We start from the raw sequence: 57,671 nt of genomic DNA, 5'->3' as shown, positions 1-57,671 counted from the left end.
GTCGCCGCCGACCGCTCGCTCGACAGCGCGCGCGCGGCGATGCTGCCCAGCCTGGGGCTGACCGGGTCGGCGGGCGTCGCGCTGTCCAACGCGCTGAACAATCCGATCACCCTGTTCTCGATCGGCGGCAGCGTGCTGGCCCCGATCTTCGACGCCGGACGGTTGCGGGCGCAGGCCGATGCCAGCGCGGCGCGGCGCGACCAGGCCGCCTTCGCCTATCGCAAGACCGCGCTGACCGCGTTTCGCGAGGTGGACGACAGCCTCGCCTCCGTCCGGCGCTCGGGCGAGCAGGCGGTGGCGCTGGCCGGGCAGCGTGCGGCACAGGCCGATGCCCTGCGCATCGCCTCCAATCGCTACCGGGCGGGATATTCCTCCTATCTCGAACAGCTGGATGCGCAGCGCGGGCTGCTGACCGCCGAACTGGCGCTGGCCGAGGCGCAGGCCAACCAGCTGACCGCCTATATCACGCTGTATCAGGCGATGGGGGGCGGCTGGTCGCCGCAGGCGATCGAGGCGACGGCGCGATAGATCGCGAATTCGGGGAGGATCGCCGCAATCGCTTTCATTGTCCGTAACGGTCGATGGAACGGGAGGGCGGGGTTGCGCGCTGACGCCCCCGAACCGACACTGCCAACCGAATTTGCAACGGGAGATCCGATATGGGCGTGAATGTGATCTACAAGACCAAGGCGACGGCGACCGGCGGTCGCGACGGCGCGGCGCGGTCGGAAGACGGCTCGGTCGACGTCAAGCTGGTCGTGCCCAAGGAAATGGGCGGTCCGGGTGGCGAGGGCGCCAATCCGGAAAAGCTGTTCGCGGCGGGTTATTCGGCCTGTTTCCTGGGCGCGATGAAGGCGGTGTCGGGCAAGGAAGGCGTGAAGGTGCCGCAGGACGCCACCGTCACCGCCGAGGTCGGCTTCGGCCCGCGTGAGGAAGGCGGCTATGGCATCACCGTCGACCTGTTGGTCAACCTGCCCGGCGTCGACCGTGCCGAGGGCGAGAAGCTGATGCATGCCGCGCATGAGGTCTGCCCCTATTCCAACGCGACCCGCAACAACGTGGATGTCGGCCTGACGCTCGCCTGAGTCGTCCCGCTTCGCGCAATCCGAGGCCCTTCGTCCCCAGCGGCGGAGGGCCTTGCCGTTTTCCAAGGACCCCATGATGACCACCCGCCCCGCCGGAACCGAGAGCTTCACGCTCAACCAGACGATGCTGCGCATCCGCGACCCCAAGCCGTCGCTCGCCTTTTACCAGGACGTGCTGGGCATGACCCTGCTCCAGCAGCTGGATTTCGAGGAGATGCAATTCTCGCTCTACTTCCTCGCCTATCTGAAACCGGACGAGACGATTCCCGAGGACCCCGCCGAGCGGGCACGTTTCATCTTCAACCGGGAAACGACATTGGAGCTGACCCATAATTGGGGCACAGAGTCCGACCCGGCATTCAAGGGCTATCACGACGGCAACGGCGATCCGCGCGGGTTTGGTCATATCGGCATCAGTGTCGACGATGTCGCCGCCGCCTGTGAGCGTTTCGAGTCCCTGGGCGTGACTTTCAAGAAGCGGCCCCAGGACGGCAAGATGAAGGACATCGCCTTCATCACCGACCCGGATGGCTATTGGATCGAAATATTGTCCGCTGACGGCATGACGCAAAGTTTGGCCAGCACCACCTAAATCTCTTTTTCCTCCGGCGTTTGGACCAAATTGAAACGGGTTTTTTACCGTTTCTGCCCAATATGGTCACACACGCCGGAGGGCTTGGCGACTGCCGGCAGCCTCCGTCGAACCGTGCGAGTGCTCCCGCTCGCGGACGGTTTTTTGGAGGGTATGCTGCTATGTTGTCCTGGTTTGCCAAGACGGCACCGATTCGACTCAAATTCGACGTGCTGACCGTCCTTTTCGGGGCGATCACCGCAGTCGGCCTGATGACGACGATCGCCGCCCAGGGCAGTCTTTCCCTGTCCCTGCCGGCCCTGTTCGCCGCTGGCGCGTTGATCCTGTCGTTGGTCGCGATGCGGGCGGCGCGCAAGCTGATCTGCGATCCCTATGTCGGCAGCGTCGTCGCCATGGAGCATCTGGCCGCCGGCGACATCGATCGCGAGATACACTATGATGATTATCGCGACTGCATCGGCCGCATGGCCCGCGCGATGCACGTCTTCCGCCGCAACGCCGCCGAGGTGAAGAAGGCGGGCGAGGCGCAGCAGATCGTCGTCGCCTCGCTCGGCAAAGGGCTGGGCGAGCTGGCCGGGGGCAATCTGACCGAGACGATCCCCACGCCCTTCCCGGCCGAATATGAAAAGCTGCGCCACGACTTCAACCGCGCGATGGAGTCGATGGGTCGTGCGATGGGCGCCGTGACGACCGCCACCCACGGTATCAATGCGGGCGCCAGCGATATCCGCCAGGCCTCGGACGACCTGTCGCAGCGCACCGAGCAGCAGGCCGCCAGCCTGGAGGAAACCGCCGCCGCGATGGACGAGATCACCTCGACCGTCCGCCAGACCGCCGAGGGGGCCAATCGCGCCAATCGCGCCGTCGCCGATGCCCGGATCGAGGCGCAGCAATCGGGGGAGATCGTCCGCCGCGCGGTCGACGCCATGGCCGGGATCGAGCGCACATCGAGCGAGATTTCCGAGATCATCAGCGTCATCGACGGCATCGCCTTCCAGACCAACCTGCTCGCGCTGAACGCCGGTGTCGAGGCAGCACGTGCCGGTGACGCGGGCAAGGGCTTTGCGGTCGTCGCCTCCGAAGTCCGCGCGCTCGCCCAGCGGTCGGCCGACGCCGCCAAGGACGTGAAGTCGCGAATCCTGGCAAGCTCCGAACAGGTCGAATCAGGCGTCAGCCTGGTCAGCGAAACCGGCAAGGCACTGGAGCGGATCATCCACCAGATCGCCGAGATCAGCACGCTGGTCGAAAATATCGCCAGCTCGGCCGAGAAGCAGGCGGTCGGGCTACAGGAGGTCAACACCGCTGTCTCCGCGATGGACGGCGTGACGCAACAGAATGCCGCGATGGTCGAACAGGCCACCGCCGCCGCGCGCTCGCTGGCGGTCGAGGCCGATGGCCTGGCACGCGAAATCTCGCGCTTCCGAATCGATAACCAGCCCGGCCATTTCCCCGCCTCCGCCCAGCCGGTCCATCAGTTGCAGCAGCGCGTGGCCGCCGCCGGCCGTCGAATCGCGCAAGCCGCGCGTCCCGCCGCCGCCCCGGCCCCGACTCAGGCCCCGCCCGCGTCGATGGGCAATGCCGCACTGGCGGTCAGCGACGACGACTGGACCGAATTCTGATCGGCTCGCCCCCGGCCTGCGCAGGCGGCCCGGCCGGGGGCAAAGCGTAAAATTCGGTCAACCCACGCTTTCTTAACGACCTTCACGCCATGCTGCCCCCGAAACCCGCGACTGGAGTCTCGCCGTGACCGCTCTGTCCCTTGCCCCCGTGCTCGACACCGCCGCCGCCGTTCCGCTGCGCCAGGCGCTGCTCGACCTGATCGCGTCGGGCGACCCGATCACGCTCGACGGGTCGCAGGTGTCGCAGGCGGGCCAGGCCTGCCTCCAGGTGCTGGCCAGCGCCCAGGCGATGGCCGCGTCGATCCCGACCGATTTCGAACTGAACAGCCCATCCGAGCCGCTGGCTTCGATGATCGCGCTGGCGGGGCTCGACAGCCTCGTCGCCGCCGCCTGAAAGGCCTGACCCGATGAACCTCGACGAGATTCAGCAGATTTTCTTCCAGGAATGCGAGGAGGGTCTCGGCGCGCTCGAAACCGCCTTTGCCGACCTGAAGCGCGACCGGCATGATGACGAGACGATCAACACCGTCTTCCGCTCGGTCCACTCGATCAAGGGCGGCGCGGGCGCGTTCGGGCATGAGCGGCTCCAGCATTTCTCGCATCATTACGAGACCCTGCTGGACCTGATTCGCAACGGCACGCTGCCGCTGAGCGAACCGTTGATCGACCTGATCGTCGCGGCGTTCGACACGCTGGCCGACCATGTCGCCGCCGCACGCGGCGAGGGCGGGATGCCCGCCGACCAGGCGATGCTCGACCGGCTGGACGCGGCCGCCAAGGGCGAGATCGGTGGCGCGGCGGCCGTCGCCGAGCCGGAACCCGTCGCCGATATCACGTTCGCCGCCCCGACCTCCGATGTCGCCGCCGCCGCGCTCGATGATTTCGACGCGCTGTTCGCGATGCTCGAGGATCCGGCCCCCGCCGCCGAACCGGCTGGTCCGGCCGAATGGGTCGTCTCGGTCCATCCCGGCCCGCGTGCCTTCGACCATGGGGCCGAGCCGATGCTGGCGCTGCGCGAATTGTCGCGCATGGGCGGCCGGACGCTGGCGGCCGACCTGTCCGAGCTGCCGCAGCTCGACGGGCTGGACGCCGAGCGAGCCTATATCGGCGTGACCATGGCGCTGCCGGGCACGCTGGACGAGGACGATATCCGCGCGGTCTTCGACTTTGCCGACCCGCAATGCCGCCTGACCGTCACGCGCGCCGATGCCGCGATGGTCATCGCCGAGCCCGAGATCGTGGTCGAACCGGCCATCGCCGAACCGATGGCCGATGTGATCCCGCTGCCGGTCGCGGCCCCTGCTCCCGTGGCGTCGGTCGCCGTGCCCGCACCCACGCCCGTCGCCGCCGCGCCCGTTCCGGTGGCGGCCCCCGCCCCCGCTCCGGCGGCTCCCCCCGCACCGGTCGTCTCGGTGGTCGAGGCGGCGAGCAGCCCACGCGTCGCCGCCGCCGCCGCCCAGACGATCCGCGTCGACCTCGACAAGCTGGACCGGCTGGTCAACCTGGTCGGCGAGCTGGTCATCACCCAGGCGATGCTGGCGCAGCGCCTGTCGGAAAACGAGATGGGCTCGATCCCCGAGCTGTCCGACCTCGACCACCTGACGCGCGAACTTCAGGATTCGACGATGGCGATCCGCGCCCAGCCGATGAAGACCGTCTTCAGCCGCGTGCCGCGCATCATCCGCGAGCTGGAGGTCGAGACCGGCAAGCGGGTCCGCCTGGAGGTCGAGGGCGAGATGACCGAGGTCGACAAGACCGTGGTCGAGCGCATCGGCGAGCCGCTGACCCATCTGATCCGCAACGCCGTCGACCATGGCCTGGAAACCCCGGCCGATCGCAAGGCGGCGGGCAAGGATGGCGAGGGCGTCGTCACCCTGTCGGCGGCGCACCAGTCGGGCCGCATCGTCATCACCGTCGCCGATGACGGACGCGGCATCGACCGCGCGCGCGTCAAGGCCAAGGCGATCGAGCGCGGCATCATCGCCCCCGATGCGCAGCTGTCCGAGGAAGAGATCGACAATCTGATCTTCGCCCCCGGCTTCTCGACCGCCGCCGTCGTCTCCAACATCTCGGGTCGCGGCGTCGGCATGGACGTGGTGCGCAAGAACATCCAGGCGCTGGGCGGCCGTATCGGCATCCAGTCCGAACTGGGCAAGGGGTCGAGCTTCTCGCTCAGCCTGCCGCTGACGCTGGCCGTACTCGACGGCATGATCGTCACGGTCGGCGACCAGACCTTCGTCATCCCGCTGACCCATATCGTCGAAAGCCTGCGTCCGGGCATCGACGAGGTGCATGTCGTGGGCGGCCAGTCGCCGCTGCTCGACGTGCGCGGCACCTATGTCCCCGTCCACCGCGTCGGCGAACAGCTGGGCGTCACCGGCGCGATCGCCAAGCCGGAAAACGCCGTGCTGATCGTCGTCGAAAGCGACCAGGGCCAGGCGGTGCTGATGGTCGATTCGATCCAGGACCAGCGCCAGGTCGTCGTGAAGAGCCTGGAGGCCAATTACCGCGCCATCCACGGGCTGGCCGGTGCGACCATCCTGGGCGACGGCCGGGTCGCGCTGATCCTCGACGTCGATGCGCTGATCGGCCGCTGGCGCCGTGACGGGCGTGGGCCGAGCGCCTTCCTCGAGGACATGGCCGCGTGAACGCGATCGCCGCCCTGGCATCGCGCGAACCGCAGCGGGAGATGGAGTTCGCCTTTTCGGCGTCCGACCACCGCGCGATCGCCGACATCATCTACGCCGAATCGGGCATCCTGCTGCCCGAGAGCAAGGCGAAGCTGATCTATGGGCGGCTGGCCCGGCGCCTGCGCGCCTGCGGGTTGAGCAACTTTCCCGATTATCTGGCGCTGATCGCCAGCGATCCGGCCGAGCGTGCCCGCGCGGTCGACTCGCTGACCACCAACCACACCTCCTTCTTCCGTGAAAATCATCATTTCGAACATTTCCGCGACCAGCTCTGGCCCGGTTTTGCGCAGCGTCTGGCGAGCGGCGGGCGGGTGCGGGTCTGGTCGGCCGCCTGTTCCAGCGGCGAGGAACCCTATTCGCTGCTGATGACCATCGCGGGCCAGGACGTCCGCGCCGCCGAGAAGCTGGCGACCCAGGATTTCCGCGTGCTGGCGACCGACCTGTCGCCCAGCGTGATCGCGACCGCGCGTGCGGGCCGCTATCCGCTGGACACCACCCGCACCATGCCCGCCGCGATGCGATCGACCTGGTGTCGCCGCGTCGGTGACATGGACGAACTGCTCCCCGCGCTGCGCAACCCGATTGCGTTTCGTGAACTCAACCTGCTGCGTAACTGGCCGATGCGGCGGCCCTTCGACGTCATCTTCTGCCGCAACGTCATGATCTACTTCGACGACCCGACCAAGGCCCAATTGCTCGCCCGCTTCGCCGACCAGCTGGTCGACGGCGGCACCCTTTATATTGGTCATGCCGAACGCATCCCGCCGGAAGTATCGGCGCGCTTTCACTGCATCGGTCGCACCGCTTTCCAGAAAGTATCCTGATGGCCGTACGTACCCTGATTGTCGACGACTCCCCGACGATGCGCGCGCTGATCGCGGGCATGCTCAGTCGCGACCCCGATATCGAAGTGGTCGGCGCCGCCAATGGTCCGCACCAGGCGCGCGAGATGATCAAGGCGCTCGACCCCGATGTCATCACGCTGGACGTCGAGATGCCCGACATGAACGGCCTCGACTTCCTGGAACGCGTGATGCGGCTGCGTCCGATGCCGGTGGTCATGCTCTCCACGCTGACCCAGGCGGGCGCGGATACCACGATCCGCGCGCTGGAGCTGGGCGCGGTCGAATGCTGCGCCAAGCCCGCGACCAACTGCATCGACCCGCGCATCGCCGAAAGCGTGAAGGCCGCCGCCAGCAGCCGCCGGATCCGCGTGCGCGACATGGCGCCCGCCGCGCCCACGCCGATGGCCGATTTCAAGCCGATCCCCGGCTCGCTGATCGCGATCGGCGCGTCGACCGGCGGCGTCGAGGCGCTGATCCAGGTGCTGAGCGGCTTTCCGGCCAACTGCCCGCCGACCGTCATCTGCCAGCATATGCCAGCGACCTTCACGACCAGCTTCGCCGCCCGGCTCGACCGGCTGTCCAAGCCGACCGTGACCGAGGCGCGTCATGGCCAGCCGCTGGTGGCGGGCCATGTCTATCTGGCGCCCGGCGGCACGCATCACATGGAGGTCGGCGGCGTCGACGGCCAGTATCGCGCGCGCCTGATCCCCGATGATCCGGTCAGCGGCCATCGCCCCTCGGTCGACCGCCTGTTCCACAGCGTTGCCAAGACGGTCGGGGCCAAGGCGGTGGGCGCGATCCTGACCGGCATGGGCCGGGACGGGGCCGATGGCCTGCTCGCAATGCGCGGCAAGGGCTGCATGACCATCGGCCAGGATCGCGACAGCTGCGTCGTCTATGGCATGCCCGGCGTCGCACAGGATATCGGTGCGGTGACCAGGCAGCTGACACTGACCCGGATCGCGCCTGCGCTGATCGACCGGTGCCGGGCGTGACCCCGGCCATGGCCAGTTCCCTTCCCCCACCGCCGCCGCCGATGCCCTTCACCCGGCTGGCGCGGGGTGACGGGCTTCGCCGAATCAACGTCATCCAGGGCGAGACGCGGGTCAGCCAGGACAAGGACGTGGTGCTGACGACCGTGCTCGGCAGCTGCATTTCGGCGTGCCTGTACGATCCGATCGCGGGAATCGGCGGATTGAATCACTTTTTGCTCGCCGAACCGGGCGTCGCGGAAACCGATCCTAAATCCATGCAGCGCTATGGCGTGTATGCGATGGAAGTTCTGATCAACGCGATGATGGCGCTCGGCGCGCAGCGGCACAGCCTGAAGGCCAGGCTGTTCGGCGGCGCGATGATGCGTGACGGCTTTCGCGACATCGGCACCGCCAATGCGCAGTTCGCCCGCCGCTTCCTGGCGGACGAGCGGATCGCGCTGGTCGGTGAGGATGTCGGCGGCGTCAGCGCCCGTCGCGTCGAGTTCCGCCCGGCACTTGGCCTGGCCCGGTGCCGCCACGTGACCGACACGGCGATGCCGCCGCCGCGCGCCGCGCGCCCCGCTCCGCCACCTCCACCCGCCGCGACCGGCGATGTGGAATTCTTCTAATGTCTCTCGATCCTTCCAGGAAAGGCCAGTTCGTGTCCCAACTCATCATGACCGTGGACGATTCGCCCAGCATGAGAATGCTTCTGCGCGCCGCGCTCACCGATATGGGATATCGGGTGCTCGAGGCCGAGGATGGCATCCATGCACTCGATACGCTGGACGCGGTGATGGCCGATACCGCACCCGATCTGGTCATCACCGACATCAACATGCCCCGCATGGATGGTTTCGGCCTGATCGAGGCACTGCGCCGCCAGCCCGGCCACCGCAACCTGCCCATCCTGGTGCTGACCACCGAAAGCTCGGACGAGAAGAAGGCGCGCGCGCGTGAGGCGGGCGCGACCGGCTGGATCGTCAAGCCGTTCAACCCCGAAAAGCTCGCCGCGGCCATCCGCCGCGTGCTGCACTGATCCCCTTTTCCCGAGGAACCCGACCATGTCGCGTCAGCTCATCACGTTCCAGCTCGGCGACCAGATCCTGGGCGTCGACATCATGGCCATCCGCGAAATCCGCGCCTGGTCGCCCGCGACCCCGCTGCCCAATGTCCCCGCGCATGTGCGCGGCGTCGTGAACCTGCGCGGCGTGGTCCTGCCGGTGCTCGACCTGCGCCACCGGCTGGGCTGGGGCGTGACCGATCCCAGCGCGCGCCACGTCATCATCGTGGTGCGGATCGGCGAGCAGCTCCAGGGCCTGATCGTCGATGCGGTCAACGATATCGTGACCATTCCCCCCGAAGCGATGCAGCCGCTGCCCGACATGGGCGACGCGACGGCGGCACATTATCTGGAAGGGCTGGCCACCATCGAACAGCGGCTGATCCTGATCCTGGCGCTTGATCGCTTGACCGACAGCGTGACATTGACGGCCGAAGCCGCGTAATCCCGGTTTTTCAAGACGTAACGGCGTTTCCGTTGGAAGGTATAGAGTAATGGCGGACGTTAAGGTTCTGGTCGTGGACGACTCGCTGACGATGCGGGTCCTCATCTCGGGCGCGCTCGAACGCATCAAGGGCGTGCAGGTGGTGGGTGCCGCAGACGGCGCGGCCGAAGCCCGCAAGATGGTCGACCAGTATCGCCCCGAGGTCATGACGCTGGACGTCGAGATGCCCGGCATGAGCGGCCTGGAATATCTGGCCGAGATCATGGAGGAGCGGCCGATGCCGGTCATCATGTTCTCGACCCGGACCGCCGCGGGCGCCGCGGAATCGGTCGAGGCGCTGCGCCTCGGCGCGATCGACTGTTTCCCCAAGCCCAAGGTCGCGGTGCAGGCCGAACTGGACGCGATCATCGGCAAGCTGGGCAAGCGCATCAAGTCGGCGCGCAATGCCGATCTGAAGCGCGGCAAGGCCACCAGGAGCCGCAAGGGTCCGGTCGCCGACATCAACTGGAATGGCCGCCTGCTGGCGATCGGAGCGGACGCCGCCAACACCCAGGCGCTGTTCGACCTGTTCCAGAATTTCCCCGCCAACTGCCCGCCGACCCTGGTCGTGCAGCAGATGTCGCCGGGCCTGCTGTCCCCGATGATCGAGCAGCTGCGCGAGCAGATCGCGCCCAAGGTCGTCGAGGCGACCGACGGCATCAAGGTGGAACAGGGCACCATCTATTTCGCGCCGCAGGGCGATACGCACATGGTCGTCGACACCTGGCCGAACGGCAGCTTGCGCCTGCTGGCCCGCGAGCCGGTGGCGGGCGAGCGGCCCTCCATCTCGCTGCTCTTCGCCTCGGTCGCCAAGGCGGCGGGCGGCAACGGCCTGGGCGTGCTGCTGGCGCTGGACGACGAGGACGGCTCGGCGGGTCTGCGCGCGATGCTGGCGGGTGGGGCCTATGCCATCGGCCGCAACGGCACCGACTTCACGCTGAACAAGGGCGCGGTGTCGCAGCCGGTGGCGGGCGACGCGATCTTTGCCAATATCGTGAAACTGTGCAGCAAATGACGCAGGGGGCCATGGAACCGGCCCTTGCCCGGGCGCTGGCGGACGAGCTGGTCGAACTGACCCGCTCGCTCGCCGACCTGGCCTATGAGCTGGGCAGCGATCCCGACACGCTGCGCCGCCATATGGTCAGCATCCAGGCGGTCGACCGGATCACCCAGTCGCAACTGGCGATCGCCGATATCCTGCGGTCCGACGCGCCGGTCGCGGCGCGGATCGACGGGGTGACGCTGGAGACGCTGGCCGACCGGCTGCGCACGCGGATGGCCAAGGCGGCCTGATCCCGCCCCAGCCCTTGCCTTCACCCGTCAGGCGACGGGTCTGGTGGGCATCGCCGGGCGCATGGCGATCCGCTCGACCAGCGGGCGCAGCCCCTCCAGCCATTGCCGGACCGAGGCGCGCGTCCCCTCGCTCAGGCTCAGCAGCGCCAGCCGACGATCGGTCGGATGCGGCGTGCTGTGGAACATCCCCATCGATACCAGCATGTTGATCCAGCGGACGGCCGTGGTGCGCGGCACGCCCGAGGCACGGTAACAGGCGCTGGTTTCCACACTGCGTCCCGCTTCTTCCTCCAGGAAGATGAACAGCAGCATGTCGAAGGCCGGATCGGCGAACAGATCCGGGTTCAGGAACTCCCCGATCCCCTCACGCGCGGCGCGCAGGATCGAACCGATATCGGCCGGACTGATGCGCTTGTCATGATCCTGACGAACCATCGACTCCACGGCGGCGAGTTCGTCCCGAATTCGGCGGAGGCGATCGTCGATCGCATCCCCCAGATCGTCGACCTGCCCGTCATAACGGTCACGCGTGACCTCTCCGCCTCGATCCATGTACCCCCCGCTATCGACGCTGGCCGACATCACTTCATCGAATTTATTCCGTTTCCATCGCAGCGCCGCAATTCCCAAAGGGGCGGGATGCCAACGAAATTAGTCTAGGTTAACCAAAATCTTATAAAGGCGATCCCAAATTGGTCCCGGTTCGGATGTGTTTCGCCCGAAAAAGGGCGCGATCTTTCAAAAGAAGAGCTTGCGGATCGACAATCGGACAGTCCGGCCCAGCGGATCGAGATAGCCCGGCTGATAGCCGATCGGCACGGTCCCGTTGGCATCGGTCACGCGCTGCCGCTGGTTGAACAGATTGTCGAACGACAGGCTGACCCGCGTTCCGCGCAGCCAGGGATGCGCCTTCAACAGGTCCAGCCGCTGGCCCAGATCGGCGAACAGGCGCAGGTCGACCGTCGCCAGGCTGCCGAAATCGAGCGCCTGCGGATTGGCGGGGGTGCCGCCATTGACCCGCGTCGCGCTCTGCCAGTTGCCCGACAGGCGCACGCCGATGCCGTTGTTGGAATAGCCCGCCTGTGCCTGGAGCTGATGGCGCGAGGTCCCGCCGCTCGACCCGATCGCATCGCCGCGCAGCAGATCGAGCACCGGGCCGCCCTCGGCCACCGTCACGCGGTCGGCAAAGGTCCAGGTGTGATAGAGCGCGAACTGCACGCGTCCGCCGCCACCGCCGCGTCCGCCACCAAAGCCGCCGCCCCGGAAACCGCCGCCGCCCGGGCCGCCACCGGGACCACCTGCGCCGGGACCACCCTGCCCCTCGCGGCGCGGGCCTTCGCCGTCGCCGCGACGGCCGGGAAAGTTCAGCCCGGCAAAGGGATTGGGGCCGGTCCCGGCGCGGAACGCCTCCAACTCCTTCTGGATCTTCGACTTGATCGGCTTGGAGAAGTTGAAGCCCCAGCGCAGCTGCGACCGCTCGGTGTTCGCAAAGTTGATCGGGCGCGAATCGACACGCAGCAGGTTGCCCGCGGCATCACGCGCAAAGCGGTCGGGGAACGCCGCCTCGATCGCGGCGGTCGGCGTCGGGAAGGACGCGATCGGATCGTCGGTGTCGATCCGGTAGTAATTGGCGGTCAGGTTGATATCACGGTCGCGCCACGGCTTGAGCGTCAGGCCCAGCTTCATGACGTGGCGATTGTCCGCGACCAGATTCGGATTGCCGCCCGTCACCGCCGTGATCGTCGCGGTCGTGCCGCGCACATAATCGAACAGACGGACATTGGGCGTGGTGATCGACGGGTTGCCGAGTTGCTGCGCGGTGGGGGCGTCCTCCTGATCGGTCCAGGAGGCGATGACGCGCACCCCCTCCAGCGGCGACCAGTTGGCGCCGTAACCGACCGTGGTCAGCGTGCCGAAGTCCGACAGGTGATCCGCCCCGACATTCAGGTTCAGCGACAGGTCGCCGATCGCGCTCAGGACCTGGCGGTTACGATTTGCGATCGGCAGGTCCAGATTGGCCTGGCCGTTGACGATGTCGCGCGAGACGTCGCCGGTCTGGAAGATGCCGAACCGGGTCGAGCTGCTGGAGAAATCGCTGGTCTGCCCGCCGACCTTCACGCTGGCCTGCACATCGCCCGCGGGCAGCGCGAAAACCCGGCCGTTGAGCAGCGCATCGACCTGTCCCGACGAAGAGGTCGACCGCGCGAAATTGCGCGCCGCCAGACCCAGCCCGTCGAGCGGTCCGTAAGGATTGGCGGTCGGATCACCCGCATTCAGGCGCGCCTGCAACCCCGCCACGTCCAGCCCGGTATCGGTCGCCACCCGGCTCTCGGCCCGGTCATAGGCGCCCGTCACCGACCAGCGCCACCGGCCCAGATCGCCGTTGAACACCGTGCCCAGGTGGGCGGTCAGCCCGGTATTGTTCTGGACAAGCGGGCCATAGGCATCGGTCAACCGGCTGACCGTCGCGGCGGCCCCGAACGGCGAATAGGGGTTGCCCGCAGGCAGCACCAGATTGGCCGAGGGCAGGCCGTTCCAGCTGTTGCTCTGCGTCGTCTGCACCTCGGCATTGAACGAGGCGGAGACCTTGTCGAAGATGTTGCGCGAATAGACGATATTGGCGTCCCATTGCCGCTGCGCCGATTGCAGCGTGCGATAGGGGGTGACGTCGGTGCTCGTCGCCGGGCTGCCCGCGAGCTGCGCCAGCGACGGCGCGGCGGTCAGGCCGCCGGGGATACCCACCACGCTGGGGCTGGTGCCGGTCAGCGCGGCGAGGCTAGGGTCGGCGGTGACGATATTGCCGCCCAGCGAGGCGTTCGAGCCGGGTGCGATGATGCCGCGCTCGGCCTCGGTCAGCCGCGAGGTGTTGGAAAAATCGGTGTGGATGCTCAGCCGCTTGTCGCGGCGGATCTGCAACCAGTCGAGCCTGCCCTGCTCCATCGCCGAGCCGCCCTGCGTCGGCACCTTGCCGATCGCCTCGGCCGCCAGCGAACGGAAGCGCGGGCGCAGCACGAAGTTCACGACCTTCTGGTCGGCGCGATAGCCATATTTCAGCGCGACTTCCTCGGGAAAGATGTCGACGCGCTGGATCGCCTCGGTCGGCAGGTCGCGAATTTCCTGGAAGCCCGCGATACGGCGACCGTTGAGCAGGATCACCGGCGATCCGCCGCGCCCGCTGGTCGTCTGCGGCGCGAGTTCGGTGAGCAGGTCGGAGACGCTCGACACGCCATAGGAGCGGATATCGGCGGGGCTCAACTGCTGGTCGGGCGGGATGTCGCCGATGACCTTGCCCGGTTCGCGCCGCGCAGTGACGACGACGTCGGGTTCGGCCTCCTCGCCGTCCTCCTCCGCCTCTGGTTGTGCCTGGGTCCGGGTCGGGCTGGTCGTCTGCCCTTGCGGTATCGCGGTCGCGGAGACGGCAGGCGCGGCCGTCGTCGAGGGGGGCGGGGCCTGCGGCGCAGGCTCGGTCGAGACCTGCGCCTGCGCGATCGCCGGCATCGCACTCGCCAGCATCAAACCCGCCCAAAGCCGCATGTCCGTCCCTTTTCCCTTGTCCGAGGCTTTGGGCGTTAGGACGCAAATGTCGCACAAATGTGCCGCCCGTGGCGACAAATGTCGCGGGGGCGATGCAGGGAGGTTATCGGTATTCCTCCCCTGCAAGGGGAGGGGGACCATGCGCAGCATGGTGGAGGGGTGCCGCCCTCTGGATAACTGAACACCCCTCCGTCAGGGCTTCGCCCTGCCACCTCTCCTTCCAGGGGAGGAAAGGATCAGCCCGCGAACGCCTTTTCGATCACATACGCACCCGGTTGCGCGTTAGAGCCTTCGGGAAAGCCCATTTCCTCGAACTTGGCGCCCAGCGACTTGATCATCTCCATGCTGCCGCACATCATGATCCGGTCGGTTTCCGGGTTGAAGCCATGCGCGCTGGGCAGGCCGGCGAACAACCGGCCGTCCTCGATCAGCGCGTCGATGCGGCCCGTGGTGTGGAACGGCTCGCGCGTGACGGTGGGCACATAGTGGAACTTCTCCTGCGCCACATCGCCGACCAGCGGATCGTCGGCCAGCTTGCCCGCCAGCTCGTCATGGAACGCCAGGTCACTGACCCGGCGGACCGAGTGGACGATCACGACCTCGTCGAACATGTCATAGATGTCCGGGTCACGCGCCACCGACAGGAAGGGCGCAAGGCCGGTGCCGGTCGACAGCATGAACAGCCGCTTGCCGGGCAGCAGCGCGTCGGCGACCAGCGTGCCGGTCGGCTTGCGCCCCAGATAGATGTTGTCGCCGGGCTGCACCTTTTGCAGCTTGCTGGTCAGCGGGCCGTCCTCGACCTTGATCGACAGGAAGTCGAGCTTTTCGTCATAGGACGGGCTGGCGACCGAATAGGCGCGAAGCAGCGGCTTGCCGTTGTCGCCCTGGAGGCCGATCATCACGAACTCGCCCGAACGGAAACGGAAGCTGTCGGGGCGCGAGACCGAGAACGAAAACAGATGCTCGTTCCAGTGATGGACGCTCTGGACCGTCTCGACGCTCAGCGCCGTGGTCGGGGTCAGTTCGGGCAGGGCGGTATCGGTCGACAAACCTCAAAACTCCTTTGCGCCCCGGCCCCGCCGATCGGTCGGCGGGCGGGACGGACACGTCAAATGCGAATGAATCGGATGCGCCCTTACCAAGAATAGCGCAGGCTGCCTACAAAGGTCCGCGATGCCCCGTAATAGCAGCCATTGTTGAAGAAACAGCTGGTGATGTGGCGCTTGTCGAACAGATTGGCGACATTGGCAGTCAGGGTCAGCCCCTCCATCGCCGGGCTGACCCGGCCGAGATCGTAACCCAGCATCAGGTCGGCCAGCCAGTAATCGGGCGACTGGAAGCGGCGGACGACGGTGCGGCCCGACGCCACGGTGGTCGCGGTCCCGTCCGATTCGCCGACATAGCGTATCCCTGCGCCCAGGCTCAGGCCGCCAAGGGCATTGCCCACGCCCGCCTTGCCCAGATCATAGGACAGGAAGCTCGACGCGCTCCATTGCGGCACGCCCAGGGGCCGCGTGCCGGTGACGCCGCTCATCTGGTCGCGGGTGCCGACCACGGGTGTGCCCTGCCGGACATAGGGATCGTTATAGGTGGCGGCGACCACCACGTCGAAGCCGGGCGCGACCGTACCGCGACCGTCCAGTTCGATCCCGCGCACCGAGACTTCGCCGATCTGGACCTGCGAATTGCTGGGGATATTGCCTGTGCCCGCGCGCGGATCGGCGACCGGCACGTTGCGGCGGCGCAGGTCGAAGGCGGACAGGGTGAACAAGGCGGTCGTGCCGCGCGGCTGATACTTCAGCCCCGCCTCATATTGGCGGCCCGTGACGGGGATGAAGTTGCTGCCGTCCCAGGTGCTGCCCGCCTGCGGCTCGAAGCTCTCGGAATAGCTGACGAAGGGCGAAAGGCCGATCTTGGTCTCGTACAGCGCGCCCAGCCGCGTGGTGAACGCCGTCTGGTTCAGGCGGCTGACGGCGTTGGTGTTCAGATTCTGTGTCGTCTGGTTGTACGTGTCCCAGCGCCCGCTGGCGATCAGTTGCAGCCCGCCGATCGCGATCTGGTCCTGCAGATACACGCCGACCTGATCGCGCTTGGTGTAATTGTGCGTCTGGGTGATCGGGAAGGTCGGCAGCGGCACGCCGTAAACCGGCGCGAACAGGCTGAGGTTCGGGATGTTGAACACCGGGTTCGCATTCTGTCCGGTGTAGAAGGCCTGGTAATTCTCACCGCGATTATGCTGCCAGTCGACGCCGCCCAGGATGGTGTGGCGGACCGGGCCGGTGTCGAGCTTGCCGACCAGGTGATTGTCGATGGTGAAGGTCTGGAACGCTTCGTCCGACCCGCCGCCGCCCCGCTGGAGCGTCGAGAAATCGCTGTTGGCGTTCGCGCCCGTCCCGCGCGTGACATAGCCCGACCCGTAGATCTGCCGGTAATGCAGCCCGATCGCGAGATAGCGGGCGTTGGTGGTCCAGCTCAGCCGGTCGTTCAGATCGTGGCGGAACAGGATCGTCGCCGATTTCTGCGTCCGGTCGAACGCCTCATAGGACGGCTCCGACGTGTTGAAATCGACCGGCAGCACGCCGAACGGATTGGGCAGCGCCGAGCCATAGACCGGCACGCCGCTATACGACCCCGATTCGGGATCGCGTTGGTAGTTGAGGATCAACGTCACGCTGGTCGCCTTGTCGGGCGCGAAGGTCAGCATGGGGCGCGCATAATAGCGGCGATTGGCGGTCCGCTGGATGAAGCCGTCCGACTCCTCGGCGCCCGCGATCATCCGGAACAGCCAGCGGTCGTTCGCGTCGAGCGGCTGGTTTACGTCGATGCTGGAGCGCAGCAGCGCGTAATTGCCCGCCGCCAGCTCGATCCGCCCGCCCGGTCCCGCATAAGGCAGCTTGCTGGTCAGGTTGATGAGGCCGCCCGGCGTGCCCGAGCCATAGGTGACGCCCGCAGGCCCCTTCACCACATCGACCGATTCGACCAGATGGAAATCGACCTGCGGGCTGGCATAGACCCCGCCCAGCAGCCGCATCCCGTCCATGAACACCCCCGGCGCGAAGCCGCGCAGGAACAGCTGGTCGTAGCGGGTGGCGACATTGCCGCGCTGATTGGGTGCGACGCCCGCGACATAGCCGAGCGCCTGGTTGATCGACAGCGCATTGCGCCGGGTCAGCTCATCCTGGTCGATCACGGTGATGCTCTGCGCCGTCGCGATCAGCGGCACATCGGTCTTGGTGCCCGACGACGCGCTCGTCTTCTCGCGCTGTCCCTCGACCACGATATCCTCGTTGCGCAGCCGCTGCTGATCCTCGTCGGACAGGGTCCGCGCATGGGCGGGAAGCGCGCTGCCCAGCATTCCCCCGGTGGCGCACGCTGCCAGCAGCGCTCCGCGAAGTGCGCGCATAAATTTACTCCCTGCTATTGATAGTGACTCTCAAACTCCGCTAAAGGGATGACATCAACATGACAAGGGGCAACGTGGGTGCCATCGGGCCAAGCCATTGATGAAGAAGCCGGACGCCGCTGGCGAACCGGATTCGCCATGGCGTGGCGCTGGATCACCGCGATTGTCGGCGGCTATGGTTTTGCGGTCGCGGCGGCGATGCTGACCGCGCGCCTGCTCCCCGCTCCCGATGCGACGGCGCGGGTCGAGGCGACCGGCTGGCCGATGATCCTGTCCTTCCTGCTCTATGCCGGGGTCGGGCTCTGGTCGCTGCACGAGGCTCGGCTGGGCCGGGTCAGCGCGGTGATCTGGGGCGGAGCGCTGGCGATGGCGGTGGCGCTCAAATTGCTGGGCGTGCGCGCATGAGCGACAAGACCGTACAACCGGGTTGGCGGCAGAGCATGGCCTGGGCGCATGGCTGGCTGGGGCTGATCGCCGGGTGGATCCTGTTCACCATGTTCCTGACCGGCACCTCGGCCTATTTCCGGCCCGAGATCACCCGCTGGATGCAGCCCGAAATCCACGCCGAGGCCGCGTCACCGGCCCAGGCGGCGGATTCGGCCACGCGCTATCTGTCGCGGGTCGGCCCGGACGACCTGCAATGGTATATCTACCTGCCCGACGCGCGCACGGTCGCGACCCGCATCTTCCGCATCCCCGCCAAGCCCGATCCCAGGATACGCGGCAACGAACTGGACCTCGATCCGGTCAGCGGAGCCCCCCTGAACGCGCGCGACACCAGGGGCGGCGAGCATTTCTATCGCTTCCATTTCCAGCTTCAGCTGCCGCACCCCTGGGGTCGCTGGCTGGCGGGGCTGTGCGCGATGGCGATGCTGGGCGCGATCATCTCGGGCGTGATCACCCACAAGCGTATCTTCGCCGACTTCTTCACCCTGCGCTGGAACAAGGGGCAGCGCAGCTGGCTCGACGCGCATAACGTCTCGGCGGTGCTCGGCCTGCCCTATCATGCGATGATCACCTATACCGGACTGATCACGCTGGTGACGATGTACATGCCCTGGCCGGTGTTGACGAACTATGCCTCGCCCGCCCAGTTCATGCAGACCGCCTATGGCACCCCCGCCGACGTGCCCGCCAGCGGCGTGCGGCGTCCGCTGGTCGCGATCGCGCCTTTGGTGCGCGATGCGGAACGGCGGCTGGGCGGTCCCGCCACCCGCGTCATCGTCCAGAATCCCGGCGATGCGGCGGCCCGCGTCACCATCGCGCAAGGAAAGCGGGGTGCGATCAATTCGCGCACGCCCACCGCCACCTATGACGGTGCGACCGGCCGCCTGCTCAGCCGCAGCGGCGATGCCGCCGTCGCGATCGACACGGCGGGCGTCATGCTGGGCCTGCATTTGGCCGGTTTCGCCGGACCCGCCCTGCGCTGGGCCTATTTCGTCATGGGGCTGACCGGCGCGGCGATGGTCGGCACCGGCCTGCTGCTATGGACCGCCAAGCGGCGCAAGCCGGGTGCGGCCCCCTTTTTCGGCCTGAAGCTGGCCGAGCGACTGAACATCGCGGTGATCGCCGCTTTCCCGGCGGGCATGGCGGCCTATCTGCTTGCCAACCGGCTGATCCCGGCCACGCTGGAGGGGCGCGCCGATATGGAAGTATCGGCGATGTTCTGGACCTGGGGTCTGCTTGCGATCGCGCAGCTCGGCCTGCCCACGCGGCGCGCCTGGACGGTGTTGTTCGGTGTCGCCGCCGTCTTCTGGGGCGCGATTCCGCTGGTCAACGCGCTGACCACCTCACGCTGGCTGATCCCTTCGCTGCTCGACGGCGACCAGTTGTTCGTCGCCTTCGACCTGTCCTGTCTCGCCATCGGCATCGGCTTTGCCGTCGCCGCGCGGATCAGCGCCCGCCCCGCCGCCCGTACTCCCACACGGACCCGCCGTTCCCTGGAGCCTTTCCATGCTTGATACGATCGCCCTTTGCTTTGTCGGCTTCTGGCTGCTCGCCGCCGGGTCCTATCGCCATGCCAAAGAGGCGGGGACGCTGCATGACGCGCGGCTGCGAATGGGCCTGAAGCTGCTCGGCGGCGCGGTGCTGCTGCTGGCGCTGTCGGGTTGCGGCACGGGCGTCACGGGCGAGCGGATCGTGCGAATGTTCGGCGCCGCCTCGATCGCCGGGGTCGCGCTCAACCTGATCCTGTCGGTGCGCGCGCAGGCGGCCTTTGCGCCCTTGCGCGCCGTCAACCGGCTTGCGGGTCGAACACGGACCAGCCGGTCCGCTGCACCAGCCGTTCGAGCGCCAGCGTACCAAGCTGCGAATTCCCGCGCGCGTTGAGGCCGGGCGACCACACGGCGATCGAGGCGCGGCCGGGCACGATCGCCAATATACCGCCGCCCACCCCCGACTTGCCCGGCAGGCCGACCCGGAACGCAAATTCGCCCGACCCGTCATAATGGCCGCAGCTCATCATCAGCGCGTTGATCCGCCGCGCCCGCTGCGGTGACACGACCGAGCGCCCCGTCCCCGGGTTGATGCCCCGCGCCATCAGGTAGCGCCCGGCCAGCGCCAGCTGCCGACAGCTCATGGCCAGCGCGCAGAAATGGAAATAGACGCCGAGCACCCGGTCCACCGGATGATGGAGATTGCCGAAGGCGCGCATATAATGGGCCAGCGCCTGGTTGCGGTGGCCGGTTTCCATCTCGGCCTGCGCCACGGCGGCGTCGATGACGATATCGTCCTCCCCCGCCAGCGCACGGACGAAGCGCAGCATCTCACCAATCGCCTCACGCGGCTCGTACCCGCCCAGCAGCACATCGGCGACGACGATCGCGCCCGCATTGATGAACGGATTGCGCGGGATGCCGTGTTCGGTCTCCAGCTGCACGATCGAGTTGAACGCGGTGCCCGAAGGCTCGCGCCCGACCCGCCGCCACAACTGGTCGCCGACCGCGCCCAGCGCGAGGGTCAGCGCGAAGACCTTGGAGATGCTCTGGATCGAAAAGCTTTCCTCGGCGTCGCCCGCCAGATGGCACCCACCGTCCGCCTCGACGATGGCGATGCCGAAACGCTGGGGGTCGATGCCCGCCAGCGCGGGGATGTAATCGGCCGGTGTGCCCCGGTCGGGGGCCTCCGCCATCTCGGCGGCGATATCGGCGACGATCTCGGACAGGTCCATGCCCCCGTGGTGCCGTGCGCGGGCCGCTTTGTCGAGCGCCGCGAACCCGTCACAAACCCACGCTAGGGAGCCGTCGCTTCCTCCCCAAGCCCCCAAGACGGACCGACATCGACATCATGCGCGAAAGGGACACCGCCCCGCCCGCCCCCGGCTTCTGGACGCTGGCCAGCGTCGAGGGGTGGGAGCGGTGCGCGATCCAGGGGGCGAAGTCGCTGCTGACCCTGTTCCTGGTCGCCGACCTGCTGGTGCATGGCCGGGGGGTGATCGGGCTGTCCGCCTTGCGCCGCGGGATCGAGGGCGTGACCGGGGCGCATGGCGACATCGCCTTCGCTTCGCAGCTTTACGGCCTGTATGGCGCGCTCACCTATCTGGTCCTGCCGCTGGGCGGCTGGATCGCGGATCGCAGCGGGCGGCGAAGGCTCGCCATGTATGTCGGCGCGGTGCTGATGACACTGGGGCTGCTGGCGCTGGCCAGCCGTAGCGGGGCGCTGCCGGGGCTGGCGCTGCTGATCGGCGGGATCGGGCTGCTCAAGGGCAATCTCGCCGCCGAAGCGGGGGCCTTGCGTGGGACAGCGGCGGGCGAGCGGCTCTATGCGGCCTATCTGGCGTTCCTGAACGGCGGCGCGCTGCTGGGGCCGCTGATCGGCGGCTGGCTGGCGCTGCGCTTCGGCTTCGCCGCCGCCTTTGTCGTCATGGCCGCCACCATGGTCGCGGCGATGCTGACCCTGCGCACCGCGCCGCCGGTTCGCCTGATCGAGGCCCGCACGGCGGACCATCGCGGCACCGACTGGCCGCGCGTCATCCTCGCCATCATCGCCGTGACATTGTGCTTTTGCGCCTATGAGCAACTCGACAACATGGTGCTGCTCTGGGCCGAACAGCGCGTCGACCTGACGCTCGGCACCATGACGATCCCGCCGAGCTGGCTGGCGGCGGCGGACGGGCTGTTCACCATCGCGCTGGCGCTGCTCGCCTATCGCCTTGGGTCGCGCCTTTGGCGTGAGCCGGGTCCGGCGATGAAGCTGGCGGCCGGAGGGATGGCGATGGCGATGGCCTATATCCTGCTCGCCTGGCTGTCCGGGGGTGCTGCGCGGGTCGGGCTGATCGGGCCGGTCTGCGCGATCGCATTGCTGTCGATCGGAGTCGTCTTGTCCTGGCCCTCGGCGCTGGCGATCATCGCCGCCGCCGCGCCGCCGTCACGGCGCGGGCTGATGACCGGGCTGTTCTACCTCCATGGCTTCGTCGCGCATCTGGTGGTGGGGCAGCTGGGCACGCTGTATCCACGCATGGACCAACCGCATTTCTGGGTGCTCCATGCCGGTTTCGGGATCGCGGGAGCCGGTGTCGCGCTGCTGATCCCGCGTGGTCAGGCGACCACCACCTCCACCCCGGCCAGCGCCTCGGCATAAGCGGGCGACAGGGGCGCATCGGTCACGAGCATCGCCACCGCGTCCAGCGCCGCCACCTGGATGGTGCCGGGACGGTCGAACTTGCTCTGGTCGGCGGCGATCAGCGTCCGGCGCGAGCGGGCGATCATCATCCGGCACAACGCCGCCTCACCCGCATGATAGTCGGCGAAACCATGGTCGAGATTGACCGATTCCACCGACAAGATGGCCAGCGCGGGCGTGAACATGCTCAAATACTCGCGCGCGGTGGCGTCGAAACAGGCGCGATACTCATAATCCATCTCGCCGCCCGCCAGCATGACGCGGTTGCCGTTGCGCCCGCCCAGCTCGGCGGCAACGCCGACCGCATTGGTCACGACGGTCAGCCCCTGATGATCGCGAAGCGCGCGCGCGACATAATGGCCGGTGGTGCTGGCATCGATATAGACGGCCTGTCCGTCCGCGACCACTTCGGCCACGGCGGCAGCGATCCGCTGCTTGGCCTCGGCATGGCGTTGCAGGCGGGTCGCGAAGGATCCCTCGGTCTCGACCTTGGCGATGCGCACCGCGCCGTGCGCGCGCACGACCGCGCCCGAGGTTTCCAGCACACGCAACTCGCGCCGCACCGTCTCCTCGGACACCGACAGCGCCTCGGCCAGTTCGCCGATACCGTGGAACCCGCCATCGGCAAGATACGCCACGATTTCGTGCTGGCGGCGTTGGCGTTTCATCATGTCTGGCAGGTCCTCTTTATGGGATCATGCTAACGCGTGACCATGTGGTCAGGAACCCCACACAAAACCGCCGACGGCACAAGGATGCGCCGTCGGCGTAGGTGCGCTCCGGTGCCCATGGGGGCGGGCACCGGATCGGGGAGAGGGTCAGGTCAGAAGGCGTAGGTCAGGTTGAGCATGTAGATGCGGCCCGTCTCGACATAGCCGCCCTTGCGGTCGTTCGAGAGATACGCCTTGCGCTCGCTGGTCGTCGCCCAATAGCTGTGTTCGTTGAACAGGTTCTGCACCGACGCGCCGATCGTCAGGCCCGACGGCAGGACATAGTTGACGATCAGGTTCGAGATGGTCGTCGGCTGGATATAGGTATCCGGCCGGCTGGAGCGCAGATCGTACAGGCGGTCGCCGGTATAGTTATAGTTCCACTCCGCCGACAGCGGGCCATGGGCGTAGAACAGCGCGGCGTTGTACATGATCTTCGGCGCCTGGGTCATGCGCTGGTCGCGCATCTGGCCGTTGACGAAGACCCGCGCATTGGCCCGCTGCACCGTGACATTGGCCTGAAGGCCCAGCCCGTCGAGCAGCCCCGGCAGCCCCTTCAGCGAATAACGGCCGAACAGTTCGACGCCGTAGATCTTGCCGGTGGCGTTGGTGGTCAGGCTCGACACCTCGACCCCGCCCTGCTGTTCCGACTGGGGGTTGCCCCAGATGTTGTAGTCGCCGGTCGCGTTGGTGGTGCCGGTCGCGAACAGGACGTGGTTCAGCTTCTTGTAGAAGGGGCTGATCGAGAAGAAGTCGGTGCCCTGCCCCTTATATTCGATCGAGGCGTCGTAGTTCCACGAGGTCTGCGCGTTCAGGTTCGGGTTGGGGATGAACACCCCCGTCACCTCGCCCAGATCGTTGCGCGTCACCTGCGTCGGGCCGAGCAACAGGTCGAAGGCAGGCCGCGAATAGCTCTTCCGGATCGACGCGCGGACGACCATCGCGTCATTGGGGCGATAATTGGCGATGACGCTGGGCAGCCACATGTCATAGTGGCGGCTGGACGTGGCGAACTTGCCGGTGTCGTTGCCCTGGTCCTGCCAATAGGTGCCCTTGAAGCGGTTATACTCATAGCGGACGCCCGGCACGACCTGAAGGTCGCCGAATTGCATCGTCGCCATGACATAGCCCGACAAGCGGTTCTCGCGCCCGTCGAGACGGTTCTCCTTCAGCTTTACCGGGTCCAGCCCGGCGATCTTCGGGCTGGAGAGCTGGCGGACCTGATTCTCGATATAATCGGTGTCGATCAGATAGATCGGCACCTGTGCGGCGTTGTTCATGAACCCGCCGAGCAGACGACCGGGCAGCGAGGTCAGGACCGGGCCGGTCGCGGCATAGCGCGGCGAGGCGCTGCCGTCCGCATTGGGGAAGGTATATTGCAGCGCGCCGTCGTCACCCAGCGCATTGGCATAACGCTTGGCGTCCTCGACCTTGGCACCGGCCGCAATCGACACCAGACCCTGGTCGGCATGATGCCAGCTCGTATCGAACTGGCCCTCCAGGCGGCGTTCCCAGGTATTCTCGAACTGCTGGGTGACGTACCACTGACGCAGCTTGCTCAGGTCGGTCAGATAGGCGCGCGCCGCGTCGGTCAGCACGACCTGCGGGAAGGTGCGCTGGCCGATCGAGGTGACCATGCGATAATTGGCGACGCCCGTATTATCGGCGGTGCCGATATAGGGACGGCCCGCAAAGCCCGACTGGATCCGCAGCGGATAGTCCTGCGACCCGCGCGAATAGGCGCCGTGATAGTCGAAGGTGAAGTCGCCCGAGCGCGTCTCGCCGCCCAGCTTGGTCGTCACCAGCTCCTGCTTGCTATGCTCGGTGCGGAAATAATGCGTCGCGGTCAGGCCGTAATCGGCGCGGTATCCGGCGGCGTCATAGGAACCCTTATTGGGGTTCGGGTTGATCTGGTCGGGCGCGAGGCTGGTCTGGCGCAGCGCGGTCTGATCCATCCAGCTCTTCAGATTGTACCGGCCATAGGTGGAGTGGAGGTACAAGTCCGTCCCCTCGCCCTTCCAGTCGAGGTTCAGCGTGCCGCCCATCCGCTCGATGCGGTTGCGGAACGACTGCCACTGCACGCCGCGCGCGAACAGATTGTCCAGATTGTCGCGGATCATGCCGGGGATGTTGTTGTTATACTTCTCCCAGTCATGCTGCACGGCCGTCGACTCGCCCAGCACATGCTTCAGGCCGTAATAGGCCGAGGCATAGACGCCGAAATCGCCGAAGCGCTGCGCGGTCTCGACCTGCGCGGTGCCGCCCCAGGGATCCTGGCGACGCGCATCGGCGCGGCCCGCCAGCTGGCCCTGAAGACGGATCTGGGTACGGTGGTTGGGCAGGTCGAAGGCGGTGATCGGCACCATGTCGATGATGCCCGCGATCGCGTCGCCATCATATCTGGCGGTCGGCGCCTTGTCGACGCGCACCGTCTGCAGCGAGAAGGGCGACAGCAGGTTCATCGAGATGGCGCGGGTGCGCGCATCGGTCTGCGCCAGCCGCACGCCGTCGAGCGAATAGGCGTTGTACGAGGTGTCGAGACCACGGATCGAGACATATTGCGCCTCGCCCGTCGCCGCCGCGTTGCGCGACTGGTCCACCGACGAGCTGATGCCCGGCAGGCGGGTCAGCAGGTCGGCCAGATTCTGCTGCGGCTGGAGGCGCAGTTCCTCGCCCGAGACGACGGTGGCGAGCGACTGGCTGCGCAACTGTTCGTCCTGCGCATCGACCACCGCCTGGCGATGGCCCTTGACCACCACGTCCTCACCGACCTGCGGATCGGTATCGGCGACCACCGGCGCGCTGGTGACGACCGGCTCTACGGCCAGCACGGGTGCGGCCATCAGGAACGTGGCGGCGGTGCTGCACAACAGGCGCACGACATGCGCCCGCTTGGACGAAGCGGTCATGGAATTCCCCCTGGATCAATTCTGATGGCGACGCCCCCCGGGCGCCTTCGATGGCCCCGCTAGGGATGCCCTGTGACAGCCCGATGACTTATTGACCGAATTTTGATGACTTCTGAAAAAACTTCCCAGGATACCCAGTCCAGCATGATGAAGCGGGAGACAATGTCACAGTCCTGACCCGAAACCGGTCCAAAGCCGCGCGATGATCGCTCTCCCCCGCCGCCTGCGCGCGCCGCTCGCCCTGTTCGCCCTGCCCATGCTGGCGCTGCCCGTCGCGGCGCAGACTGCCCCGCCCCCCAAGGGGCTGACGCTAGACCGGGTGGTGGTGCTGATGCGGCACGGCGTCCGCGCGCCGCTGGACGGCGAGGTGCCGCACGGCACCCGCACCGCCAAGCCCTGGCCGACCTGGACCACGCCGGAAAGCGAGCTGACCCCGCACGGTGCCGAGGCACTCGCCGTCGAGGCGCGCGCCGACCGCACAGACTGGATCGCGCGGGGCCTGCTGACCCGGAATTGCCCCGCGCCCGGCAGCATCCGCATCTGGACGAACAGCTCGTCCCGCACCATCGCCAGCGGGGAGGCCTATGCCAAGGCGTTCGCCCCCGGTTGCACGGTGCCGGTGGCGCACAATCCGCCGGGCCAGGTCGATCCGCTGTTCGAGCCGCTGCGCGCCCGTGCCACCCGTTTCGATGCACAGGCGGCGGTGGCGGATATCGACCGCTTCACCGGCGGGATGGACGCGCTGGTCGCGCGGAACCGCCCGGCGCTGCGCCTGCTGGACCAGGTGCTGGGCTGTGGTGAGCCCAGGGGCTGCGATCCGGCGGGACCGGCACGGCTGACACCCTCGGCCGATGGCCATGGCATCGACCTGACCGGACCGATCCGCACCGCGTCGGGCACCGCGCAGGTGCTGCTGCTGCAATATGCCGAAGGGCTGTCGCCCTCGGTCGGCGGGCTGCCGGTCGACGGCGCGGTGCTGGCGCGGCTGGGCACGGTCCACGCCGCGCTGTTCGATGTCTATTCGCGCTCGCCCTATATGGCCGCGCACCAGTCGGCCGCGTTCGGGCGGCACATGATCGCGGCGCTGACCGGCAAGAACGGCGCGAAGGTCGACATGCTGGTCGGGCACGACACCAATGTCACCGCGCTGGCGGCTTTGCTCGGCTTCGATCTGGTCGCGCCGGGCTATGCGACCAACGATGCCGCGCCGGGCGGGGCGATCCTGATCGAGCGCTGGCATGACGCCAGGGGCCGCGCCTTCGTCACCGTCCGCTACCGCACCCAGTCGCCCGACCAGATACGCGCCCATGCCGCCGCCGTGTCGGTGAAGCCGGTGCGGGTTCGCGGTTGCCCGGCCGATGCCCCCTGCCCGCTCGACCAATTCGTCCGGCTGTTCCGCGACCGGCTCGCGCCTCTGGCGGGGTAGGGCTTGCCACCGCGCTTTTGCCCGGTAGGGCGGATGCGATCACGGTCTGGATGATATCGATGAGCCTGCACCTGCTTCTGGTCGAGGATGACGCCACCTATGCGCACGGCCTCGCCGCCGACCTGATCGCGCTGGGTCACCGGGTCGAACATGTCGGCGACGGACGGCTGGCACTCGCCGCGATGGACCGCGAGCAATATGACGCGGTGATCCTCGACCGGATGATGCCGCGCCTGGACGGGCTGTCGGTGGTCGAGACGCTGCGGTCGCGCGGGATCACGGTGCCGGTCGTCATGCTGACCGCGCTGTCCATGGCGACCGACAAGGTGGATGGGCTGGAAGCGGGCGCGGACGATTATGTCGTCAAGCCGGTCGAGCCGCCCGAACTGGTCGCGCGCATCCAGGCGGTGATCCGCGGCCGCCGCTGGACGGTCAGCGAAACCGACACCATCCGTGCGGGCGACATCGTGGTCAGCCCGACCAGCTTTCGCGCCTGGCGCGGCGGCCAGCCGATCACGCTGGCCAATCTGGAGCTGAAGCTGCTGGCCGAGCTGGCGCGCCATGCGGGCGAGGTGCTGACCCGCGCCATGCTGATCGAGCGGGTCTGGGGTTATGATTTCGAGCCGGAGACGAATATCGTCGACGTCTATATCCGGCGGCTGCGCGTCAAGCTGACCGAGGATGGCGGCGAGGATCCCATCGAAACGGTACGCGGGATCGGCTATTCGCTGAAACCATGATCGAGGGCGCGATCCGTCGTCTGTCGCTGCGCGGGCTGACCATCGCTGTCCTGGCCCTGTTCCTGATCGCCACGATCGCCACCGGCATCGCGATCCTGGCCGCCAACCGGGTGACGGTGGCGCGGGCGGTTGACCGCCGGATCGCGGTCGCCGCCGATCTGGTGCTGGAACGGGATGCGGGCGAGACGCGGCTCCCCACCCCGCTGCTGCTCGCCCGCATCGCCACCGTGTCGGGCCAGCGCGACACCGGCGATATCGGCCTGCTGCTGCTGGGGGCGGACGGGCGGCGGCTGGGCGGCAATATCGCCCCGCGCTTCGCCCTGCCGATGGGCCGGTCGGACCTGCGCCAGCGCGACGGGATCATCGGCCTGTCGCATGGCCGCGCGCTGGTCCGCGACGCGGGCGAAGGGCGGCGGCTGGCGGTGGTGGCGGAAACCGAGCCGTTCGACAGCCACCGTATGACGCGGACGCGCATCTACCTGATCGGCTTCGGCTCGATCATCCTGATCGTGGTCGGCGGCCTCATCGTCTTTTCGATGCTGGTCGGCCGCCGCATCGCCGACCAGCGCGCCACGGTCGAGGCGATCATCGCGGGGAATATCCGCCACCGCGTCCCCGTGACCGGATCGGGCGACGAGTTCGACCGCCAGGCCGCCGCCTTCAATCATATGCTCGACCGTATCGCCGCGCTGATGGAGGCGATGCGCAGCCAGGCCAACGACATCGCCCATGACCTGCGCACGCCGCTGTCGCGCCTGCGCGGGCAGTTGGCGCGCATGGTCGAGGACGCGCGCGATCCTGCCCAGGCCGAAACCGCCCACGCCGCGCTGGCTCAGTGCGACGCGCTGCTCGCCATGTTCGCCGCGCTGCTGCGCATCGCCGAGATCGAGGCGGGGCATCGCAAGGCGGGGTTCGCCCCCTTCGACCTGTCCACGCTGGTCCGCGACACCGCGACGATGATGATCCCCGTTGCCGGAGATGCCGGGCATCGTCTGGACGTGGCGGTCGATGCCGCCGCGCCGGATTTCGTCGGCGACCGGCAGTTGCTGACCCAGGCGCTGGTCAACCTGATCGGCAATGCGATCAAATATGGCGGCGACACGATCACCGTGACGCTCGATGCCGGCGAAGGGGGCCTGACCCTGAGCGTCGCGGACAACGGCCCCGGCATCGCAACCGAGGATCGCGCCCGTGCGCTACGCCGTTTCGGGCGGCTCGATACGGCGCGGGAAGCCGCGGGAGGGCACGGCCTGGGCCTGCCGCTAGTCGAGGCGATCGCGCGGCTGCATCGCGGGCGGCTGGTGCTGGGCGACGCCGCGCCGGGGTTGGTCGTGTCGCTGATCCTTCCGCGTCGCCAGGGCGAGGCGACATGAGACGAATTCACCCCTCCCCTTCAGGAGAGGGGCCGGGGGTGGGGCGCTGCCGCAAGCGTCACGTTCGTGGCGATGCCCTACCCCAACCCCTCCCCTGAAGGGGAGGGGCTCGCATCGAAACCACGGAGTGACATCAACAAAAAAGGGCCACCCCGAAGGGCGGCCCTGAAGTTGGGGTATCCGGTCAGGATCAGAAGCGGACCGTGCCTTCCAGGCCGATGGTGCGCGGCGGGTTGAAGTTGCCGTAATCGCCCAGCGTCGCGGCATTGGCGGCCGAGCGGCGATAGACGAAGCTGTTGTTGAGCAGGTTGCGGCTCCACAGCGACAGGGTCATCTTCGTGCCGTTCTCCGTCAGCGGCAGGTCGGCCAGCGCGATGCGGCCGTTCATCACGAAGGTCTTGTCGGTGCGCGTCGTCTCGTTCTGGAAGCTATAGGCCGGGTCGGCATAGTTGGCGTCCAGGTGGAAACGCACCTTGGCTTCCGAACCCGCCAGCGGCACCTCGTAATCGGCATAGGCCGAGGCGGCGTTGCGCGGCGTATAGACCACGAACACCTGGGTCAGCGCGTTGCCCAGGAATGGGTTCGGCGTCAGCGGCACGTTGGTATAGGTGTAGGCATAGGACGCACCGACTGTCATGCCCTCGATCGGGTTGGTCGTGATATCGGCCTCGACCCCGCGAATCTTGGACGTGCCCGGCGCGTTGCGGGTTTCCTCGGTATGCAGGTTGTAGGTCGGGCTGCTCGGGTTGGTGTCGACATTGTCGAAGTCGATCTGGGTGCCGGTGCGGTCCATGATATAGCCCGCCAGGTTCAGGCGGACGCGGTGCTCGAACAGGTCCATCTTCGACCCGATCTCATAGGACTTGACCGCTTCGGCGCCGAACGCGGCGAAGGTCTGCGACCGGTCATTGGCACCGCCCGCGCGGTAGCCGGTCGAGTATTTCGCATAGAGATGGATCGTGTCGGTCGCGTCGAACGCCGCCGTCACCATCGGGTCGAACCGGCTGTTGTCGAAGGTGAAGGGGAAGTTGGTCGACTTGCCCTGCACCAGATACAGCGTGCCGTTGCGCTTGTCCTTCGTATAGCGGCCGCCGACCGTCAGGTGGAAGGCATCGAAGCCCGCCGGGGTATAGGTTCCTTGCGCGAACGCCGCATAGCTATAGGCGCGCGCGAAACTGCCGCGCTGGAGGAAGAAGGAACCCGGTGCCCAGCCCTGATTGCCCGAGCCGATGGTGCCCAGCGCGGTCTGCGACAGGATGGTGTAGCCGGTGCCGTCCGCATTCCATTGGTTGGTCGACGGGGTCGCCGCCGTCTCGCGGGCGTTTTCGGTGAAGTAGAACAGGCCCGCCACGTAATCGAACTGCGGCAGGCTGCCCACCGCCTGGAATTCCTGGCTGAACTGGTGCTGCTGCATGAAGGACAGGCTGTAGCGGCTGAACTTGCCGTTCGGCAGGAATACCGTGCGGTGCGCGCCACCCGAATTGTCCCACTGGTCGGTCGACACGCCGCGCCATGCGGTGATCGAGCGCAGCTCCAGGTTCGGCGCCACGTCATAGTTCAGCTTGGCCGAGAAGCCGTGGGTGCGGTCGACGCTGTACTGCTGCGGCACGCCGATATCGGCGGTCTTCATGCGGTCGTCGCCCGACACGACGACCAAAGGCGACAGCGGCGCGATGGTGCCCGAGGGCAGCTTGCCGTTATTGCCGTTGATCTGCGCGATCGTCGCGACCGGCAGGCCGCGCGGGTTGTAGTTCAGCAGCTGGCTGTAGAAGGGCGTGTTCTCGTCCTTCGCCTGGTCGTAGGACAGCTCGGCCGAGAAGCCGTCGACCGGCTTCCAGAGCGCCGCGACATGGCCGCCGGCGCGGTTATACGCTCCCCAGCCGACGCTGCCCGGCAGCGGGTTCTTCACGAACGGGTTCTGGTGCTGGATCACGCCGTCCAGCTTGATCGAGATGTTGTTGAATTCCGGCAGGTTGACGTGCGCGGCGGTGTTGTACGCGCCGTAATTGCCGAAGCCCGCGGTCAGCGAGCCGCCGAACTTGCCGGTCGGCTTGGCGGTGACGATCGACAGCGCGCCGCCCTCGGTATTGCGGCCGAACAGCGTGCCCTGCGGACCGCGCAGCACTTCGACACGCTCGATGTCGAACAGCGCGGCGTTCAGGCCCTGCGAACGGCCCAGATACACGCCGTCGAAATAGACGCCGACGCCGGTGTCGCGCGCCGTCTGGTTCTGGTCGAACGGCACGATGCCGCGAATACCCACGGTCAGCGCCGACTGGCGCGCCTCGAAGGTGGCGACGCGAAGCGACGGCACGGTGCCGTCGGCCAGGTCGAGCAGGCTCTGGACGTGGCGGTCCTTCAGCACGGTCGGGTCGATGACCGAGATCGCGATCGGCGTCTTCTGAAGGCTGGTCTCGCGCTTGGTCGCGGTGACGACGATGTCCTTCAGCTCACCCGAATCGGTGGCGGGATCGGCAGCGGCGGCGGGTGCCGGATCGGCGGCAGGCTTGGTGTCGGCGGCAAAGGCCGGCGTGGCGGTGAGCGCCAGAAGCGCGGAACCGCCCAGCAGCGCGGCGCGAACGAAATTGGTGTTCATGGTGGTTGTTATCCCTATCCCCCGACCGACCTTCCGGTCGTCGCTGGCCGCGCGGATAGGGGGCGTCGAAGAAGCTGGTGTTACCTTTCCATGACCAACGGGGACTTGTTCATTTCATCCTGGTTTCATCTTCGCCCTGCGGGGCGGGTGCGGCCGGGGTCGCCGGCCCGCCATGGCGCACCAGCTCCATCTTCTGGGGCAGGGTGCCGATCTCGATTCCCTTGCCCCTGAGCGCCCCCAGCAGCGCGAACAGCACCGCGCTGCGCGTGCCATAGGCCGCACGCGGGCTTTCGACATGGGCGAAGCAATTGAAATGAATCCGCCCGTCGACGATCGAGTCGATGAACGCCTTGGGCGCGGGGTCCGCCAGCACCGCCTCCTCGGCGGTGAAACAGTCCAGCACGATGCCGCGCACCATGTCGGCATCCGTCTCGATCGGGACCGAAAACTGGATCTGGACACGCCCCAGCGGCCCGGCCAGCGTCTTGTTGAGCACCGGCTTGGTGATCAGCTCGGAATTGGGGACGATCAGCGTCGAATGGTCGGCCAGCTCGATCTCGGTCGACCGCACGCTGATCCGCTTGACGTCGCCCTCGTCGGTGCCGACGCGGATCAAGTCGCCGATCTTGATCGGCCGCTCGGCCAGCAGGATCAGGCCGGAGACGAAATTCTGGGTGATCGCCTGGAGGCCGAAGCCGATGCCGACCGACAGGGCGGACAGCAGGAGCGCGATCCGTTCCACCCCGATGCCCAGCGACGCCAGCGCCCAGATGACCGCCAGCGCGATGCCGATATAGCGTGCGACCAGGCTGACCGAGTTGCGACCCGACCCGTCCAGATCGGTGGCGGGCAGGTAACGCTGCTCCAGCCAGCGCATGAACAGGCGCACCAGCCCCAGCCCGACGAACAGCACCGCCAGCCCGCGCAGGATCGCACCGGGCGAGATCCAGACATTGCCGATCCTGACGCCGTCGGCGACGCTGGCGATCTGGTCGAACACCGCCCCCGGATCGCCGCTTGCCCCGAATGGCTGGAGCAGCACGCCCAGCGTCAGCAGGACCAGGACCAGCCGGATCATGCCCGACAGGACCAGTCCGAGCTGGTCGATCATGCTGCCGCGCACGCCCAGCGCGCGCGTCAGGGTAATGCCGACCTTGCTGTCGCGCACGAAGACCGAGGTGGCGATATCGTCGGCGGCGACCAGCATCAGGTAGAGCGCCGAGCCGAGCAGCACCGTCCACCCGATCATCAGCGCGACGAACCAGCTGAACCATATATAGCCGACCAGCAGCGCCAGCCCGGCCACCCCGACCGCGATCCAGGCGATGAGGGCCGCGACGCTCAATCCCGCACTGACGCCTGCATGAATGGGGGCATGGGTCGCGGCATCGGCCTGCGCGACGCGGCGGGCGCGCAACTGGCCCAGCACCACCAGGGTCGTGACGATCAGCAACAGATGGAGCAGCGCCTCGACCGCCTGGCTGGCGATCACCGCGCTGCGGCTGCTGCCGATCGCCCCCTCGAACGACATCACCATCGTGGTGATGAAGGTCAGCAGGGTCAGGCCCCAGGACAAAGGCCGCAGTCGCTGCGCCGTTTCATCGTCGAGCGGCGCGATCCGCCATGATGGCTGGCTGCGCATCAGGACCGCGCCCGTCACCGCCGCGGTGAATCCCGCCACGCCCGCGGCGAAGACGAAGCCGTCGAGGAAACTGGTCCAGCGTTGCGGCAACAACCCCGCCCAGCGCAGCCCCTGGACAAAGACGAAGGCGGCGGCGAGCGGGCAGAGCGTGCCCACCGCCACCCGCCAGAAGGTATAGGCCGATCGGCGCACCCGGCTGGGCGGCGCCTCGGCGATCAGGCGGCGCTGCGCCAATCGGTGCGCGCCCAACCGTACCGGGCCGATCAGGATGACCGCCAGCGCAAAGCCCAGCAGCGCCTGCCACGGGATGCCGCCGCGCCATTGCGCCGCGATCTGCTCGCCGCCCTGCTTCAGAAACAGCCCGACCCGCCGCCAGTCGCGCGGCGCCTGTTCCAGGACGATGCTCCAAAAGGCGGGGCTCAGTGGGGACGGTGTCTTGGAGGACAGTTTCTCGTTGAACTGCGCAGCCTTGCTCTGGTCGATCTCGTCGACCAGCTGTCCTGCCTCGACCCCGGCCAGCCGCCCGCGCTTGATCGCGGCGTCGATGGTCGAGCGCAGCGTCGACAGCGCCTTGCGCTGGGCGACCAGTTCCGGTGCTTCCACCTCGCCCGGCGTCGGCGTGCCCAGCCCGGTGATCCGCGCATTCACCAGCGCCAGTTGCTCGGTCAGGTCGGACACCGCCTGGCCGGTCGAGTCCTTGGCCCCCTGCGCCCGGTCGCGCAGTGCGCGCCGGTCGTCGTCATCGACCTTGGAGTCGAGCGCGCGGTCGACGGCACGCACCTCCGCCTCGGCCTCGGCGATCCGCGTGGCGGAGGCCGTCGCCGGATTGCCCTGCGCCGATACCGGCACACCCGTTCCGACCAGCCCGACCATGATACAGGCCAGGACGAGAATGCGGAGGACCGCGAAGGGCGCGAGAAAGGATCGGGACATGGGGCATGTTCATAACCCCCCGCAATGGGTCAGGCGAGAGGCTGACAGTTCCGCATGTCCATTCGGTCCATCCCGGACATTTGCCAGTTGATCCGAAATCGTGTGTATCGGGGAGCCCGCACCGGCCGGGATCGTTGACGCCGATCGGACCATTTCGCGCATGACTGAACTCGCTTCCCTCCAGGGGCAAACGCCCTTGTCCGCTCCCCCCCGGGGACCGCTGCCGCATGATTCGCACGTGCTGGCGGGCATCAACCGCATCCTGCAGGAAGCGCTGCGCGCCTCGACCGAAGAGGAGCTGGGCCAGCTGTGCCTGGCGGTGGCCGAGGACCTGACCGGCGCGGCATTCAGCTTTTTCGGCGAGCGGCGGGACTCGCACGACCGGCTGGACCATATCGCGATCAGCGAGCGCGGCTGGGCCGCCTATGCGGGCAACGATCCGGATTTCAACCAGCGCGAGCTGCCCAACGGTATGAAGATCCATGGCATTTTCGGCCAGGTGATCCTTCAGGACCGCAGCATGATCGTCAACGACCCCGCCAACCATCCCGACCGGGTGGGCACGCCGGAGGGTCACCCCATGTTGCGCAACTTCCTGGGCGTGCCGCTGCGTCGCGACGGCGAGACCTTCGCGATGTTCGCGCTCGGCAACCACCCGACCGGCTTTACCGAGCGCGAACGCGCCATCGCCGAGGAACTGGCCCCCGCCATCGTCCAGGCCCTGTTGCGCAAGCGCGCCGAGGTGGCGTCGCGCGCCAGCCAGCGGCGGCTGCTGAGCCTGATCGAGGGCATCCCCCAGCTGGTCTGGACCGCGACGCGCGACGGGCAATGGACCTGGGTCAGCCCGCAATGGGTCGCGATGACGGGGCTCAGCGTCGAGGAGAGCCTGGGCCTTGGCTGGCTGGCCGCCGTGCATCCCGACGATCGCGATGCGGCGCGTCGATTCTGGAACGGCGCGGGCGAGCATGGCGAGCTGGCGATGGAGGGGCGGCTGCGCCACGGCCAGACCGGCCGCTATCGCTGGTTCAAGACGCGCGCGACGCCGGTGCGCGACGATCACGGCACCATCGTCGAATGGTTCGGCACCTCGACCGATATCGACACGCTGCGCCGTCTTCGCGAGCGGCAGGAAACCCTGGTCGCCGAATTGCAGCACCGGGTCCGCAACATCCTGACCATCGTCCGTTCCATCTTCACCCGCACGGTCGAAAGCGGCGGGCCGATCGACGAGATTTCGGATCATTTCCGGGGGCGGCTCGATTCGCTGGCGCGGACCCAGGTGGTCGCGACCCAGACACGGTCGGGCCGGGTCGACCTGGAAAACCTGATCCGTGACGAGCTGTTGGGCGTGGGCGCGATCGAGGACGACCGGCTGTCGATCGAGGGGCCGGACATCTCGCTGCCTGCCGATACGGCCGAAACCATGGGCCTGGCGATCCATGAATTGACCACCAATGCCCTGAAATACGGGGCGCTGCGCCATCCCGCCGGACGGCTGTCGATCGCCTGGGCGATCGAACTTAAATCAAATAGCGAATGCGAACTGATTGTAAAATGGGATGAAACGGGTGTACCAGCAATGCCGGTCCCGCCTGTACGTCAGGGATTCGGGACCGAGTTGATCCGCGAAGCCTTGCCATACGGGCTGGGCGCACGGACCAGACTGGAATTTCGCGGTGGCGGCGTCCTGTGTGTGATAACGCTACCATGGGCCGTAGATGACGTCGACGCGTCAAACCGGAGCACCGAGGGATGAACCGCCGATCGCCGCTGGCTGACAAGCGTATCCTCGTGGTCGAGGACGAGTATTTCATCGCCCGCGACCTCGAACGTGCGCTGCGCGCCGCCGATGCGGTCGTGGTCGGTCCCGTCGCCACGCTGGAACAGGGGCTCGACATTGCCGAGAACCAGCCGCTCGACGCCGCGGTGCTCGACGTCAATCTGGCGGGGGAGCGCGCCTTCGAGATCGCCGACCGCCTGTCGGCGCGCGACGTGCCCTGGACCTTCCTGACCGGCTATGACGAATGGGCGCTGCCCGCCCCCTATCGATCGGCCTCGATCGTCGCCAAGCCGTTCCAGCCGGATCGCATCATCCGCGCGATCGGCGCCCTGATCCCCGACAAAGGATGCGCATGACCTCTTTTTCCGCCGCCCTGTCGTCCTCCGCCACCGCGTCCGAGGGGATCGCCACCGCCGCGATCCGTCGGCTGACCGCGCTGACGCCGCTGGCCGATGCGGACCTCGCGCTGCTCGACACCGCCGCCGACCGCGCGTTGACCTATCCGATCCGTCATGCCTTCCAGACGATCGGGCGTCCGGTGGCCGCCCCGCTGCTGCTGCTGCAAGGCTGGGCCGCGCGGGTGCGGATCCTGCCCGACGGGCGGCGTCAGTTCATGAGCTTCTACCTGCCCGGCGACGTCATCGGCTCGGCGCATCATGCGCGCCCCATCGCCTCTGCGACGGTGGTGGCCATCACCGAATGCGTCGCCTGCCCCGCCCCCGTCGCCGCCGCCGGATCGGGGCTGGCCCAGGCCTATGCGGTCGGCGAGGCGCTGGACGAGGCCTATCTGCTGGGCCATGTCGTCCAGCTCGGCCGGTTGAACGCACAGGAGCGGATCGGCGACTTTCTGCTCGAAATCTATGAGCGCCTGTCGCTCGCCGGGCTGACCGTGGGCGGCAGTTTCGAAATGCCGCTGACCCAGGAGATGCTGGCCGATGCGCTGGGGCTGACCCCGGTTCATGTCAACCGGATGATCCAGCAGGCGCGGCGCGACGGCGACCTGATGTGGAAGTCCGGCCGCGTCCTGCTGCGCGATCCGGAACGCACCGCCCGCACCATCGGCCGGTTGAGCCCGCAAGTGACCGATACCCAGACCATGCCGCAGGCCAACCCGGCCTGATTTGGAAAATTCCTCCCCTGCAAGGGGACGGAGGGGTATCCCGCCATCGAGAAGGCGACACCCCTCCACCATGCTACGCATGGCCCCCTCCCGTTGCAGGGGAGGAAAACACGCTATTGAAAACCCACCATTCCCGCATCATCGTGATGGCTTTCTGACCAGCCCGGCCCGTTTCACATGGACGTCATCAATTTTACGCCAAGCTGACACCGACCGATCCTAACGCCCCCGCCGAACCGGCAAGACAGCCGATGGGGGATCAAGACATGCTGACGTTTCGTAGCCTGCTGAAGGCATCGGTCTCGCTTATTCTCGTGACCGGCCCGCTGGCCGCCCACGCCCAAGACAGCGCGGGCGCCAGCGCAGGCGCCACCGCCGCCGCCCCGCAGGCCGCGCAGGCGACCGATGCGGGCACCGAGGGCGAGGATATCGTCGTCAACGGCACCTATGCGCGCAGCCTGGCGGCGGGCATCGAGACCAAGCGCCGCGCGGCGTACGGCGTCGACTCGATCAGCTCGACCGATATCGGCAAGTTCCCGACCCAGAATGTCGCGGAAGCGCTGCAGCTCGTCCCCGGCGTGGCGATCACCCGCCCGCGCGGCGAGGGCCTGTATGTCAGCGTCCGTGGCCTGGGGCCGCAGTTCCAGAACACGCTGATGAACGGCCGCACCATCGCGCTGAACGACCTGATCGAGAATGGTGGTGCTGCCGGGCGTCAGTTCCGTTTCGAGATGCTGCCCGCCGAATTCACCTCGAGCATCGACGTGGTGAAGACGCCGACCGCCGACATGAGCGAGGGCGCGCTGGGCGGCAATATCGACGTCAAGACCTTCCGCCCGCTGGAGGTCGGCAACAAGACGACCGTCAACATCCGCGGCACCTATACGACCCAGACCAAGGACGTCCGCCCGAACGTCACCGTGCTGACCAGCGCGAAGAATAGCGACGGCACCTTCGGCATCCTCGCGGGCGCGCAATATTGGGGCAAGACGGTCCGCAACGACCGCTTCATGAATTTCGGCTGGCTGCTCAACCGCTATACCTCGCCGCAGGCGGGCGGCGCGCCCACCGGCCTCTATTCGCCGACCCGCACCCGCCCCACCGTCGAGACCGAGGATCGCAAGCGCATCTCCGGCATCGTCTCGGCCCAGTGGCAGCCGACGCCCGAGCTTCAGACCACTTTGGACGTGGTCGCGACCCGGCTGGACGTCGCCTATGACGAGTTCGGCCTCGACATCTATCCCGATGACGGCGGCACGGTGCTGCAGCCCGGCTATACCGTGACCGGCGACACGATCACCAAGGCGACGGTCAACAATGTCCGCTTCATGGCGTCGCGCGAATACAGCCTCAACCGCCACGACCTGCTGACCATGGGCCTGAAGCAGGCGTGGAACCCCGATCGCTGGCACGTGACCGCCAATGTCAACTGGTCGGCGGCGCACAGCTATCACCCCGATTACCGCACCGGCACGGTGCGCAGCCGCGCCTTCTTCACCGGGCCGCTCAGCTATGACGCATCGGCGGGCTATCAGACGATGCCGACGCTCACCACGCCGGTCGACGTGACCAACCCCGCCAATTACAAGCTGTACCCGTTCAACATCGCGCCCAAGGACAGCAAGGACTGGGATTTCTATTCGCGCCTCGACATCGCGCACGACTTTGACGGTTTCCTGTCGAAGCTGGCAGCGGGCGGCGAATATCACTGGCGCAAGCGCGACTATTTCCGCCGCGACTTCATCGTGAACCCGCCTGCGGGCACGCCGCTCACCACGCTGGGTTCGGGCGCCTATCAGCCGATGCCCTATGACGACTTCCTGGCGGGCGTCGGCGGCAATGCGTTCCGCAACTGGCTGGTGCCGGTGACCCAGGCCTATGTCGGCAATCTCTTCACCCCCGCCGTCGCCGCCTCGCCGCTGACCGCGGGCGACCTGCGCTCGTCCTTCGTGGTGTCGGAAAAGATCGCAGCCGCCTATGCCCGCGCCGATTACCAGTTCGATGCAGGGTCGGTGCCGGTCAGCGGCAATCTGGGCGTCCGCTATGTCCACACCGATCAGGTGGCGAGCGGCACGCTGACCAGCGGCAACACCGCCACGCCGGTCAGTTACCCGAAGACGTTCAACAACGTCCTGCCCAGCTTCAACCTGCGCGCCGACCTGACCCCGAAGCTCGTCGGTCGCCTGGCCGCCAGCCGGGTGCTGACCCGTCCCAACGTCACCGACACCGCGCCGCGCATCACCGTGTCGACCGACGCCCCGACCGCCAGCGGCGGCAACCCGCAGCTCGTCCCCTTCCTGGCGACGCAGTTCGACGGGTCGCTGGAATGGTATTTCGCCCCGTCGGGGATGTTGTCGGGCGCGGTCTTCTACAAGGCGATGGACGATTACATCACCCAGTCGAACACCGAGATCGCCATTCCGGGTCGCGGCATCGTGCGCCTGTCCAGCTCGGTGAATGGCGGCAATGCCAAGGTGTACGGCGCGGAGGCCGCGTACAGCCAGGTCTTCACCTTCCTCCCTGCGCCGTTCGACGGCTTCGGGGTGCAGGGATCCTATACCCATACGGAAGTGAAGGCCGATTACACGGCGGGCTCGCGCACCATCAAGGACCAGCTGATCGGCCTGTCGAAGAACAGCTTCAACCTGGTCGGCTTCTACGACAAGGGGCCGCTGTCGGCGCGCCTCTCCTATGTCTGGCGCGACAAGTATCTGTCGAGCACGGGCAGCACGGTGCAGGCACCGACCTATGTCGCGGCGTTCGGGTCGCTCGACGGCCAGCTCTCGGTGCGCGCCGCCGACAATCTGACGCTCAGCCTGGAGGGTATCAACATCGCGGGTGCGCATCAGGACACCTATAACGACAGCAAGATGCGCTTCGGCGAGATCAACTATTATGGCCGGACGATCCTGTTCGGCGTGCGGGCGGAGTTCTGATGAAGGCATTCCTCACCCTGGCGGCGGTCCTCGCGACCGCCGCCGCTCCGGCGCCGAAGGCACCCTTGCGGATGAACGACATCCAGGTCGTCGGCTCGCACAATAGCTACAAGAAGCGGATCGCGCCCGCCGTCTTCGCCGAACTGGAACGACGTGATCCCAGGCTCGCCGCCGCGCTGGATTACGACCATCTGACTCTGGCCCAGCAGCTGGACCGGGGCGTACGCCAGTTGGAGATCGACATCTTCGCCGACCCCGAGGGCGGTCGCTTCGCGCATCCGATGGGTGAAAGGCTCGCGCGTGCGGCGGGCCAGCAGACCGGCTTCGACGAAGCCGCGATGATGAAGCCGGGCTTCAAGGTCTTCCATATTCCAGAAGTCGACTATCGCTCCTGCGGGACGTTCAAACAGTGCATCGGCCAGATCGATGCCTGGTCGCGCGCGCATCCGCGCCACCTGCCGATCATGGTGACGATCAACGCCGCCGACCGGCCGATCAACAAGCCCGGCGTCACCGATCCGCTGCCGCTGACCGCGCCCTTGCTCGACGCATTGGATGCGGAAATTCGCGATGTGCTGAAACCCAACCGGATCATCACCCCCGATGACGTGCGCGGCGATGCGCCGAGCTTGCGCGAAGCCGTGACCACCAAGGGCTGGCCGACACTGGAGCGTGCGCGCGGGAAAATCTACTTCGTGCTCGATACGCCATCGGACGTGTCCGACCGCTATCGCGCCGGCCACCCCTCGCTGAAGGGGCGTCCGATCTTCGGCTGGTACGACACCGACCAGCCCGAGGCCGCGGTCGAGATCGTCGGCGATCCGCGCACCGACGGCGCGAAGATTCGCGAGTGGGTGAAACAGGGCTTCATCGTCCGCACCCGCAGCGACGCCGACACGAAGGAGGCGCGCGACAACGACCATGGCCGCCAGCAAGCCGCGATCGACAGCGGCGCGCAGGCGGTGTCGACCGATTACTATCCCGGCGTGCCGGCGCGAAGCTGGAGCAAGGGGTTCACCGTGACGCTGCCCGGCGGGGTGATGGAGCGCTGCAACCCGGTGACGCAGCCCGCCGACTGCACGTTGCCGAAGTAACCAAATCCTCCCCGGTACGGGGAGGTGGCAGCGCGCAGCGCTGACGGAGGGGGGCTTTCACGGAGGATGTCCTGTGTGGCGATCCCCCTCCACCAGCTTCGCTGGTCCCCCTCCCCGTGCCGGGGAGGATTGATGGCCGCCCGCTGACGCCCTTTTCATGTCCGGGCAAGCCGGGGTTCAGCCTCTATCCGCCATATTATCCTCCGAAGAAGCCTGCGCCCAGACCGTTGGCGGCAGGCGGTAACGGAGAGCGAGGCATGGCGCGGATCGCTTCCTGGCTGCTAGTGACATCGGCGCTGACGGCGGCAGTTCCGGCCCATGCCGCCGATCCGGCGCGGGATGCCGCCTGGGCCGAACGGCTGGGCTGGGGACCGTCCGCCGCGCCCGACACCAGCCCCGCGCCGGGCAGCGATGCCTGGCTGCGCCACCAGCTCGACGACCGGCTCGATCCCCTGCCCCTGGCGGTGCAGGCGCGGATCGATGCGATGCGCATCTCCAGGGAACGCGTCGCCGCGCTCGTGGTCGAGACTGACGCGATGCAGCGCGACCTGAAGGCGATCACCGACCCCGACCAGAAAAAGGCCGCGCGCGAAGCCTATCAGAAGGCGATGAACGGGCTGGCCGACGAAGCCCGCCAACGCTTCGTCCTGCGCGCGCTCTATTCGCCCGACCAGTTGCGCGAACGGATGACCTGGTTCTGGTTCAACCATTTCAACGTCCAGGCGGGCAAGCGCGACATCCGCGCGATGGTCGGCGATTATGAAGAGACGATCCGCGCCCATGCGCTGGGCCGGTATCGCGACCTGCTGGAGGCGACGCTGCGCCACCCGGCGATGCTGCGCTATCTGGACAATGACCAGAACGCGAAAGGCAAGATCAACGAGAATTACGCGCGCGAGATCATGGAACTGCACTCGATGGGCGTCGGCTCCGGCTACACGCAAGCAGACGTACAGGAGCTGGCACGCATCCTGACCGGCGTCGGCGTCGACCAGAAACCCGATGCGCCGAAGCTGAAACCCGAGCTTCAACCGCTCTACCTGCGCGCCGGACTGTTCGAGTTCAATCCGGCGCGCCATGACTTCGGCACCAAGCATTTCCTGGGTCATACCATCCAGGGGTCGGGCTTTGGCGAGGTCGAGCAGGCGCTGGACCTGATCGCCGAGAGTCCGGCGACCGCGCATCATGTCAGCCTGAAGCTGGCGACCTATTTCATGGGCGACAAACCGCCGCCCGCTTTGGTCGACCGGATGGCGGCGACCTTCCGCAAGACGCATGGTGACATCGCCGAGGTGCTGAAGACCATGATCCGGTCGCGCGAGTTTTCCGGCTCGCTGGGCAGCGGTTTCAAGGACCCGGTCGGCTATACGCTGTCGGCGGTGAGGCTGGCCTATGGCGACCGCGCGATCACAAATCCGCAGCCGGTGGTCGGCTGGATCCGCCAGATGGGCGAAGGGCTGTACGATCACGAGACGCCCGACGGTTACGACCTGTCGAGTGCGGCCTGGTCCGCGCCCGGGCAGATGGCGACGCGCTTCGATATCGCGCGGCAACTCGGCAATGGCGCGGCGCGGCTGTTCCAGCCCGCCGATACCCCACCGGGCACCCCGCCCCCGCCCTCTCCGCCGCCGGTGCTGAAGGGTTCCCCCATCCTCGCCGCGCGGATGCCCTCGCTGGGCAAGCCGACGCTCGCCGCACTGGGCCAGGCGCGGTCCCCGGCGGAGTGGAACGCGCTGTATTTCTCGTCGCCCGAATTCATGCACCGATAGGAGGATCGCATGATGCTTCCCCATATCCACCGCCGCGATCTGCTCCGTGGAGCCGCCGCGCTCGCCCCCATGGTGATGGCGGGCCGCGCCTTTGCCGCACCGCAGGCGGGCAGCCGGTTGCTGGTCGTGTTCCTGCGTGGCGCCTATGACGCGGTGAACATCGTCGTGCCGAGTGGCAGCGACTTCTACCACCAGTCGCGCCCGACCATCGCGCTGCCCAGGCCCGATCCGGCGAACCCGAACGCCCCGCTACCGCTCGACGCCGACTGGGCGCTGCACCCCGCATTGAAGGATACGATCCTGCCGCTTTGGCAGGCCAAGCAGATCGCCTTCGTGCCCTTTGCGGGCACCGACGATATGAGCCGCAGCCATTTCGAGACCCAGGACACGATCGAGCTGGGCCAGCCGGTCGGCGGCCACCGCGATTACGGCTCGGGCTTCATGGCGCGGCTGGCGGGCATACTCGGCACGACCGAGCGCCCGATCGCCTTTACCGACCAGCTGCCTTTATGCTTCCGGGGTGGCGAGGACCCGATCCCCAATCTCGCGCTCGCCAATGTCGGCAAGCCGATCGACCAGCGCCAGGCCGCGCTGATCCAGAGCATGTATGCCGGGCACCCCGACCTGGCCCGTTCGGTCAGCGAGGGCTTCACGGTGCGCGACACCGTGTACAAGACCCTTGACCAGGAGATGAAGGCCGCCAGTCGCGGCGCGGTGTCCGCCAAGGGTTTCGCATTGTCGGCGCAGCGGATCGGCACGCTGATGCGCGACCGGTTCAACCTGGCATTCGTCGATGTCGGCGGCTGGGACACGCATGTGAACCAGGGCGGCGCGACCGGCTATCTGGCCGACCGGATCGGCGATCTGGGGCGCGGGCTGGCGAGCTTCGTCCAGGCGATCGGGCCGGACGCATGGCGCACCACGACGGTCGTCGTCGTGTCGGAGTTCGGCCGCACCTTCCGCGAAAATGGCGACCGGGGCACCGATCACGGCCATGGCAGCGTCTATTGGGTGATGGGAGGCGGGGTATCCGGCGGCCGCATGGCGGGTGAGCAGGTCGCCCTGTCCGCCGCCACGCTCAACCAGAATCGCGACCTGCCCGTACTGACCGATTACCGCGCGCTGATCGGCGGGCTGGTCGGGCGGCAGTTCGGCCTGTCAGGCGGCCGCCTCGCGACGTTGTTCCCCGACACGCGCCCGGCCGATCTGAATCTCGTCTGACCCGGCTTCATCGCGACCGGCCCGTGCCCGGATATCGTCCAGCACGTCATCCAGCGTCAGCCCGGCCAGCTTGTTCTCCAGGGCCTCGCGCACCGGGGTCAGGATCGACTCCAGGCTGGAGGTGATATGCCGGTCGATCATCCCCTCGCCTTCGGGCGGCTGGCGGTGAAAGGCGAAGAAGTTGCGGTCCTCCACCGCCTCGTACACATCGACCAGTCGGATATGGGACGATGGCCTGGCGAGCATCGCGCCGCCGCGATTGCCCAGCTGCGACCGGGTCAGCCCCGCCGCGGCCAGCCGCAGCAACAGCGCACGGACCACGGCCGCGTTGGAATTGACGCTGACCGCGATATCCTCGGAGCGCAACGGCGTATCGCCATGCTCCGCCATCAGCGCGAGCATGTGCAGCGAGACGACAAAACGAGTACTGGTCGGCAAGAAACTGCGCTCCCCTATCCACCTGCCCCGCGACCAACGCCCTTCTTCCAGGAGCGTTGCGGGTTTGTATCACGATCGGATCATGGCGGGGTTAGCCGCTATAATCCATGTTATATTTATACCAATATACCACGTTAACGCGCCAATCATCCACAGTATCCCACTCTTCACCCCCCGTTTTGGGGTAAGCGGGTGCATGAAAAGGGGCAGAAAGGCCAAGCCGGATTTTGCCGTGATGGCGACCGCGCCGCTCATCGGCGCAAGGCCCCCCGCCGGACAGGTGCTGAGCGGCATGGTCGAGCGCTTCGTCGTGATCGCCTTGACCGTCGAGAGCGGAGCGATGCCGATGGGAGGGACACTGCCGCCGGTCGACGGCACCGCCGGGCCGCGTGGCGGGATGATTCGCTTCGACCGCCACGACCTGAAGGGTCGAGACCAATGGCGGACCCATCGCCACCACGCTCAACCCCGCGCTGCTCCGCGATCCGGGCGATACCGATCGACCGGGATCAGCGCGTCGCCCCGGGCAGGCGGATCTCGAACAGCTCGGGCCAGTTCTTGCCGGTCACGAAGATCCGGTGCTTGGCCCGGTCATAGGCGATGCCGTTGGCGACCGAATCCCGATCGGTCAGCCCGACCCGCGCGACCAGATCGCCGAGGTCGACCACACCCGCGACCACACCCGTCGCCGGATCGATCCGCACGATATAGGGCGTCATCCAGACATTGGCCCAGACCTGCCCGTCGATATATTCCAGCTCGTTCAGGTTGCGGAGCGGCCGTCCGTTCACCGTCACGTCCAGCGTGCGGGCGACCTTCATCGTGGCGGGGTCCAGGAAGCGCAGGCGCGGCGTACCGTCCGACAGGATGATGTGATGCCCGTCATCGGTCATCGCCCAGCCTTCGCCGTCATAGCGCCACTCGCCCAGCTTCTTCAGCGCCGGGCGGCTCCAGCGGAAACCGCGTCCGCCATGCCAGGTGACGCTGCGCAGCTCGCCCCCCCAGGCGACGATACCCTCGCCGAACAGGCCATCGGGCACGGTTGCGCGGCGCAGCGTCTTGCCGGTCGCCAGATCCACCTGGCGGATGACGCTCTCCCCCTCGCGCCCGGTGCTTTCGTACAGCGTGCCGTCGGCGATCAGCAGCCCCTCGGTGAACGCCGTCGGGTCGTGCGGGAAGGCATGGACCAGCACGGGCTTTTCGATCGGCGGCGGAGTCGGCGCGGCGGGCTGCTGTGCGGCGGCGGGCAGCGCCAGCGCCAGGACCAGCGGCAGGACCAGCGGCAGGATGGCGCGGATCACAGCGTGCGCACCAGCCGCGCCACCCGCGCGATCCAGGCGGGTGCGGACACCGTCACCCCCGCCGCCCCGGGCTCCAGCGGCAACAGGCGCAGCGTATCGGGCATCACACCCGCCAGCCGGGCAAAGACATAGCCGCCGGCGGCGCGGGGCACGAGGATATCGCGATTCATGGCATCGGCGAACCTATCGGGGCCGAGCGGTTCGCACCAGAGCTCATCGCCCGCGCGATAGTCGCCGACCGCGCCGCTGACCGTCACCGCCAGCATCCCCGGCGTCGCGCAGGGCGGCGACACCGAACGCGCGCTGCGCGGCGCCACGGCGCCGCGCGGACCGAGCAGCGCGGCGACCGGCAGGGTCTCGCGGATCGGCAGCGTCACCAGATCGGCGGGCGTGCAGCCCAGTGCGGCGGCGATCCGGTTCAGCCAGGGCAGCGAGACGGTGCGCGTGCCCATTTCCAGCCGCCCGATCGTCTGTGGCGTGGTGGGGGGCGAGCAGGCGCGGGCGACATCGTCCAGGGTCATCCCCTTGGCCCGGCGCACTTCGCGGATCGCGGTAATCATCCCCTCTTCCCCTTCCGTCCTGCCAGCCATGCCGCCGCTCGCGCACATCTGGCGAAGCCGGTCCGTCTGGGCTAAGCGCCGATGCCTGTTCAGTCGGAGTTATCGCGATGCGGTTCGGCCTCGTCAAATGCCATGGATCGGGCAACGATTTCCCGATGATCGACGCCCGCGACCTGTCGCTGACCGAAGCCGAATGGGCGGGCGTCGCGCGCGCGCTGGCCGACCGGAACGGGCCGGTGGGCGGCGACGGCCTGCTCCTGCTGGTTCCCGGCGACGATCGCGCCGCTTTCGGCATGGTGATGCGCAACAGTGATGGCAGCGAGGCGGAGACCTGCCTCAACGGCGTACGCTGCGTGGCGCGTGCGGGGTTCGAGGCTTTGGGGATCGGCGCGGCCACGGTGCGGCTGAAGACCTCGCACGCCGATGCGGTCCATGACGCTGACCTCGCACCCGGCGTCTATACGGTACGCGAGACGGCAGGCCCCGCCGGGCTGTCGACCGCCGCCTGGCCGATCCACGGCGCACCCGACCGTCTGGTCGAGGCGGTGCTGCCGATGCTCGACGCGGACAAATGCTTCACCGCCGTCACCATGCCCAACCCGCATCTCGTCCATTTCGTCGAGACGGTGGACGAAGCCGATCTCGTCCGCCTGGGCGAAATCTGCGAAGCCGCGCCCGACTGGCTGCCCAACCGCGCCAATGTGTCCTTCGTCGAGGTGCGCGGGACGTCGCTGTTCGTGCGCACCTTCGAGCGTGGCGTCGGCCTGACCGACAGCTGCGGCAGCGCGATGGCCGCATCCACCTATGCGGCGTGCCTGACCGGGCGGATCGCCTGGGACGTGCCCACCGTGGTGTTCAACCGCGGCGGCCTGGTCCGCGCCTTTGCGGGCGAGGACGCGATGGTGACGCTGTCGGGCAATGCGACCTATGAATGGGCGGGGTCGGTGACGGTCGACCTGGCGAACGAAACGGCGAGCGATCTGGTGGTGGAGCGGCGCTTTCCCGAAGAAATCGCTGCCTGGGACGCCGCCAAGCGGGGGTAATCCTGTCATCCGTGGCGAGGGGTGGAACGTGCGCTTCGACTTCGCTCAGCGTGAACGGAGATTGGTGAGCCACCTCAGCCCCACCCCCGTTCAGCCTGAGCGCAGTCGAAGGCCAGGGGACCGACCTCGCCGCGAGCGTGGGGCATGCACTTCGACTTCGCTCAGTGCGAACGGGTGTTGGGATTATCAGCCCACTTCGTTCAGCCTGAGCGTGGTCGAAGGCCAAGGGACAAGCCTCGCCACGAGCGCCGGACGCGCACTTCGCCTTCGCTCCGCGCGAACGGAGGGGGGGACTTGGAACATCCGGCCCCACGCAACACCCCGCCGCCCGGTGCGTTCTGCCCCTATGCTTCCCGTCCGCCGCCAGATCGCCGACCAGATACGCGACGTGGTGGGCAGCCATGCGATCGACCTGACCCGGCCGCCGGGGGATGACGGGCTGTTCGGCCCTGGCTCCGCGACATGGACCGTCCATGGCGACTTCACCGCGATGATGGCGGGCGGGATCGCCTCGCTGCTGGCCCAGATGCTGCACCCCGCCGCGCTGGCGGGCGTGTGGGACCATAGCGATTTCCGCCGCGACATGGCCGGGCGGCTGCGGCGGACGGCGGGGTTCATTTCCGTCACCACCTATGGCGCGACCGAGGCGGCCGAGCGGATGATCGCGCGGGTGCGGGCGGTGCATGATCGGGTCAGCGGCACCCTGCCCGACGGCACACCCTATTCGGCGAACGATCCGCATCTGCTGACCTTCGTCCATGCCGCCGAGGTCGACAGCTTCCTGCGCGCGCACCGCACCTATCGCGATCCGGACTTTTCCGATGCAGAGGCGGATCGCTATCTGGCCGAGATGGCGACGATCGCCCGGCGGCTGGGGGCCGGGCAGGTGCCCGAGAACCGGCAGCAACTGGCGCGTTTCCTGGATTCGATCCGCCCCGAACTGCGCGTCGACGCCCGGACACGGGCGGTGGCGCGCACCCTGCTCAACCAGCCCGCGCCCAGCCCCGCGCTGGCGCCGGTCAGCGGCTGGCTGACCCAGGCGGGTATCGCGCTGCTCCCCGACTGGGCGGCACGTCTGCATGGGCTGGACGGTTACGGCGCGGTCAAACCGGCGATCCGGGCGGGCACGCGGCGGTTGGGCGGCGCGATCCGCTGGGCGCTGGCGGGTTAGGCGGGATGAAGTTAGGTTGATTCGGGCCTGCCCCACTCCCCTTCAGGGGAGGGGTTGGGGTGGGGCTTCACCCCAGGCTTTGTGCTTGCGGAAGCGCCCCACCCCCGTCCCCTCCCCTGAAGGGGAGGGGTGGATCAGACCCATGTCATCATGCTCTAGGAATTTTCCAGCCGCCGCAGCGCATTCAGATACCCCCGCATCCCCTCCAGCGCGCGGTCGGTCAGCACCATGAAGGCGCGGCGACGATCGGCCGGATCGGGCTGGCGCGCGAACAGCCCCGCCTCGGTCATCTTGCCGATCCAGCGCAGCGCGGTGGTCGGCGCGACGGCGGCGGCGATGCACAGGCTGGACACCGACACGCGCGTACCCTCCAGATGCGCGGCATAGAGGTCGAGCAGCATGTCCCAGGCCGGTTCCTCGAACAGCCCGCCCTCGAAAAACCCGTCGCGCAGCCGCCGGGCGCGGATCATCCGGCGGACCCGTTCGGCATCGCCCGGCTGGGCGCGCGGCGGGGCGGCGTGGAAGCTCTGGTGCCGGTCGCCGACGCCGCCGCGCCGGTCCTCATCCTCCTGCACCGACAGCCTTGCCAGCGCCTCGGCGATGCGCGCGACCTCGGCGTTCAGCTTGCGCAGCCGTTCGGACTCGCCCTCGCGGACATAGGCGTGGAGCAAAGCCGCGCCGCCATGGCTGGCCCCCGCCACCGCCAGCGCGGCGACCAGTTCCAGCGGGCTGGCGTCGCACAGCATCGCCACACGCGGGCCGATCAGCATCGCGGCGACCAGATCGATATCCCCCGTCGCCATGCTGACCACGATGGGCAGGTCCAGCGCGGTGGCGACCGCGTCGATGCGGGCGAGCGCGATCTCCATCGCAGCATCGTCCGCGCCGTGCGTGTCGACCAGCAGCAGCGGCCGCCCCGCCTGTTGCCCGATCTCCGCCGCCACATCGGGCCAGGGGACATGGCGCAGCACCCGCCCGCCCGCCTGCCGCACCAGATCGCCCGCCGCCTGCGCCAGCGCGGGCGCGCCGATCACCACGACCGCAAAGCCGGTGCCGTAAAGATCCTGTTCGTCCACGCTCGTCCCCCGCCGCCCGCCATGCGGGCTGGTGCATCGTCACGGTCGCGACGGTACGAGCGGCGCGAGGCCCCCGCCCCTTCGCCCATGCACCGATGCGACCCCAACCGACGTCCGGGAGTCGACGTCAGTTACGAATCGGACACTCAGCCGAGTGCCTTGACGATCTCTTCGACCATCTTCTTGGCGTCCGCCAGAAGCATCATGGTGTTGTCGCGATAAAATAGCTCGTTATCGACGCCCGCATAGCCGACACCGCCCATCGAACGCTTGATGAACAGCACCGTCTTGGCCTTTTCGACGTCGAGCACCGGCATGCCGTAGATGGGCGAGGACGTGTCGGTCTTGGCCGCCGGGTTGGTCACGTCATTGGCGCCGATGACGAAGGCGACGTCGGTCTGGGCGAATTCGGCGTTGATGTCCTCCAGCTCGAACACCTCGTCATAGGGCACGTTCGCCTCGGCCAGCAGGACGTTCATGTGGCCGGGCATCCGACCCGCGACCGGGTGGATGGCGTATTTGACGCGCACGCCTTCCTTCTTCAGCAGGTCGCCCATCTCGCGCAGGACATGCTGCGCCTGCGCCACCGCCATGCCGTAGCCGGGGACGATGACGACCTGTTCGGCCTGGCTCATCAGGAAGGCCGCATCCTCGGCGCTGCCGCGCTTCCACGGGCGATCGATGGCCGCGCCACCGCCGCTGGCGCCCGCATCGCTCGCGCCGAAGCCGCCCGCAATGACGCTGATGAAGCTGCGGTTCATCGCCCGGCACATGATATAGGACAGGATCGCGCCGGATGAGCCGACCAGCGCGCCGGTGATGATCATCGCGCTGTTGTGCAGCGTGAAGCCCATCGCGGCGGCGGCCCAGCCCGAATAGCTGTTCAGCATCGACACCACGACCGGCATATCCGCGCCGCCGATGGGCACGATCAGCAGGAAGCCGATGGCGAAGGACAGGATGGTGATCGTCCAGAAGATCCAGGGCGACTGGTCCCGCGTGAACATGGCCACCAGGATGACGATCGCGCCGAGCAGCCCCGCGTTCAGCGCATGGCGGCCGGGCAGCAGGATCGGCTTGCCCCCCATATTGCCGTTCAGCTTCAGGAAGGCGATGACCGAGCCGGAGAAGGTGATCGCGCCGATCGCGACGCCCAGCGCCATCTCGACCCGGCTGACGACATGGATGCTGGCGAATGGCTGTCCGATCATCGGCACGACCATGTCGGCGATGTCGAAGGCGACCGGGTTCAGGAAGGCGGCACAGGCGACCGCGACGGCGGCCAGGCCGACCAGCGAGTGGAAGGCGGCGACCAGCTGCGGCATCGCGGTCATGGCGATGCGGCGGGCGGTGGTGATGCCGATCAGTGCGCCGAGGCCGATGGCAGCGAGGATTTCGATGATGGCGAGATAATCATAGCCCCGTGTCTCGCCATAAAGGTCGGCTCGATCCGACACCCCACCGGCAACTGGCACATGCGTCGCCAGCGTCGTGACGACGGCAATCGCCATACCGATCATGCCGAAGCGATTGCCCCGCAGGCTGGTCGTCGGGCTGGACAGCCCGCGCAGTGCGAGGATGAAGCACACCCCCGCCACCAGATAGGCGAGCGAGACGAACGGATTGGCGGCAACGGCCTCGACCGCAGGGACGAGCGGCGCAGGTGGCACGGGGGCGATCAAGAGCGCTTCTCCTTCTTGCGGTACATGGCGAGCATACGCTGTGTCACCGCAAAGCCGCCGAAGATGTTGATGCTGGCCAGCACCACCGCCCCCAGCCCCAGCCATTTGGCCACGCCCGATCCCGTCGCGCCCGACGTCGCCGCCGCCGCGATCAGCGCCCCGACGATGATGACCGAGGAAATGGCGTTGGTCACCGCCATCAACGGCGTGTGCAACGCGGGCGTCACCGACCAGACGACATAATAGCCGACGAAACACGCCAGCACGAAGATCGACAGGATCGCTATGAAGTCCATTTCAGTCCTCCCCGGAACAGCGGCTGGCGGCGATGGTCAGGATATGGACTGTCACGCCGTCGATGTTCTTCTGGATATCGGTCGTCGTAATGCGGAGCGTGGTCAGGCCGCGCTCGGCGAACCAACGATCTCTGGCTTCATCGCGAGCCGGTCGATCGCCACGACTATGGGCTTCGCTGTCGACTTCTATGATCAAGCGCGCCTCGTGGCAGTAGAAATCCGCGATGTAAGGACCGGACGGATGCTGGCGCCGGAATTTGAATCCGCCGGGGCGATGGCGAAGGACCTGCCATAACGTGATTTCCGGCGCTGACATCGCTTGCCGCAAGCCACGCGCCTGGGTGCCTGCGTTTTCGCCCCCCTGCAACACTCAATTCCTCCCCTGTAAGGGGAGGTGGCAGGCCGAAGGCCTGACGGAGGGGTGTCGCGCCATCGAGAGGGGTACACCCCTCCGTCGCGCTGCGCGCGCCACCTCCCCTGCAAGGGGAGGAATTTGCGTCACGACTGCAACCTCGGATTCACCACCTGGCCACCGCGGGTCAGCCGGATCGCGTCGCCGATTTCGGAATCCAGCACCGGTCGCCCGGCGTCCTTGTCCCAGAAGGCGGCCAGGAAATTGTGCAGGTTGCGCGCGAACAGCGCCGAGGCGTCAGCGGCCAGACGGCTGGGCATGTTGCGGTGGCCGATGATCGCCACGCCGTGCCGCGTCACGATCTCGCCCGGCACCGCGCCCTCGACATTGCCGCCCGCCTCGACCGCCAGATCGACGATGACGCTGCCGGGACGCATCGTCGCGATCTGCGCATCGGTGACGAGGCGGGGCGCGGGGCGGCCGGGGATCAGCGCGGTGGTGATGACGATATCCTGCTTGGCGATATGCCCGGCGACCAGTTCGGCTTGCGCGCGGCGATAGTCCTCGCTCGTCTCGCCCGCATAGCCGCCGGTGCCTTCGCCCTCGATCCCCGCCACGCCTTCGACGAAGATCGGCTTGGCCCCCAGCGACTGGATCTGCTCGCGCGTGGCCGAGCGGACGTCGGTCGCCGATACCTGCGCGCCCAGCCGCCGGGCGGTCGCGATCGCCTGCAGCCCCGCGACGCCCACGCCCATGACGAACACGCGCGCCGCCGGGATCGTCCCCGCCGCGGTCATCATCATCGGAAAGGCACGGCCATAGGCACTCGCCGCCTCCAGCACCGCCTTGTAACCCGCCAGGTTCGACTGGGACGACAGGATGTCCATCGACTGGGCACGGGTGATGCGCGGCATCCAGTCCATCGCCAGCGCCTCCAGCCCCGCCGCCGCATAGGCCGACACCAAGTCCCCCCGACGGAACGGATCGAACGCCGCGACCACCCAGGCGTCCGGCGCGGTCCCGGCCAGCGTCGCGGGGTCGGGCGCCTGCACGGCCAGTACGATCGCCGCCCCCGCCAGAATCTGGCCACGTTCGCCGACCTGGGCACCCGCCTGTTCATAATCGCTGTCGGCGATACCCGCCCCGAGCCCGGCGCCCCGCTCCACCGCCAGCGTCGCGCCCAGTGCGGTCAGCTTCCTGACGGTTTCCGGCGTGGCGGCGACTCGAGCCTCATCGGCCGCCGTTTCGCGCAGCACCGCGATGCGCAGCGCCACCGGATCAGGCGATCAGCCAGAGGACGATCGCCACCAGGATGGCGGCGACCACCGCACCCCATTTGAGCATGCCGATCATCAGGTCATAGGTGGCGACATGCGCCTTCATGCCGCCGGGGCCGTTGTTGATGCCGGTGTCGTTGCCCGCCATGATCCTCACCTCCGCTATCGTCCTGCCGCCGTGACCCGCGCCGCATGAACCTGTCGGGAGCTTATTCGACGGGCCGCCGGGATCAACCCTGAAACGACCGGCTCGGATCCTCGCAGCGTCCGGGGCGATGCGCCAGCCATCTCAAAAGTGATCCACGGCCCGGCCTGTGGCAAAAGGGATTGTCCCGAATTAACGCAGATTTTAACAAAGTTGCGCTATATGTTGGCGAATTGGGGTTACAGGACAAGTTATGACGCGCAACGGCCAACGTTTGCTGCTGCTGATCGATGACGAGCCGGCACAGCAACGCCTGATCGCGGCGCTGGCGCAGCGCGGCGGCTGGCGCACGCTGTTCGCGACGGACGCCGATATGGCGGCCTCGGTCCTGGGCTCGGCGCAGGGGCGGGAACTCGACGCCGTGCTGATCGACCATTGGGCGCCGGGCACAGATGCCACCGCGCTGATCGCCGACTGCCACGCCCTTCGCCCCGAACTGCCCATCCTGATGCTGACCGCCAATGACTCGGTGGCGCAGGCGGTGGCGGCGATCCGCGCGGGCGCGACCGACTTTCTGGTCAAGCCGCTGGCCCCCGAACGGCTGCTCGCCGCGCTGGAGGCCTGTGTCGCGGGCCAGACCAGCGGCGAACTGCGCCCGCTGACCGAGAAGATTCCCGCCCTTCTCGCCTTTGACGAGATCGTCGGCGACGCCCCCGACTTCCGCGCCGCGCTGGCCGTCGCCGCCAAGGCCGCGCGCACCCGCGCCGCCGTCCTGATCGAGGGCGAGGGCGGCGTCGGCAAGGAATCGCTCGCCATGGCGATCCACGCCGCCTCGCCCCGGGCCGAGCGGCCGATGGTCAGCGTCAACTGTTCGACGATCGCGGCCAACCTGCTCGACAGCGTGATTTTCGGCCATGAGGAAGGTGCCTTTGCGGGCGCGTTCGAACGGCGCATCGGCCAGATGGTCGAGGCGCATGGATCGACGCTGTTCCTCGACGAGGTATCGGGAATACCGCCCGAAACCCAGGCGCGGCTGCTCGACATGCTCCAGACCGGCGCGATCCTGCCGCTGGGCGCCCGCCATGCGCGCGAAGTCGATGTGCGGATCATCGCCGCCAGCGACGTGCGGCTGGTCGAGGCGGTCGAGGCCGGGCGGTTTCGCGAAGACCTGTATGACAAGCTGAACGTCACCCATGTCGCGGTGCCGCCGCTGCGCGAGCGCGCCGACGATATCGCCGCGCTGACCCGTCATCTGCTCGACCGCATCGCGCAGCAGCCGGGCCTGCGGCGGCTCGACATTACCGAGGACGCGCTCGACCTGCTCCGTCGTTACGACTGGCCGGGCAATGTCCGCCAGTTGCAGAACGCCCTCTTCCGCGCCGCCGTGCTGTGCGAGGGCGATGCGCTGACCACCGCCGATTTCCCGCAGATCGCCTCGCTGGGGGATCGCCCCTCCGCCACGACGGGCGCGACGGCGGGCAGTCCCAATGGCGGGATCAGCCTGTTCCGTCCCGACGGCCATCTCCGCGCGCTGGAGGATATCGAGGCCGACGTCATCCGCCTGGCGATCGGCCATTATCGCGGCCGCATGACCGAGGTCGCCCGACGGCTGGGGATCGGCCGCTCGACGCTCTATCGCAAGCTCGGCGAACTGGGCATCGACAACGCGGCTTGAAGATTGATCCTCCCCGGCACGGGGAGGGGGACCAGCCGCAGGCTGGTGGAGGGGGCGTGCCGCAAGGGACGACCAGCGTCGAAGCCCCCCTCCGTCGGGCCTTCGGCCTGCCACCTCCCCGTGTCGGGAAGGATCAAAAAGTCCTTACCACAACACCCCGTCGACCGGCTTCATCGGTTCGGGCGCGGGGTCGCCGATCGCCTGGAGCAGGTCGATCTCGATCGTCCGGCACATGGCGCTCAGCGGCAGGTCGTGGACGGTGTCCGAAAAGGGATCGACCAGATCGTCTCCGATCTGCAGCGCGGCCAGGAACATCAGGCCCGCGATCGACGAGCCGACCGGCGTCGCAAAACCCAGCGTCTCGACCAGGCCGATGGGCAGCAGCACGCAGAACAGCCGCGTGAAGAAGGCCGGGATAAAGCGATACTGGTTGGGCAGCGGCGTGTTCTTCAACCGCTCCATGCCGCCTTGCGAATTGGCGATGTCGACCAGCACCGATTCCATCTGCGACTGCTGGATGGTGTCGATCCATCCCCGGCGCTGCGCATCGGCGATGCGGCGGCCAGTGCCGTCTAGCAGGCCGTTGGCGGTGTTGGTCCGCGCGAGTGCGGGCTCGGCCTCGCCCTGCGACAGGAAGCGCAGCACTTCGCCATCGACCGGCTGCTTGCGCAACTGGCAGCGCAGCGCGTTCACATAGGCGATCTGGCGCAGCACGATCGAGCGCTTCAGGTCATGGCCTTCGGGTTCGGGCAGGAAGTTGCGCGCGCTGCGGGCGATGTTGCGCGAGGCGTTGATCATCAGGCCCCAGAGCTGCCGCCCCTCCCACCAGCGCTGATAGGCCGAATTGGTGCGGAACCCCAGGAACAGCGCCAGCGCCGTACCGAACAGCGTCAGCGGCAGCGACGGTGCCTTGAACGGCAGGACATAATAGGCGACCGTGACGATCACGTCCCAGATGAACAGCGCCAGCAGCGGACGCCAAACCTCGGCGATGATGATTCGAGTGCGGGGTACGGCATCGACGATCAACTCTGGTCTCCCTCATCATCCACGAGGCGCAGCAACGCGAAAGCGCGCCGATGGATGCGCGACCGAAATAATGACGCGGCGCAATGGGAGAAGGGGTTGGGGCGCCCGGAAACCAAACGTCACGAACAGGCCATATAGTCGCCCTTCGCCCAGGGGCGGGCAAGTGCTTCTTTCCGCGACCATTCCTGCCCCGCGTCGCGGCTGGCCACCGCGCCGGTCCGAGCGGTGACGCTTGCCCGGCACCGACCCGCCGGGCATGACAAAAATATGAGCGCCACGCCCCCGCCCCGCATCCTGATCGTCGCCGGTTCCGATTCAGGCGGGGGCGCGGGGATACAGGCGGATATCAAGACGGTCGCGATGCTGGGCGGCTATCCGATGACCGCGATCACCGCGATCACCGCGCAGAATACGCTGGGCGTGCAGGCGGTCCACCCCGTTCCGACCGACATGGTGATGGCGCAGATCGACAGCGTGCTGGCGGATATCGGCGCGGATGCGGTCAAGATCGGCATGATCGGATCGGCCGGGACCGCCCATGCGCTGGCCGACCGGCTCGAGGCGCTGGACCTGCCCGTCGTGTTCGATCCGGTGATGATCGCGACCAGCGGGTCGGTGCTGGCCGATGCGGACGTGATCGATGCCTTTCGCCGTTTCCTGGGCCTGGCCGCGCTGACCACGCCCAACCTGCCCGAACTGGCCGCGCTGGGCGGTGAAGCGATGGTGCGGCACCAGACGCGTGCGCTGCTGGTCAAGGGGGGGCATGGCGAAGGCCCGGTGATCGAGGACCGGCTGGTCGAGTCCGGGGCGGAGCAACGCTGGCAGCATCCCCGGCGGGACACGACGTCGACCCATGGCACCGGCTGCACGCTGGCCAGCGCGATAGCGACCGGTCTGGGTCAGGGATTGCCGCTGGCCGATGCGGTCGACCGCGCCATCGCCTTCGTCCAGGCCGCGCTGGCCGCCGCACCGGGGCTGGGCCAGGGCCACGGGCCGATGGGGCACGGCCTGGGCATGGTGCCCTTCTACCATTTGCTCGCCGCGCTCAGCCGCGAAGGCTGGGACGCGGCGGCGTTTGCGGCGCGTTGGGGGTAAAGCCTTATCCTCCCCGGCACGGGGAGGTGGCAGTGCGCAGCACTGACGGAGGGGGGCTTCCGCACCGGACGACCTTCGCG

General features: G+C 67.6%; 49 protein-coding genes and 1 pseudogene (1 of these 50 running past the window's edge). 31 read left to right on the top strand and 19 right to left on the bottom strand.

Annotated features, from left to right (window positions below; all coding sequences use genetic code 11):
* The 13 genes and pseudogenes from SP5_RS05845 to SP5_RS05785 form a co-directional block, all read left to right on the top strand.
* A protein-coding gene (locus SP5_RS05845) for an efflux transporter outer membrane subunit (protein ID WP_042485449.1) crosses the window boundary here: on the top strand, window positions 1-528 show its 3' portion. Its footprint begins 861 nt before the window's first position; the window shows 528 of its 1,389 coding nt (coding positions 862-1,389); the start codon falls outside the window, past its left edge; its stop codon occupies window positions 526-528.
* Window positions 529-659: 131 nt separating this feature from the next.
* Window positions 660-1,085, top strand: coding sequence for an organic hydroperoxide resistance protein (locus SP5_RS05840; protein ID WP_042485447.1), 426 nt, complete (start codon window positions 660-662; stop codon window positions 1,083-1,085).
* Between the two features lie 73 nt (window positions 1,086-1,158).
* Window positions 1,159-1,677: a lactoylglutathione lyase gene (gene gloA / locus SP5_RS05835; protein WP_042485445.1), complete on the top strand. Its 519-nt coding sequence runs from the start codon at window positions 1,159-1,161 to the stop codon at window positions 1,675-1,677.
* Window positions 1,678-1,838: 161 nt separating this feature from the next.
* Window positions 1,839-3,296, top strand: a complete 1,458-nt coding sequence (locus SP5_RS05830; protein WP_042485443.1) for a methyl-accepting chemotaxis protein — start codon at window positions 1,839-1,841, stop codon at window positions 3,294-3,296.
* Between the two features lie 118 nt (window positions 3,297-3,414).
* Window positions 3,415-3,690, top strand: a pseudogene (locus SP5_RS05825) (STAS domain-containing protein); the annotation flags it as partial.
* 13 nt (window positions 3,691-3,703) lie between these two features.
* Window positions 3,704-5,944, top strand: coding sequence for a chemotaxis protein CheA (locus SP5_RS05820; protein WP_042485440.1), 2,241 nt, complete (start codon window positions 3,704-3,706; stop codon window positions 5,942-5,944).
* Complete coding sequence (locus SP5_RS05815; RefSeq protein WP_174435512.1) at window positions 5,941-6,810, top strand: CheR family methyltransferase; 870 nt, start codon at window positions 5,941-5,943, stop codon at window positions 6,808-6,810. Before SP5_RS05820 ends, SP5_RS05815 begins: the two co-directional genes overlap by 4 nt.
* Complete coding sequence (locus SP5_RS05810; RefSeq protein WP_042485438.1) at window positions 6,810-7,826, top strand: protein-glutamate methylesterase/protein-glutamine glutaminase; 1,017 nt, start codon at window positions 6,810-6,812, stop codon at window positions 7,824-7,826. Before SP5_RS05815 ends, SP5_RS05810 begins: the two co-directional genes overlap by 1 nt.
* A 41-nt stretch (window positions 7,827-7,867) precedes the next feature.
* Window positions 7,868-8,434 carry a chemotaxis protein CheD gene (locus tag SP5_RS05805; protein ID WP_042485436.1) on the top strand — a complete coding sequence of 189 codons (567 nt, stop codon included), beginning with the start codon at window positions 7,868-7,870 and terminating at the stop codon, window positions 8,432-8,434.
* A 32-nt stretch (window positions 8,435-8,466) separates the two neighbouring features.
* Window positions 8,467-8,844, top strand: coding sequence for a response regulator (locus SP5_RS05800; RefSeq protein WP_042485434.1), 378 nt, complete (start codon window positions 8,467-8,469; stop codon window positions 8,842-8,844).
* 25 nt (window positions 8,845-8,869) lie between these two features.
* Complete coding sequence (locus tag SP5_RS05795) at window positions 8,870-9,313, top strand: chemotaxis protein CheW (protein ID WP_042485432.1); 444 nt, start codon at window positions 8,870-8,872, stop codon at window positions 9,311-9,313.
* Between the two features lie 49 nt (window positions 9,314-9,362).
* Window positions 9,363-10,367 carry a chemotaxis protein CheB gene (locus SP5_RS05790; protein ID WP_042485430.1) on the top strand — a complete coding sequence of 335 codons (1,005 nt, stop codon included), beginning with the start codon at window positions 9,363-9,365 and terminating at the stop codon, window positions 10,365-10,367.
* Between the two features lie 11 nt (window positions 10,368-10,378).
* Window positions 10,379-10,645 (top strand): hypothetical protein, encoded by a 267-nt coding sequence (locus tag SP5_RS05785; protein WP_236697066.1) that lies wholly within the window; start codon window positions 10,379-10,381, stop codon window positions 10,643-10,645.
* A 27-nt stretch (window positions 10,646-10,672) separates the two neighbouring features.
* Here SP5_RS05785 and SP5_RS18435 read toward each other — a convergent pair whose 3' ends face one another.
* From SP5_RS18435 to SP5_RS05765, 4 genes are all read right to left on the bottom strand, one after another.
* Entirely contained in the window at window positions 10,673-11,197 is a 525-nt protein-coding gene (locus SP5_RS18435) for a helix-turn-helix domain-containing protein (protein WP_052811424.1), read from the bottom strand.
* 186 nt (window positions 11,198-11,383) lie between these two features.
* Window positions 11,384-14,179, bottom strand: coding sequence for a TonB-dependent receptor (locus SP5_RS05775; RefSeq protein ID WP_042485423.1), 2,796 nt, complete (start codon window positions 14,177-14,179; stop codon window positions 11,384-11,386).
* Window positions 14,180-14,415: 236 nt separating this feature from the next.
* Window positions 14,416-15,228: a ferredoxin--NADP reductase gene (locus tag SP5_RS05770; protein ID WP_042485421.1), complete on the bottom strand. Its 813-nt coding sequence runs from the start codon at window positions 15,226-15,228 to the stop codon at window positions 14,416-14,418.
* A gap of 86 nt (window positions 15,229-15,314) precedes the next feature.
* A complete protein-coding gene (locus SP5_RS05765; protein ID WP_084220578.1) occupies window positions 15,315-17,582 on the bottom strand; it encodes a TonB-dependent siderophore receptor in 2,268 nt (755 codons plus the stop codon).
* A 138-nt stretch (window positions 17,583-17,720) separates the two neighbouring features.
* On the opposite strand from SP5_RS05765, the gene SP5_RS05760 reads away from it, so the two are divergent.
* From SP5_RS05760 to SP5_RS19030, 3 genes are read left to right on the top strand one after another with little or no spacing between them, the layout of a single operon-like run.
* On the top strand, window positions 17,721-17,987 hold the full coding sequence (locus tag SP5_RS05760) for a hypothetical protein (RefSeq protein WP_042485416.1): 267 nt from the start codon (window positions 17,721-17,723) through the stop codon (window positions 17,985-17,987).
* Complete coding sequence (locus SP5_RS05755; RefSeq protein WP_042485413.1) at window positions 17,984-19,543, top strand: PepSY-associated TM helix domain-containing protein; 1,560 nt, start codon at window positions 17,984-17,986, stop codon at window positions 19,541-19,543. The genes SP5_RS05760 and SP5_RS05755 overlap by 4 nt, the downstream gene beginning before the upstream one ends.
* Window positions 19,536-19,910: a DUF3325 family protein gene (locus tag SP5_RS19030; RefSeq protein ID WP_139330457.1), complete on the top strand. Its 375-nt coding sequence runs from the start codon at window positions 19,536-19,538 to the stop codon at window positions 19,908-19,910. The genes SP5_RS05755 and SP5_RS19030 overlap by 8 nt, the downstream gene beginning before the upstream one ends.
* Here the strand turns inward: SP5_RS19030 and SP5_RS05750 are convergent.
* On the bottom strand, window positions 19,816-20,751 hold the full coding sequence (locus SP5_RS05750) for a glutaminase (RefSeq protein ID WP_042485410.1): 936 nt from the start codon (window positions 20,749-20,751) through the stop codon (window positions 19,816-19,818). The genes SP5_RS19030 and SP5_RS05750 overlap by 95 nt on opposite strands.
* A 116-nt stretch (window positions 20,752-20,867) precedes the next feature.
* Between SP5_RS05750 and SP5_RS05745 the strand changes: the two genes are divergently transcribed.
* Window positions 20,868-22,160 (top strand): MFS transporter, encoded by a 1,293-nt coding sequence (locus SP5_RS05745; protein ID WP_042485406.1) that lies wholly within the window; start codon window positions 20,868-20,870, stop codon window positions 22,158-22,160.
* Here the strand turns inward: SP5_RS05745 and SP5_RS05740 are convergent.
* Window positions 22,118-22,873 carry a DeoR/GlpR family DNA-binding transcription regulator gene (locus SP5_RS05740; RefSeq protein WP_042485403.1) on the bottom strand — a complete coding sequence of 252 codons (756 nt, stop codon included), beginning with the start codon at window positions 22,871-22,873 and terminating at the stop codon, window positions 22,118-22,120. The genes SP5_RS05745 and SP5_RS05740 overlap by 43 nt on opposite strands.
* 152 nt (window positions 22,874-23,025) lie before the next feature.
* Window positions 23,026-25,821 carry a TonB-dependent receptor gene (locus SP5_RS05735; protein WP_042485399.1) on the bottom strand — a complete coding sequence of 932 codons (2,796 nt, stop codon included), beginning with the start codon at window positions 25,819-25,821 and terminating at the stop codon, window positions 23,026-23,028.
* A 202-nt stretch (window positions 25,822-26,023) separates the two neighbouring features.
* Here SP5_RS05735 and SP5_RS05730 point away from each other — a divergent pair, with 202 nt between their 5' ends.
* From SP5_RS05730 to SP5_RS05720, 3 genes are read left to right on the top strand one after another with little or no spacing between them, the layout of a single operon-like run.
* Complete coding sequence (locus tag SP5_RS05730) at window positions 26,024-27,247, top strand: histidine-type phosphatase (RefSeq protein WP_042485396.1); 1,224 nt, start codon at window positions 26,024-26,026, stop codon at window positions 27,245-27,247.
* Between the two features lie 59 nt (window positions 27,248-27,306).
* The gene (locus tag SP5_RS05725; protein ID WP_174435511.1) at window positions 27,307-27,987 is read left to right on the top strand and encodes a response regulator transcription factor; all 681 of its coding nucleotides are present in this window, start codon (window positions 27,307-27,309) and stop codon (window positions 27,985-27,987) included.
* Window positions 27,984-29,360, top strand: coding sequence for a sensor histidine kinase (locus SP5_RS05720; RefSeq protein WP_042485393.1), 1,377 nt, complete (start codon window positions 27,984-27,986; stop codon window positions 29,358-29,360). Before SP5_RS05725 ends, SP5_RS05720 begins: the two co-directional genes overlap by 4 nt.
* Window positions 29,361-29,550: 190 nt before the next feature.
* Here SP5_RS05720 and SP5_RS05715 read toward each other — a convergent pair whose 3' ends face one another.
* Both SP5_RS05715 and SP5_RS05710 read right to left on the bottom strand, forming a co-directional pair.
* Window positions 29,551-31,956, bottom strand: coding sequence for a TonB-dependent receptor (locus SP5_RS05715; RefSeq protein ID WP_084220577.1), 2,406 nt, complete (start codon window positions 31,954-31,956; stop codon window positions 29,551-29,553).
* 109 nt (window positions 31,957-32,065) lie between these two features.
* Complete coding sequence (locus SP5_RS05710) at window positions 32,066-34,531, bottom strand: DUF3772 domain-containing protein (protein WP_245613417.1); 2,466 nt, start codon at window positions 34,529-34,531, stop codon at window positions 32,066-32,068.
* A gap of 196 nt (window positions 34,532-34,727) precedes the next feature.
* Here SP5_RS05710 and SP5_RS18430 point away from each other — a divergent pair, with 196 nt between their 5' ends.
* The 7 genes from SP5_RS18430 (at window position 34,728) to SP5_RS05675 (ending at window position 44,451) form a co-directional block, all read left to right on the top strand.
* Entirely contained in the window at window positions 34,728-36,287 is a 1,560-nt protein-coding gene (locus tag SP5_RS18430) for a sensor histidine kinase (protein WP_158069213.1), read from the top strand.
* Window positions 36,284-36,667 carry a response regulator gene (locus tag SP5_RS05700; protein WP_042485390.1) on the top strand — a complete coding sequence of 128 codons (384 nt, stop codon included), beginning with the start codon at window positions 36,284-36,286 and terminating at the stop codon, window positions 36,665-36,667. The genes SP5_RS18430 and SP5_RS05700 overlap by 4 nt, the downstream gene beginning before the upstream one ends.
* Window positions 36,664-37,431 (top strand): Crp/Fnr family transcriptional regulator, encoded by a 768-nt coding sequence (locus tag SP5_RS05695; RefSeq protein ID WP_042485732.1) that lies wholly within the window; start codon window positions 36,664-36,666, stop codon window positions 37,429-37,431. The genes SP5_RS05700 and SP5_RS05695 overlap by 4 nt, the downstream gene beginning before the upstream one ends.
* A gap of 266 nt (window positions 37,432-37,697) precedes the next feature.
* Window positions 37,698-40,367 (top strand): TonB-dependent receptor, encoded by a 2,670-nt coding sequence (locus SP5_RS05690; RefSeq protein WP_245613416.1) that lies wholly within the window; start codon window positions 37,698-37,700, stop codon window positions 40,365-40,367.
* Window positions 40,367-41,461, top strand: coding sequence for a phosphatidylinositol-specific phospholipase C1-like protein (locus SP5_RS05685; RefSeq protein ID WP_245613415.1), 1,095 nt, complete (start codon window positions 40,367-40,369; stop codon window positions 41,459-41,461). The genes SP5_RS05690 and SP5_RS05685 overlap by 1 nt, the downstream gene beginning before the upstream one ends.
* 257 nt (window positions 41,462-41,718) lie before the next feature.
* Complete coding sequence (locus SP5_RS05680) at window positions 41,719-43,230, top strand: DUF1800 domain-containing protein (RefSeq protein WP_042485385.1); 1,512 nt, start codon at window positions 41,719-41,721, stop codon at window positions 43,228-43,230.
* Between the two features lie 9 nt (window positions 43,231-43,239).
* Window positions 43,240-44,451 carry a DUF1501 domain-containing protein gene (locus SP5_RS05675; RefSeq protein WP_245613414.1) on the top strand — a complete coding sequence of 404 codons (1,212 nt, stop codon included), beginning with the start codon at window positions 43,240-43,242 and terminating at the stop codon, window positions 44,449-44,451.
* Here the strand turns inward: SP5_RS05675 and SP5_RS05670 are convergent.
* From SP5_RS05670 to SP5_RS05655, 3 genes are all read right to left on the bottom strand, one after another.
* Window positions 44,389-44,889 (bottom strand): Rrf2 family transcriptional regulator, encoded by a 501-nt coding sequence (locus tag SP5_RS05670; RefSeq protein WP_083748264.1) that lies wholly within the window; start codon window positions 44,887-44,889, stop codon window positions 44,389-44,391. The two genes, SP5_RS05675 and SP5_RS05670, sit on opposite strands and share 63 nt — an antisense overlap.
* A 509-nt stretch (window positions 44,890-45,398) precedes the next feature.
* Window positions 45,399-46,190 carry a glutaminyl-peptide cyclotransferase gene (locus tag SP5_RS05660; RefSeq protein ID WP_369386067.1) on the bottom strand — a complete coding sequence of 264 codons (792 nt, stop codon included), beginning with the start codon at window positions 46,188-46,190 and terminating at the stop codon, window positions 45,399-45,401.
* Entirely contained in the window at window positions 46,187-46,750 is a 564-nt protein-coding gene (locus tag SP5_RS05655; RefSeq protein WP_042485379.1) for a helix-turn-helix domain-containing protein, read from the bottom strand. The genes SP5_RS05660 and SP5_RS05655 overlap by 4 nt, the downstream gene beginning before the upstream one ends.
* Window positions 46,751-46,857: 107 nt before the next feature.
* Here SP5_RS05655 and dapF point away from each other — a divergent pair, with 107 nt between their 5' ends.
* Together dapF and SP5_RS05645 are read left to right on the top strand one after the other, a co-directional pair.
* Window positions 46,858-47,793 (top strand): diaminopimelate epimerase, encoded by a 936-nt coding sequence (dapF, locus tag SP5_RS05650; protein ID WP_042485376.1) that lies wholly within the window; start codon window positions 46,858-46,860, stop codon window positions 47,791-47,793.
* Window positions 47,794-48,139: 346 nt separating this feature from the next.
* Window positions 48,140-48,964 carry an oxygenase MpaB family protein gene (locus SP5_RS05645; protein WP_042485374.1) on the top strand — a complete coding sequence of 275 codons (825 nt, stop codon included), beginning with the start codon at window positions 48,140-48,142 and terminating at the stop codon, window positions 48,962-48,964.
* 155 nt (window positions 48,965-49,119) lie between these two features.
* On the opposite strand, the gene SP5_RS05640 is transcribed toward SP5_RS05645, so the two are convergent.
* The 6 genes from SP5_RS05640 to SP5_RS19025 all read right to left on the bottom strand — a co-directional run bounded on the left by SP5_RS05640 (window position 49,120) and on the right by SP5_RS19025 (window position 53,795).
* Entirely contained in the window at window positions 49,120-50,040 is a 921-nt protein-coding gene (locus SP5_RS05640; RefSeq protein WP_042485371.1) for a winged helix DNA-binding protein, read from the bottom strand.
* A 146-nt stretch (window positions 50,041-50,186) separates the two neighbouring features.
* Window positions 50,187-51,710, bottom strand: a complete 1,524-nt coding sequence (locus SP5_RS05635) for an NAD(P)(+) transhydrogenase (Re/Si-specific) subunit beta (protein WP_042485719.1) — start codon at window positions 51,708-51,710, stop codon at window positions 50,187-50,189.
* Between the two features lie 8 nt (window positions 51,711-51,718).
* Window positions 51,719-52,018, bottom strand: a complete 300-nt coding sequence (locus SP5_RS05630) for a proton-translocating transhydrogenase family protein (RefSeq protein WP_042485369.1) — start codon at window positions 52,016-52,018, stop codon at window positions 51,719-51,721.
* A gap of 1 nt (window position 52,019) precedes the next feature.
* Window positions 52,020-52,388, bottom strand: a complete 369-nt coding sequence (locus SP5_RS05625; RefSeq protein ID WP_084220575.1) for an endonuclease domain-containing protein — start codon at window positions 52,386-52,388, stop codon at window positions 52,020-52,022.
* A gap of 128 nt (window positions 52,389-52,516) precedes the next feature.
* Window positions 52,517-53,638 (bottom strand): NAD(P) transhydrogenase subunit alpha, encoded by a 1,122-nt coding sequence (locus SP5_RS05620; protein WP_042485715.1) that lies wholly within the window; start codon window positions 53,636-53,638, stop codon window positions 52,517-52,519.
* Between the two features lie 10 nt (window positions 53,639-53,648).
* On the bottom strand, window positions 53,649-53,795 hold the full coding sequence (locus SP5_RS19025) for an aa3-type cytochrome c oxidase subunit IV (protein WP_042485366.1): 147 nt from the start codon (window positions 53,793-53,795) through the stop codon (window positions 53,649-53,651).
* Window positions 53,796-54,045: 250 nt separating this feature from the next.
* On the opposite strand from SP5_RS19025, the gene SP5_RS05610 reads away from it, so the two are divergent.
* On the top strand, window positions 54,046-55,467 hold the full coding sequence (locus SP5_RS05610) for a sigma-54-dependent transcriptional regulator (protein WP_042485363.1): 1,422 nt from the start codon (window positions 54,046-54,048) through the stop codon (window positions 55,465-55,467).
* A gap of 144 nt (window positions 55,468-55,611) precedes the next feature.
* On the opposite strand, the gene SP5_RS05605 is transcribed toward SP5_RS05610, so the two are convergent.
* On the bottom strand, window positions 55,612-56,496 hold the full coding sequence (locus tag SP5_RS05605) for a bestrophin family protein (protein WP_042485359.1): 885 nt from the start codon (window positions 56,494-56,496) through the stop codon (window positions 55,612-55,614).
* 267 nt (window positions 56,497-56,763) lie between these two features.
* Here SP5_RS05605 and thiD point away from each other — a divergent pair, with 267 nt between their 5' ends.
* Window positions 56,764-57,591 (top strand): bifunctional hydroxymethylpyrimidine kinase/phosphomethylpyrimidine kinase, encoded by an 828-nt coding sequence (thiD, locus tag SP5_RS05600; RefSeq protein ID WP_042485356.1) that lies wholly within the window; start codon window positions 56,764-56,766, stop codon window positions 57,589-57,591.
* Window positions 57,592-57,671 lie beyond the last annotated feature (80 nt).

It is taken from the genome of Sphingomonas parapaucimobilis NBRC 15100, from assembly GCF_000787715.1.
In the GTDB taxonomy this organism is placed as follows: Bacteria; Pseudomonadota; Alphaproteobacteria; order Sphingomonadales; family Sphingomonadaceae; genus Sphingomonas; species Sphingomonas parapaucimobilis.
This window is presented reverse-complemented; position numbering and strand designations above follow the sequence as displayed.

What these genes read in the sequence shown, in the direction of transcription:
- SP5_RS05690 (WP_245613416.1), top strand. Translation starts at nt 37,698, where the DNA reads ATGCTGACGTTTCGTAGCCTGCTGAAGGCATCGGTCTCGCTTATTCTC.
- SP5_RS05630 (WP_042485369.1), bottom strand. Translation starts at nt 52,018, where the DNA reads ATGGACTTCATAGCGATCCTGTCGATCTTCGTGCTGGCGTGTTTCGTC.
- SP5_RS05840 (WP_042485447.1), top strand. Translation starts at nt 660, where the DNA reads ATGGGCGTGAATGTGATCTACAAGACCAAGGCGACGGCGACCGGCGGT.
- dapF (WP_042485376.1), top strand. Translation starts at nt 46,858, where the DNA reads ATGCGGTTCGGCCTCGTCAAATGCCATGGATCGGGCAACGATTTCCCG.
- SP5_RS05785 (WP_236697066.1), top strand. Translation starts at nt 10,379, where the DNA reads ATGGAACCGGCCCTTGCCCGGGCGCTGGCGGACGAGCTGGTCGAACTG.
- SP5_RS05610 (WP_042485363.1), top strand. Translation starts at nt 54,046, where the DNA reads ATGACGCGCAACGGCCAACGTTTGCTGCTGCTGATCGATGACGAGCCG.
- SP5_RS05805 (WP_042485436.1), top strand. Translation starts at nt 7,868, where the DNA reads ATGCCCTTCACCCGGCTGGCGCGGGGTGACGGGCTTCGCCGAATCAAC.
- SP5_RS05810 (WP_042485438.1), top strand. Translation starts at nt 6,810, where the DNA reads ATGGCCGTACGTACCCTGATTGTCGACGACTCCCCGACGATGCGCGCG.
- SP5_RS05745 (WP_042485406.1), top strand. Translation starts at nt 20,868, where the DNA reads ATGCGCGAAAGGGACACCGCCCCGCCCGCCCCCGGCTTCTGGACGCTG.
- SP5_RS05710 (WP_245613417.1), bottom strand. Translation starts at nt 34,531, where the DNA reads ATGTCCCGATCCTTTCTCGCGCCCTTCGCGGTCCTCCGCATTCTCGTC.
- SP5_RS05755 (WP_042485413.1), top strand. Translation starts at nt 17,984, where the DNA reads ATGAGCGACAAGACCGTACAACCGGGTTGGCGGCAGAGCATGGCCTGG.
- SP5_RS05740 (WP_042485403.1), bottom strand. Translation starts at nt 22,873, where the DNA reads ATGATGAAACGCCAACGCCGCCAGCACGAAATCGTGGCGTATCTTGCC.
- SP5_RS05715 (WP_084220577.1), bottom strand. Translation starts at nt 31,956, where the DNA reads ATGAACACCAATTTCGTTCGCGCCGCGCTGCTGGGCGGTTCCGCGCTT.
- SP5_RS05795 (WP_042485432.1), top strand. Translation starts at nt 8,870, where the DNA reads ATGTCGCGTCAGCTCATCACGTTCCAGCTCGGCGACCAGATCCTGGGC.
- SP5_RS05735 (WP_042485399.1), bottom strand. Translation starts at nt 25,821, where the DNA reads ATGACCGCTTCGTCCAAGCGGGCGCATGTCGTGCGCCTGTTGTGCAGC.
- SP5_RS05730 (WP_042485396.1), top strand. Translation starts at nt 26,024, where the DNA reads ATGATCGCTCTCCCCCGCCGCCTGCGCGCGCCGCTCGCCCTGTTCGCC.
- SP5_RS05775 (WP_042485423.1), bottom strand. Translation starts at nt 14,179, where the DNA reads ATGCGGCTTTGGGCGGGTTTGATGCTGGCGAGTGCGATGCCGGCGATC.
- SP5_RS05720 (WP_042485393.1), top strand. Translation starts at nt 27,984, where the DNA reads ATGATCGAGGGCGCGATCCGTCGTCTGTCGCTGCGCGGGCTGACCATC.
- SP5_RS19025 (WP_042485366.1), bottom strand. Translation starts at nt 53,795, where the DNA reads ATGGCGGGCAACGACACCGGCATCAACAACGGCCCCGGCGGCATGAAG.
- SP5_RS05830 (WP_042485443.1), top strand. Translation starts at nt 1,839, where the DNA reads ATGTTGTCCTGGTTTGCCAAGACGGCACCGATTCGACTCAAATTCGAC.
- gloA (WP_042485445.1), top strand. Translation starts at nt 1,159, where the DNA reads ATGATGACCACCCGCCCCGCCGGAACCGAGAGCTTCACGCTCAACCAG.
- SP5_RS05685 (WP_245613415.1), top strand. Translation starts at nt 40,367, where the DNA reads ATGAAGGCATTCCTCACCCTGGCGGCGGTCCTCGCGACCGCCGCCGCT.
- thiD (WP_042485356.1), top strand. Translation starts at nt 56,764, where the DNA reads ATGAGCGCCACGCCCCCGCCCCGCATCCTGATCGTCGCCGGTTCCGAT.
- SP5_RS18435 (WP_052811424.1), bottom strand. Translation starts at nt 11,197, where the DNA reads ATGGATCGAGGCGGAGAGGTCACGCGTGACCGTTATGACGGGCAGGTC.
- SP5_RS05725 (WP_174435511.1), top strand. Translation starts at nt 27,307, where the DNA reads ATGAGCCTGCACCTGCTTCTGGTCGAGGATGACGCCACCTATGCGCAC.
- SP5_RS05820 (WP_042485440.1), top strand. Translation starts at nt 3,704, where the DNA reads ATGAACCTCGACGAGATTCAGCAGATTTTCTTCCAGGAATGCGAGGAG.
- SP5_RS05750 (WP_042485410.1), bottom strand. Translation starts at nt 20,751, where the DNA reads ATGGACCTGTCCGAGATCGTCGCCGATATCGCCGCCGAGATGGCGGAG.
- SP5_RS05645 (WP_042485374.1), top strand. Translation starts at nt 48,140, where the DNA reads ATGCTTCCCGTCCGCCGCCAGATCGCCGACCAGATACGCGACGTGGTG.
- SP5_RS05765 (WP_084220578.1), bottom strand. Translation starts at nt 17,582, where the DNA reads ATGCGCGCACTTCGCGGAGCGCTGCTGGCAGCGTGCGCCACCGGGGGA.
- SP5_RS05790 (WP_042485430.1), top strand. Translation starts at nt 9,363, where the DNA reads ATGGCGGACGTTAAGGTTCTGGTCGTGGACGACTCGCTGACGATGCGG.
- SP5_RS05695 (WP_042485732.1), top strand. Translation starts at nt 36,664, where the DNA reads ATGACCTCTTTTTCCGCCGCCCTGTCGTCCTCCGCCACCGCGTCCGAG.
- SP5_RS05675 (WP_245613414.1), top strand. Translation starts at nt 43,240, where the DNA reads ATGATGCTTCCCCATATCCACCGCCGCGATCTGCTCCGTGGAGCCGCC.
- SP5_RS05760 (WP_042485416.1), top strand. Translation starts at nt 17,721, where the DNA reads ATGGCGTGGCGCTGGATCACCGCGATTGTCGGCGGCTATGGTTTTGCG.
- SP5_RS05680 (WP_042485385.1), top strand. Translation starts at nt 41,719, where the DNA reads ATGGCGCGGATCGCTTCCTGGCTGCTAGTGACATCGGCGCTGACGGCG.
- SP5_RS05655 (WP_042485379.1), bottom strand. Translation starts at nt 46,750, where the DNA reads ATGATTACCGCGATCCGCGAAGTGCGCCGGGCCAAGGGGATGACCCTG.
- SP5_RS05700 (WP_042485390.1), top strand. Translation starts at nt 36,284, where the DNA reads ATGAACCGCCGATCGCCGCTGGCTGACAAGCGTATCCTCGTGGTCGAG.
- SP5_RS19030 (WP_139330457.1), top strand. Translation starts at nt 19,536, where the DNA reads ATGCTTGATACGATCGCCCTTTGCTTTGTCGGCTTCTGGCTGCTCGCC.